The following is a 56418-nucleotide window of genomic DNA, read 5'->3' as shown; positions in this document are numbered from 1 at the left end:
GGGGTCCTCCGTCCTGATCTCACGGCCGCGCAGGTCGTAGTGGTGCCGCCAGACGTTGCCCGCCGGGTCGGTCACCGTCGCCAGCCGGCCGGCGCGGTCGTAGGTGTACTTGGTGGCCTCGTACTCGCCGGTCGGGGTCGAGCCCTTGTACTGGCGCAGCTCGACGAGCCGGTCGTGCGCGTCGCCGATCCTGGTGGTGGCGGTGTCGCCGGGCAGCGGCGTGATGTGCAGCCGGTCGCCCTCCTCCTTGGCCGAGACGCGGTACTTCTCCGCTCCCTTGGACTTGAAGACCTCGGCGGTCACCTCTCCCGTGCCGTCGTAGACGGACACGACCTGGGTGGGCACGGCGGCGTCGGCCACCCCGAACAGGTCGGTGGACGGCGTGCCGGTGGTGAAGTAGCCGGTGTTGGCCTTGTACTCCTCGCCCTGGGAGTTGTAGAGGGTGTCGGTGATCGTGCGCCCGTCGCGCAGCGCCGGGTCCTGCGCCGTCTCGTCGACGGGAGCGGGTTCCTGGGTCTGGCGCTCGCGCATCAGGCCGTCGAACAGCTCGTGGCTGGTCGTGTAGGTGCCGTCGGCGTTGAGCGTCCTGGTGGTGACGACGCTGGGGCCGTCGTTGCGCACCAGGTAGGCGTACTCGGTGCTGGGCGACTGGCCCGCGGCCTTGCTGCGGTCCGGCTGCCAGACCTTGGTCAGCCGGCCGAGCGCGTCGTACTCCATGTCCACGCGCTTGCCCGCGGCGTCGATCTCGACGGTCGGCTCGCCCCAGGCGGGTTCGAGCAGGGTGCGCTCGGTGTGGCCGAGCTGGTTGGTCTCGGTGGTCTCCGTCGGAAGGGCGCCGGAGGCCGGGCTGTAGGCGGTGACGGACTTGGTGCCGACCGGGTCGGTCTCGGTGAGCTCGCGGCCGTAGGCGTCGTACGTCCGCGCCGTGCCGGTGATCGTCTGCCCGTCGGGCGAGACCAGCTCCTGCACCGTGGTGACGTCGCCCTTGGTCGGGGCCTGGCCGTGCGACTGGCCGTCGTACTGGATCTTCTCGTCGGACAGGATCTCCTCGGCGGCCGGCTTGGCCGTACCGGTGTCACAGGTCGTCGCGACCTTCTGCACCCGGCTCGGGAAGTCGAGCATCCAGCTCGAGTCGTTGCGGGCGTAGGTGTAGCGGATGCACTGGTCGTCGTCCGCGGTGGCCAGGTCGCCCTTCTCCTCGACCTGCAGCAGCAGGCCCTTGGTGTCGTACGTGCGGTCCTCACCGGTCCGCCGCCACTTGTCGCCCGCCAGCGCGGTGCGGGTGACCATGGACTCGGGCTGCACCACGTGCGCGGCCTTGGTGACGCCGCCCTGCGTGGACTCGGCCGTCTTGACCGACCAGGCGTCCTGGACGGTCGCGGTCAGCAGCGCGCCGCCGTCACCGTCGAAGAGGATCTCCTCCCGCTCGAACCCGGCGAGCTGGTCGAGGTCGTCCTTCTTGACGCCCTCGGAGTCCTCCACCTGGACGCTGCGCTTGGAGCCGTCGGCGAGCTTGTCGCCGTGCATGCCGCGGAAGTAGCGGAACTCCGACAGCGTGCGCTTGCCGTCCTGCCCGTCGCCCTGGCGGACGCGGACCCGGCCGTAGCCCCGGTAGTCGGCCCACGTGCGGTGCGCGGGCTTGACCAGGATGTTGTCGGCGTAGTGCCAGGCGGCGCCGCCGAGGTACTCGTAGTCGGTGACCACGCTCGGCGAGCCGGCCACCCGGTCCACCTCGACGGTCTGGGTCACCAGGTACTTGTGGAACCAGTCGGTGACCTCGGCCTCGTCCGGCGGGGCCCAGCGCTGCGGGAAGCAGCGCCTGGTGTTCTTGTCGGCCGCGGGCACGTCGCCCGGCTTGCAGTCGGCGGCCGAGTAGTTGATGCGCAGCTCGCCGCCGTACTCGTTGTTGATGGCCTGGACCCGCCACTTGACCAGCGGCGCCCTGCCCTCGTCGGAGTCGACCCTGTTGGGCAGCTGCACGCCGGTGAACGTCACCGGCGGCAACGTGATCGTGCCGCCCACGTGGCCGGTCTGCCGGATCGAGGCCAGCCACAGCGCCGGGCTCATGCCGTCGCCCGAAGCCGGGAACTGGTGCGTCAGCGCCCACGAGTCCACCGGGGTGAACTGGCCGGCGGAGTTGCGCACCTGCGTGGTGACCTTGGCCAGCCGCTTGCGGGTGAAGAACGTCGGCGCCAGGCGGTCGGTGCACTTCACCCCGCTGTCGCAGATCTGGTCGAACGGCACGTCCGGCCAGTGGCTCGCGGTCTCCTTCTTGAGCTGGTCGGGCGCGCAGGTCACCGAGCCGCTCGGCAGGCAGCGCTCGGCCACCTCGAACACCACGCGGGCGGCCGGCTGCTTGGTGAACAGCTCGGTGCCCAGGTAGCCGTAGTCGATGCGGGTGAGGTACGCGCCGCGCACGTACTGGGTGCCCTGCTCCGGCTTCATGTTGCGGCCGTAGTAGTTGGTCTCCCGCTCGTACCAGTACGTGGTGGCGTTGCCGTGCGTGTCCACCTCGTAGTCGAGGTTCCACCGGTAGCCCTGCTGGCACCAGGCGTTGGCCGGGGTGCCGCTGTAGCAGGGCTCGCCGCTGTTGTTGCCGAACACCGGCACGGTCTGCACCGACTTGGTCTCCGGCTTGCCGCCGGCCCAGCCGGGCAGCCGGTTCAGGCCGAAGGTGTACTGGGTGCCGTCGGGCGTGGTGACCCGCCAGTACTCGCCGTTGTTGTCGCCGTTGGTGGCGCCGGTGAGCAGCTCGATCCTGGTGCCGTCGTCGCGCTTGGGCCGCCACTGCTTGGTGCCGGCGTCCTTGACCAGCTCGACCGACGAGTCTCCGAGCGACAGGATGGCGTTCTCCTGGTCCCAGCACAGGTCGCCGGTCTTCTTGCCGTCGAGCATGCAGGACTTGTAGCGGCGCTCGATGAAGCCGCCGGGGTTGAGCTCGAAGCCCTCACCGGCCCAGGACGTCTGGTTGTTGGTGGAGACCGTACGCCCGTCCACGCTCTGCGAGGAGTAGCCGAGCGAGATCTCCGGCTCCTCACCGCCCAGCGAGGGCGGCAACCGCAGGTCGTAGCTCCAGCTGAAGTCGCCCGACTGGGTGCCGACGCTCCAGTCGGAGGCCGCCGACAGGGAGGTCGCGGCGTGGTCGCCGGACGGTCCCGACGGCGCCGCGGTCAGCGCGTACAGGGCGTTGGTCTCGACCTCCGCGGTGACCGTGCCGGCCGTCGCGTTGTTCTCGCTCTTGACGGGTTGCGGCGCGGCGCAGCCGTCGGCTCCGGTGAGCGCGCACTCCTCCAGCTTCACCATGCGCAGCCGGGAGCCGTAGTCACCGCCGAAGGCGTGGCGGAAGCCGGAGTAGTCGACCTCCACGCGGGTCTTCTGCGCCGCCTTGGCCGTGACGCCCTGGCCTGGTGTGACGCGCATGGCCAGGCCGAGCAGGTCGGTGTCGAGCAGCTCGACGGTGATCGGGGCCGGGTCCGCCGCCTGCGCGGCCTTCGCGGACTTGTCGGAACTCGGGGCCAGCCTGACCGGGAAGCCGGCCGCGGTGGTCCTGGCCGTGCCGCCGGTTGTGCCGCCGGTTGTGCCGCCGGTTGTGGCGCTGGTTGTGGCGCTGGTTGTGGCTCCGCCCAGCTCCGCCTTCTGCGGCTTGGGCCAGCTGACGGCCGGAGCCGCCTTCCACGCCTGCTTGGCGGCGGGGTCGGGCAGCGGGGCCTTGATGGGGACCTTGCCGCCGGTCACGGGCTTCTCCCGCTGGACGGCGGGCGCCGTGCGGGGCGCCGCCTCGGCGGGCACGGCGTAGGCCATGTCCACCAGCAGGACGACGGTGAGGAGGGGGGCCAGCCTGCGGGGCCAGCGGGAGGGCGGCTTGGCCTCCGCGGTCGCGAACCTGTTCCACGACGGGTCCGCGTTCTCCGCGGTGTCCGGTGATCTCTGGCGCAGGCCGTTCCATCGGGAGGCGGGCAGGGATAACTCGTCCGGCAGATCCATGAGGGCTCTCCAGAGCTACGTGACGGCCGCCGGGCGAGTGTGCGGTGCCCGGCGGACCGTGCGGAGGTGCGAGACCCTCGCGGGTCTCGCCGGGTGTGAGGAGACGATCACGATGGTGATCGCATCGTCACCTGCGGCAAGCCGTAGGTCCAGAGTTTTGCTCCTTCTGCTCACAGATTTTTTCATCCATCCTGACTCCACTGAAAATTTTCACCGTCGCGCCGTCGCCGCACCTCCCGCCGGTGGCGGTCCCAGCGGGCCGGCCCGCGCGCCCCTCGGCTCGGCGAGCGGCGCGGGACTTCGCCTCTTGACACAAGATCACCTCACTTGCATACTCCGATCAACGCGCCTCGGTCAGTTCTTTTCCGCACGTATTCACGGGCCCGTGGAAATCCTTTTCAGTCACATCACCGGAAATCAGGCGCAGCTCCTCCGACACCCAAGGGGTGACCATTCAACATGCCTTCGGGAGCGTTAGGACGTATCGCACGACGGGGCACCGCGGTGGCGGCCGCCCTCGTTCTGGCAATGGCCGCGAGCGCCACTCCGGCACTCGCGCACTGGAACGGCACCGGCCAGGACATCGCCAGCATCCACATTTATCCGTACAGCTACAACAGCACCTGGCAGACGCCGCTGAACAGGGCTCTGAGCAACTGGAACGCCACGTCGAGCCCGGCCAACTTCTACAAGAGCAGCAATTCGGGATCGACCCTGACGGTGAAGTCGTACAGCAACACGTGGTACGGCTACTACACGCGCTGCGGCGGCATGTGCATGTACGTCAAGCTCAATTCGAGGACCATCAACAGGGACGCGTCGAATTGGGCGAACTTCGTCACCAGCGTCTTCGTCCACGAACTGGGGCACGCGCTCAACCTGGCGCACAACTCCACGACGTCCATCATGAACCATGGCCGCAACCGCAACACGATGACCAAGCCACAGGCACATGATGTCTCCGACGTCAACGCCTATTACTAAAGGAGGCCGCCATATGCTCCGGCGTCTCGGCGCGCTCATCCTGACTGCGCTGTTCGTGTCCGCGTGCTCCATGCACGAGGAGGCCGTGCTCTACCGTGCCGACTACCCCCAGTACGAAAGCGCCGACGCGCTCTTCGACCGGGCGAACCTGGTGGTCGAGGCACGCATCGTCGGGGAGCCGCGCTACCTCCAGGAGGTTGCCGCACCCGACCCGACCACGACGGATCCGCGGCTCAACCCGGAGGCCGGCGCCCCCGCCGAGCTGAGCGGCGACGAGCCCGAGGTTCCGGCGACCGTCATCACCGTCTACACCGCCCAGGTGCTGCAGGTCCACAAGGGCGAGGCCAAGGTGGGGCAGTCCATCGAGGTCAAGGAGCTCGGCGGCGTCCTCGACGGGGTGACGTACAAGGAGGAGAGCACGACCGCGCTGCAGCCTGACACCGGCTACGTGCTGTTCCTGGAGACCTACCCCGACTCCCCCGCCGCGCTGCTCAACCCCGTCCAGGCGAAGTATCCGCTGGACGCGGCGAAGAACCCGGCGCCGCTGCCCGAGAACACCATCAAGCTGACCCGCAGCGACCTGGAGAAGCTCTCCTGATCCACCGCTGCCGACGGGCCCGTCCTTGAGGACGGGCCCGTTTTCGTCGTGCCGGGACTTGCGCCGCCATCGGTATTCAGCGCTACCATGCACCAGTACCTAACAATGCTAGGTAGCTGAAAGGCGTCCATGAGCAGGCAGGCGACGGAGATGCTGAAGGGCACGCTCGAGGGCATCGTGCTCGCGATCCTGTCCGGCCGTCCCGCATACGGTTACGAGATCACCGCGTGGCTGCGCGAGCAGGGCTTCTCCGACATCGCCGAGGGCACCGTCTACGCGCTGCTGGTCAGGATCGAGCAGCGCGGCCTCGTGGACGTGGAGAAGGTGCCGTCGGAGAAGGGCCCGCCACGTAAGGTCTACTCCCTCAACGCGCGGGGACGCGACCACCTGGACGAGTTCTGGAGGACCTGGAGCTTCCTCGCCGAACGTCTCGAACAGCTCCGCGAAGGAGGCCACCCATCATGACCGCCGAAGGCGAGCCCAGAAAGGGCCTGCGACGCTACGTCGAAATCGTCACCGGCCCGCTCGAGCACAAGAAGCGCTACCGCGACTACAAGGCGCGCGTCGAGCGGCTGCCCGAGAGCCACCGCACGGCCGTCGAGGCGCTGCAGCGCTACATGATCTACTTCGGCCCCGGCACCGGCGAGAGCCTGCTGACGATGCTGGAGGACCTCGCCGACCTCTTCGAGCAGAGCGCGGTGAGCGGGACGTCGGTGCGGGAGATCGTCGGGGACGACCCGGTCGAGTTCGCCGAGACGTTCCTGCGCAACTACCCCGAGGGCCAGTGGCTGGGCCGCGAGCGCACGCGGCTGGCCACCTCCATCGATCGCGTCGCGGACGACAGGCCCGACGCAGAAGGGAGCTGACAGGACAGCTCAGCAAGGGCCGGCCATCAGCGATTCGACGTCGTCGCCCAGGCCGCCGGCCGCTGAGCCGGTCAGGCGATGAGCAGGCGCAGGCCGAGGTCGGCCGCGTCGAGGCCGAGGAGGTCGCGGTTGCGCTCGGCCCAGCGGCCCGAGCCGAGGTCGGCGCGCAGGTCGTGCACGGCCCGCCGCTCGGCGTCCGGCCCGACCTTGACCCAGACGGACACGCCGCGGCGCACCCGCTCGTCCAGGTAGGCCTCGGGCCGCCGCCAGAACGCCTCGAAGAAGCCGTCGGCGCAGTCCCACGGGACGGGCACCGGCTCCACCCTGGCGCCGATGGCCTCGGCGAGCTCGGGCAGCGAGGGGCGGCCGGTCAGCAGATCGGCCACCTCGGGCAGGTAGTCGCGGGTGAGCCAGAACCGGTCGAGCCACCCGGCGCGGCTGGTGTCGTGGGTGAACACCACCACGCGCCGCGCCACCCTGCGCAGCTCGCGCAGCCCGGCGATGGGGTCGGGCCAGTGGTGCAGGGACGACACCGACATCGCGGCGTCGAAGGAGCCGTCGTCGAAGGGCAGGTGCTCGGCGGTGCCGATGAGGCAGGGGGCCGCGCCGGGGGCGCGCTGGGAGCGCATGAGCGCCGACGGCTCGACCGCGAGGACGTGGCGGCCGGCCGGTTCGTAGGAGCCGGTGCCCGCGCCGACGTTCAGCACGGTCCTGGCGTCGCCGAGCGCCGCCTCGATCTGGGCCGCGATGCGCGGCTCCGTGCGCCGGGTGACGGTGTAGCCGGCTCCGATGGTCTCGTACAGCTGCGCTTGGGACATGTCCCCATCCCAGCATCCCGGGCGGCGTACGGGAAGGAGGAAGCGGGGAAGGGGGGAGCGCGGGCGCCGCTGCGGAGCGCCCGCGCCTTGTCCGGCGCGACGGCCCCGGCCAGGGCGAGTCCGGCACCGCCTGGCCGGTCGAACGGCAGGTCGCCGGGGAAGAGGCCGGCGCGGCCGGCCGTGGAGGGGGGTGGGGGCGGCCGGCCGCGCCTGGAGAGAGAGCACAGGAGGTGGCGTCGCCCTCGGGGGATGGGGGAAACGCCGTCAGCGTGGGGTCGTCGAGGTGTCCTTTCCCGGGGTCCTGGATGGCGTGCGCCAGCCTAGGAACCGCCGCCACATCGGCACCACAATCCCGCTACACGGGCCGTCAGGCGGTCGCCGTCACGGCCTCGACGTGCAGCAGCGCCGACTGCTCAGGGAACAGGGGCGGCGCGGCGATGCCCGCGGCGGCCAGGGCGGAGCCGGGCAGCTCCAGCTCGCCGGACACCCAGGCGGGCGCGGCTCCCCTGGAGGCGACCGGGGTGAGCGGGCGGACGCGGTAGACGGTCTCCGGGTCGAGCCCGGGCAGCCGGACGGGGCCGGGCGGCCAGGTGGCGGGGCGGCCGAGCACGGCGATCTCGTAGACGGCCTCCGAGGCGTCGGGCGCGACGACGCCGTGGGCGCGCACGCCCTCGGGCGTGTCGTCCACGCGGACCATCGTGCCGGTGTGCAGCAGCTCGCGGTGGCGCTTGTGCAGCGCGACCCAGCCGGCCAGGTCGTCGAGCTCGGCGTCGGTCAGGGAGGTGAGGTCCCATTCGATGCCGTAGTGGCCGAAGAACGCGGTGGCGGCGCGGAAGCCCAGTTCGTGGCGGCGGCCGGTGGTGTGGGAGCGCTCGGCGCCGATGTGGCTGCCGATCAGCTCGGGCGGCAGGAGCTGGGCGGTCCAGCGCAGGATGTCCTGCCGCTCGGCGGGGTCGATGCAGTCGCTGGCCCAGACGCGGTCGGTGTGCTGCAGAATGCCGAGGTCCACGCGGGCGCCGCCGGACGAGCACGCCTCGATCTCCAGCCGGGGATGAGCGGCGCGCAGCTCGTCGAGCAGCCGGTAGACGGCCTCGGTCTGGGCGTGCACGGCGGGCCGGCCGCCGTGGGCGGTGGAGCCGGGGTCCACGAGGTCGCGGTTGTGGTCCCATTTGAGGAAGTCGAGGTCGTACTCGCCGACGATGGCCAGCAGCCGTTCCTTGACGTACGCGTAAGCGGCCTCGTCGGTGAGGTCGAGCACCTGCTGGCGGCGGGCCGGCGGGGGCAGCCGGTCGCCGGCCTTCAGGATCCACTCCGGGTGCGCGCGGGCCAGCTCGGAGTCGGGGTTGACCATCTCGGGCTCGACCCACAGGCCGAACTCCATGCCGAGCTTCCTGACCCGCTCGGCCAGCGGGTGCAGCCCGTCGGGCCAGACGGCGGGGTCCACGTACCAGTCGCCGAGCCCGGCGCCGTCGTGGCGGCGGCCGAGGAACCAGCCGTCGTCCAGCACGAACCGCTCGACGCCGACCCGCGCGGCCCGGTCGGCGAGGTCGAGCAGCCGGTCGAGGTCGTGGTCGAAGTAGACGGCCTCCCACGTGTTGAGCACCACGGGGCGGGGGCGTACGGGGTGGGCGGGGCGGGCGCGCAGATGCTCGTGGAAGCGGTGGGCGGCCTCGTCCAGGCCGCGCCCGTAGGTGGCGTACACCCACGGCGTGCGGTACGCCTCCCCCGCCGCCAGCACGACCTCGCCGGGCAGCAGCAGCTCGCCGCCGCCGAGCATGGTGCGGCCGGTGGCGGTGCGCTCGGCGTAGTGGCGGTGGTTGCCGCTGTGGCCGACGTGCACGCCCCACGCCTCGCCGCGCCGGAACCCGAGCCCGGCGGTGGCCGCGAACAGCACGGTCGCGGCGTCGGCGCCGGTACGGCCGCGCCGGTTCTCCCGCAGGTGGGTGCCCACGGTGAGCGGGCGGCGCTGCGGCACGCGTTCCTTGGACCACCGGCCCGCCTGGTCGAGCAGCTCGACGGCGTTGCCGTGGACGGGGAAGACGAGGTTGAGCGCGTCGAGCGTGTAGGGCAGGTCGTGCCCGTTGCGCAGCTCGGCGCGGGCGCGCAGCAGCCCCGACGGGTCCAGCTCGACGGTGACGGTGAGGCCGAGCCTGGCGTACGGGTCCGTGGCGGCGGCGACGACGCGCTGCCCGTGCTGCTCGCACGTCACGTCGGTGAAGGCGGGCGACCAGCCGCCGCCCCCGTCGTGGTGGCCGGACAGGCCGGGCGTCCCCATCCATCCGGTACGCGCCTCCGGCACGATCGCGGTGCGGATCGGCACCTCGACGGTCTGGTCGGAGCGTGGCCGCAGCTCGGCGGCCAGGTGCTCCAGGGCGCCCGCGCCGAGCGGCCCCAGGTCGGGCCCCCAGTACAGAATCGCCGGCAGCGCGTCGGGCGGGCATTCGAGCACCACCGACACGCCGGCGGCTCGGAGATGGTGGAGATGCATGCGGTTGCTTTCCGTTTGAGGATGGTGTGGCGCCGTCAGCCCTTGAGCCCGCCGCTGAGCAGGTCGAGCCGCCAGAAGCGCTGCAGGAAGAGCAGCAGCGCGATGAGCGGGATGACGGAGACGGCGGCGCCGACGATGGCGATGCCGTACAGGGCGGGCTCGGACGAGCCCTGGGCGAGCAGGGTGTAGAGGCCGACGGTGATCGGGAACTTCGACTCGTCGGAGAGCATGATGTACGGCAGCAGGAAGTTGTTCCACGTGCTGACGAAGTGCAGCATGAAGATCGTCACCATGCCGGGCACCATCATGGGCAGCCCGATCGTGCCGAGGATGCGATATTCACCGGCCCCGTCGATCCTGGCGGCCTCCAGGGTCGCGTCCGGCACCGACGCGATGGCGTACACGCGGGCCAGGTAGATGCTGAACGGCGAGATGAGGCCGGGCAGCAGCACCGACCAGTAGCTGCCGACCAGCCCGGTCTGCGCCATGAGCAGATACTGCGGGATGGCCAGCGTCATGCCGGGCACCAGCACGCCGCCGAGGATGGCGTAGAAGAGCACGCTCCGGCCGCGGAAGTCGTACTTGGCCATGCCGTAGCCGGCGAGCGTGGAGATCAGCGTCGAGGCGGCCGAGCCGACGCCGGCGTACAGGGCGCTGTTGCCCGCCCAGGTGACGAAGCGGCCGTCGCCGTAGGTGAACAGGTCGCGCAGGTTGTCAAACAGGCCCGTGCCGGGGGCGAAGGTGAAGGTGGAGAACAGCTCACCGCTGGACTTCGTGGCGGCCACGACCACCCAGGCGACCGGCACCAGGCAGTAGAAGGCGCCGACGAGCAGCACGATCGTGGGCAGGATCTTCGCGCGCTGGTGCGGCAGCGGCCCGCCCGCCGCCTTCGCCGCGCGCCGTTCCGCTGACGCGCGGGTGGCGACGGCGCTCACGACATGCCTCCGAAGGCGCGCTTCTGGGTGACCTTCAGCAGCACGACGGAGACGGCGAGCGTGCCGACGGCCAGGATGACCGAGGCGGCCGAGGCGAGCGGCAGGTCGTCGCGGACGAAAGCGCTGGTGTAGATGTGCATGAGCGGCACCCAGCCTTGCGAGATCTCGGTGGTCATCGGTTTGAGCGTGGTCGGCTCCCCGTACACCTGGAGGGTGCCGATGAGCGAGAACAGGCCGGTGAGCACGAGCGCGGGCGCCACCAGCGGGATTTTCACGTGCCAGGCGATGCGCCACTCCGACGCGCCGTCGATGCGGGCGGCGTCGGACAGCTCGGCGGGGATGCCGCGCAGCGACGTGAAAATGATGATCATGTTGAAGCCGACGCCGCCCCAGATGGCGATGTTGGCCAGCGAGGGGAAGATGCCGCCCGCGCCGAGGAACGGGATCTCGCCCAGCCCGAGCCTCTCGGTCAGGTAGCTGAACGGGCTGGTCGAGGGCAGGTACATGAAGCCCCACAGCAGCGACGCGGTCACGCCGGGGATCGCGTACGGCAGGAAGATCGCCGTACGCGAGAAACGGCGGGCCCGCGAGCCCGCGTGGTCGAGCAGCAGCGCGAACAGCAGCGCCAGCCCCAGCGTCAGCGGCACGCTGATCAGCCCGTAGAGCGCGAGCCGCCCGAACCCGGACCAGAACTCCGGGTCGGTCAGCGTGGTGCCGTAGTTCTCGAGGCCGACGAAGACCTCCTGGCGGGTGCCGAAGATGCCGCCGCCGGTCAGCCGCAGCCCGCGCAGGCTGAGGTAGAGCGCGTAGCCGATGGGGATCGCCAGGAACGCCACGAACAGCAGCACGGCGGGCGCGACGAACACGTACGGCGCCCGCGTGCTCCTCCTGGCCCGTGCCGGGGCGCTCACGGGCCGGCGACCTTGAAGCCCGTGGACCTCATGTCGTCCACCACCACCTGCTGGGTCTTCTTCAGCGCGTCCACCAGCAGCGTCTTGTCACGGACGGCGGCCGCCACGGCGTCCTGGAAGGCGCTCTCGGCGGTCTTGACGTTCGGCCCCCAGCTGATGTGCGGGATCGTGCGCTGGGCGGCCTTGGTCGCGACCTCCCAGTAGTCCTTCTGCCCGGCGACCAGCGCGGGCGGGTCGCTCTGCGCGGTCGCCTGCTGGCCCGCGATGGCCGCGGGGTACTCGCCTGCGGTGATCTGGATGTCGTACGCGGTCTTGTCGGTGTTCATCCAGGCGGCGAACGTGGCGGCGGCCTGCTGGTGCTTGGAGTTCTTGCTGACGGCGATGGCGCTGCCGCCCTGGAAGGCCACCCGGTCGTCGCCCTCGGTCCACTGCGGCAGCGGCGCGATCGCCCAGTCGCCCGCCTGCTTCTCCGCGACGCCGTACAGCACGCCGGGGGCCCACAGGGCGCTCGGCCAGCTCAGGATGTTGCCCTTGTTGAGCTGGTTGTTCCACTCGGGGGTGAGCAGCGGCTGGGCCTTGACGAGGTCCTTGTCGATGAGGTCCTGCCAGAAGGCGGCGACCTGGGTGGAGGGTCCGTCGGCGATGCCGACCGTCCAGGTGTCGCCGTCGATCTTCCACCACGACGAGCCGGCCTGCTGGGCGAGCCCGGCGAAGTTGCCGAACTCGGCAGGAGCGAAGGTGGCGAGGTAGGCGTCCTTGTCCTTCTTGCGTACCTCGGCGGCGACGGTGGCGAAGTCCTTCCAGGTCTTCGGCGGCTCGATCTTCAGCTCGTCGAAGCGCTTCTTGTTGTAGACCATGACCATCGGGCCGATGTCCTGCGGCACGCCGTAGACGGCGCCGTCGAAGCTGGTCAGCGACCACACCTCGGGCGTGAAGGCGTCCTTGATGGCGCCGGTGTGCGCGGAGATGTCGGCCAGCGCCCCGGCCACGATCATGGCGGGCAGCGTCTGGTACTCCAGGCAGGCGGCGTCGGGCGCGTTGCCGGCCCGGCTGGCCGTGAGGAGTTTGGTGGCCGTGTCCATGCCGCCGCCGGCGTCGGTGTGCCGCACCTGGATGTCCGGGTGGGCCTTGTTGAACGCCGCGACCTTCTCCTTCTTCCCGGCGCCCCAGCACCAGAACTGCAGCGTGACCGGCCCCGTCTCGGCCGCCTGCGTGGCGGTGCCGCCGCTCTCTCCGGTGCCGGACGAGCAGGCGGCCAGCATGACGGCCAGGCCGAGTGCGGCCACCGAACGGGAGACCCCTCTGATACGCATCCGCGTCTCCTTCCAGGCAAAGCGCCAACTTGGCTTTGCAGGAAAGCCAACTTAGAGAACAAGTGAGGCGCATGTCACTACTTCTGCACAAAGTCACCGGGACACGAGTGAGCCTGGACGGGTGTTAGCTTTGCTACAAAAGCAATGAAAGGGAGGCTGGCGTGATGGCCGTCCGGCCCCGAAGATGGGGCGGCATGTGGGACTCGTTGCCCGACGCCGCGCGCTCCATCGTCAAGGAGCTGATCATCCACGGCCCGCAGTCCAGGACCGCGCTGGCCAAGACCCTGCACCTGTCCACCGGCAGCCTGACCAGGCTCACCAAGCCGCTGGTCGACGCCGGTCTCCTCGTCGAGCGCGAGGTGGTGCACGACCCGGTGAACGGCCGCCCGACCCGCCCGCTCGACGTCGCCGCCGCCGAGCACCGCTTCCTCGGGCTCAAGCTCACCGCCGACCGCGTGCACGCGGTGGTCACCGACCTGCGCGCCGAGGTCCTCGCCGCCCGGGACGAGCCGATCGCCGACCACGACCCCGACGCCGTGTGCCGGCAGGCCAGGCGGCTGCTCGACGAGCTGTCCGACGGCGCGGGCGCGCCCGTCGGCGCCGGCGTGACGCTCGGCGGCAACGCCCGCGCCGCCACCCACCTCGGCGGCGAGCAGCTGGTGGACGCGCCCTTCCTGGGCTGGCGGCAGGTGGAGCTGCGGCCGCTCATGGAGCGGGCGCTGAGCGTGCCGTGCGTGGTGACCAACGACGTGGCGGCGCTCGCGCACCAGCACCACTGGTTCGGCCCGGGGCGGGGGCTGCGCGACTTCGCGCTGGTGACGATCGGCGCCGGCATCGGGTACGCGCTCATCACCCACGACCACCTGATGCCGGCGGCGGAGGCGGACCTCGGCATGTTCGGCCACCTGGTGCTCGACCCCGGAGGGCCGCCCTGCCCCGAGGGGCATCGCGGGTGCGCGGCGGCGTACCTGTCGAGCCGGTCGATCGAGATGGCCGCGGCGCTGGCGCTGCGGCGGGAGGCCGGCTACGACGAGGTCATGCGGCTGGCCGCCGCGGGCGAGCGTGCGTGCCGCGCGCTCGTCCGCGACTCAGGCCGCGCACTCGGCAGGCTCATCGGCGTCGTCGCGACGATCTCCCTGGTCAAGACCGTGATCCTGGCGGGCGAGGGCGTCGAGCTGGCCCGCGTCGCCAAGGACGACCTCGACGCGGCGCTCACCGAGCACCGGCGCGGCCTGCCCGGCTCGGTCGAGGTGGTGATCGAGTCGGACGACTTCCGCGAGTGGGCGCGCGGCGGCGCGGTCGTCGCCATCCAGAGCTTCATCACCGGCAGTGATTGACGGGGGTCCCGCGCGGCCGGTTCCGGGCCCCCGTTACCGTCTTGAAGCAGCCCCTTGACCGGGTGCGCGCCAGAAGGAGTCCGCTTGAAGATCACCGACGTCGAAGTCCTCGTCACCAGCCCGGGACGCAACTTCGTGACGATCCGCATCCGCACCGACGAAGGCGTGTACGGCATCGGCGACGCCACGCTCAACGGCCGCGAGCTGGCCGTCGCCTCCTACCTGCGCGACCACGTCGCCCCCTGCCTGATCGGCCGCAACCCGTTCCAGATCGAGGACATCTGGCAGTACCTCTACCGGGGCGCCTACTGGCGGCGCGGCCCCGTCACGATGACCGCGATCGGCGCGGTGGACATGGCGCTGTGGGACATCAAGGGCAAGGCGCTCAACGTGCCGGTCTACGAGCTGCTCGGCGGCGCGAGCCGCAACGGCGTCATGGTGTACGGCCACGCCAACGGCCAGAGCGTCGGCGAGGCGGTGGAGGCCGTCGGGCGCTACCTCGACATGGGTTACAAGGCCGTGCGCGTGCAGGCCGGGGTGCCGGGGCTCAAGGGCACGTACGGGGTGGGCAGGGGCGAGCTGTTCTACGAGCCCGCCGGCGAGGGGCTGCCCGCCGAGGACGCGTGGAGCACGGAGAAGTACCTGGCCACCGTGCCGGAGCTGTTCGCCAGGGTGCGCGAGGAGTACGGCAGGGACGTCCACCTGCTGCACGACGCCCACCACCGGCTGACCCCGATCGAGGCCGGCCGGCTGGGGCGGGAGCTGGAGCCGTACGCATTGTTCTGGCTGGAGGACGCGGTGCCGGCCGAGCAGCAGGAGGCGTTCAGGATCGTCCGGCAGCACACCACGACGCCGCTGGCCGTCGGGGAGATCTTCAGCACCGTCCACGACGCGACCCTGCTGCTGCGCGAGAACCTCATCGACTACCTGCGCATGACCGTCGTGCACGGCGGCGGCATCACCCACCTGCGCACCGCGGCGGCCTACGCGGCCGTCCACCACGTGCGCACCGGCTGCCACGGCGCCACCGACCTGTCGCCCGTCACCATGGCCGCCGCGCTGCACTTCGACCTGTCGATCCCGAATTTCGGCATCCAGGAGTACATGCGGCACACGGCCGAGACCGACGAGGTGTTCCCGCACGCCTACACCTTCGCCGACGGCTACCTGCATCCCGGCGACGCGCCAGGGCTGGGCGTGGACTACCGGGACGACGTGGCGGAGCGGTTCCCGTACCGGCGGGCGTACCTGCCGGTCAGCCGGCTGGAGGACGGCACGATGTTCAACTGGTAGCTCCCGCTGATCCGTTTCCGGCCGCCCGCTTCCCTCCGAGAGGTCCTCGATGACGCTTCACCCCTCCGAGTCCGAACTGCTGTCCGACGAACTGGAGCTGGCCGTCGAGGCGGGTGAGCGGTGGTGGGGCGGCTCGGTGGACGACGGGCTGTCGATGCCGTTCGGCGCGCGGCCGTTCGCCCGCGACCTCGCCGCGCCCAGGGAGCTTCTCGGGCCGTCCAACCAGAGCGCCCCCGTGCTGCTGTCCACGCGGGGGCGGGTGGTGTGGTCGGAGCGGCCGTTCGCGTTCTCCTTCGAGGACGATGTTCTGCGGCTGTCGGGGCGCGGCATCGGGGTCGGCAGGGCAGGCGGCGGGGCGGGGGACAGCGCGGACGGCAGAGCGGGCGGCGGCGCGGGCGGAACGCTGCGCGAGGCGTTCCTGTCGGCCTCGCGGCGCTTCTTCCCGCCGTCCGGGCGGGCCCCCGCCCGCGCGCTGTTCTCCGGGCCGCAGTACAACACGTGGATCGAGCACCCGTACACGCCGGCCCAGGACGGCGTGCTGCGCTTCGCCCGGGACCTGCTGGACGGCGGGATGCCGCCCGGCGTCGTGCTGATCGACGACCTGTGGGCGGAGGACTACGGCACCTGGCGCTTCGATCGTGCCCGCTTCCCCGACCCCGCCGCCATGGTGGCCGAGCTGCACGCGCTGGGCTGTTCGGTGATGCTGTGGGTGGTGCCGTTCGTCAGCCCGGACTCCGCCGTCTTCCGCGAGCTCGAAGGGCGGGGGCTGCTGCTGCGCGACGCTGCCGGCGAGACCGCGATCCGGCGGTGGTGGAACGGGTTCAGCGCCACCCTCGACCTGACCCACCCCGGCGCGGTCGCGTGGATCACCGGCCGGCTCGACGCGCTCATCGAGGAGACCGGGGTCGACGGCTTCAAGTTCGACGCCGGCGACGTGCGCGACTACCGGGCCGGCGACCGCACGGCCGAGCCCGCCGAGCCGGTCGACCTGTGCGAGGCGTGGGCGCGGGTGGGGCTGCGGTATCCGTACAACGAGTTCCGGGCGTGCTGGCGGATGGGCGGGCAGCCGCTCGCCCAGCGGCTGCAGGACAAGCCTGCGCTGTGGGGGCCCTCCGGCATCGGATCGCTGATCCCCGAGATGCTCGCGCAGGGCATGATCGGGCATCCGTTCGTCTGTCCCGACATGATCGGCGGTGGCGAGATCGGGTCGGTGTCCGCGCAGGGGGCGACCGATCAGGAGTTCTTCGTCCGGTACGCCCAGATCGCCGCGCTCAGCCCCATCATGCAGTTCTCGGTGCCGCCCACCCGCGTGCTCGACTTGGTGCACCTGGCCGCCGTCCGCGACGCGCTCGCCGTCCGCGCCTCGCTGCTCCCCCGCATCCTCGGCCTGGTGGACCACGCCGCCGCCACGGGCGAGCCGATCGTACGGCCGATGGCGTACCACGCGGCCGGCCTCGACGACGTCACCGACCAGTTCTTCCTGGGTCCCGACCTCATCGTGGCACCGGTGACCGCGCAAGGCGCCACCGAACGGACCGTCGTCCTGCCGGAGGGCCGCTGGCGCGCCGACGACGGCACGGTGCTCGAAGGCCCCGCCCAGGTCACGGCCCCCTGCGACCTCACCCGCCTGCCCCGCTTCGAGCGGTTGCCTGCCGGGTGAGCGCACGGGCGAGGGCTCATGGAGGTCTACGGGTGCGGGTCCTCGGGGTCGTCGAGCAGGCGGAGGTCGGCGGGGCCGATCGTGGCGCTGGTCAGGAGTGCGGTGATGAGGTTGTGGTTGAGCGCGTTGCCGAGCGGCGGCGGGATCTCCTCCTCCAGCAGGCCGGGCACCTTGGCGCTGAGCCGCTTGCGGGTCTGGGTGACGACGTGGGCGGCGCGCTTGGCGGTCCACTGCTCGCCGGGGCGCAGGCGGCTCAGCTCGTCGGCGACCTGTGACCAGGTGAGCGGCTGCGGCCACGGCTCGGGACGCAGGTAGCGCTGGCCCAGGCAGGCCAGGACCAGCCGCTCGACGTCGCTGAGCGCCCAGCCGTTCGGCTCGCGGGTGTCGGCCTCCTCGCGGCTGCGCGTTTCGTTCGCCGCGGGGGCCGCCGTGACGATGCGTACTTCGAGCAGGTGCTCCTGCTCCGGCGCGACGATGAACAGCGGCGTGTACGCGGCCGTCAGCGGCGCCCGGTGCCCGGTGAGCACCAGCCGGCCACCGGGCAGGCGGATCGGCAGGGTGCCGAGGTTGCGCAGGACCCAGTGCCCGTCCTCGCGGGTGATGGATCCGTGGCGGCGGCTGACGTACGGGTCGTCGGGGCCGACGCAGACGTGCACGTCCAGCTCGCTGCGCCCGAACACCACCTCGAACCCGGCGTCGGGCGCCACCCTGATCCCGCCGCCGCTGCCCCTGACGTAGAGGGTGCCCCGCACGTCGGGCGGCAGCCCGGCCACGTCGTCGGCCGGCGACTTGGGCAGGAGGTGCACCTTGCTGCGGGGCCGGTGTTCGGTGCGCGCCATGTCGCAATCCTTTCCGCCTTCGCGTGGCCGCGTCAACGGCGATCAGGTCGCAGCACTCTCCGGGCGGCTCTCGATCCGCATCGACCGTCAGACCGCGACCGGCTCACGGCGGGCGGCGTAGCGGGAGGGCGGGCGGGGCAGGCCGTAGTGGGCGCGGAGGGTGTGGCTGTCGTACGCGTGGCGGAAGAGCCCGCGCGCCCGCAGCTCGGGCACCACGTGGTCCACGAACAGCTCAAGGCCGCTCGGCAGCAGCGGCGGCATGATGGTGAAGCCGTCCGCCGCGCCGTTGGAGAACCACTCCTGGAGCTGGTCGGCGATCTGCTCGGGCGTGCCGGCGACGACGCGGTGGCCGCGGCCGCCAGCCAGCCGCGACAGCAGCTGCCTGACCGTGAGACCGTCGCGCCTGGCCAGCTCGACGACGAGCCTGCGGCGGCTCTGCGCGCCCTCCGTCTCGACCGGCACGGCGGGCAGCGGGCCGTCCAGGTGCTCCTCGGTCAGCTCGACGCCGGTCATGTACGACAGCTGGGCCAGCCCGTACGCGGGGATGATGAGCTCCTCCAGCTCCTCCTCCAGTGCGTACGCCTCCTCCTCCGTCGAGCCGATGATCGGCGAGATGCCGGGCAGGACGAGCAGGTCCTCGTGCCGCCGCCCGTACGCGGCCAGGCGCCGCTTGAGATCGGCGTAGAACTCCTGACCGTCCTGGAGGGTCTGCTGGGCGGTGAAGACGGCCTCGGCGTGGCGGGCGGCGAACTCCTTGCCGTCCTCCGACGAGCCGGCCTGGACGAGCAGCGGGCGGCCCTGCGGGGTGCGCGAGGTGTTCAGCGGGCCTGCGACGGAGAAGTGCTCGCCGGTGTGGTCGATCGGGTGGATCTTGGCGAGGTCGGCGTACTCGCCGGCGGCCCGGTCGGCCACGATGGCGTCGTCCTCCCAGCTGTCCCACAGCTTGGTGACCACGTCGAGGAACTCGGTGGCGCGCGCGTAGCGGGTGGCGTGCGCGGGGCGTTCGATGCCGAAGTTGGCGGCCTCGGCCTCGCCTGCCGAGGTGACGACGTTCCAGCCGGCCCGGCCGCCGCTGATGTGGTCGAGCGAGGCGAACTTGCGCGCCACGTGGAAGGGCTCGTTGTACGTGGTCGAGACGGTGGCGATGAGCCCGATGCGCTCGGTGACGGTGGCCAGGGCCGTCAGCAGGGTCAGCGGTTCGAGGCCGCCGAGCGCGTTGTGGCGTACCTTGCCGGCCAGCGCGAGCCCGTCGGCGAGGAACACCGAGTCGAGCGTGCCGCGCTCGGCGATCCTGGCCAGCTCCTGGTAGTGGCGGACGTCGGTGAGTCCGGCGGGTGCGCTGCGCGGGTGGCGCCAGGCCGCCTCGTGGTGGCCGACGCCCATGAGGAAGGCGTTGAGGTGCATTTTTCGCGTCACGTTGGTTCCTCCAGATGAGAGCCGGGGGAGGGAAGGGCGGTGCCTCCCCCGCGCCCACCCCCGAAGCGGGCACGGGGCGAGGTGTATCCGTGAATCAGCGACACCGCGCGCTGGTGACGTGGCCGTGGTCCACGTGCGGGCGCCGGGTCAAAAGGAGGCCCTGGCTCATGGTCTCGAAGGTACGATCACCCTTCCGTTAAGTCAATATTTCCTACTAGCTTTACATGAAATTAGCTACATCAGGACGACGCAGCCGGCCTGCTCCAGCTCCGCCAGCAGGGACGGGTCGGGGTCGCAGGGGTTCCAGCGCAGGTCGAGCTTCTCCAGGGCGGGCATGCGGGTGACCCAGCCGGGCAGCCGGGTGAGGCGGTTGCTCCTGAGGTCCACCTGGCGCAGCAGCGGCAGGCCGGCGAGCGGCTCCGGCAGCTCGGCGAGCCGGTTGTCGCGCAGGTCGAGGTGGCGCAGCTCGCGCAGGCCCGCCACCGAGGGCGGCAGGTGCTCGATCGCGTTGCCGCGCAGCCACAGCTCGCGCAGCCGGGAGAGCTCGCCGAGACCGGCGGGCAGCGTGGTCAGCCGGTTGTGCTGGGCGCGCAGCTCGACCAGCGAGGCCATGCCGCCGAGCGACTCCGGCAGGGCGGTCAGCTCGTTCTCGCCGACGTTGAGGTAGCGCAGCCTTCTCAGCCCGCCGAGCGTGCCGGGCAGCTCGCGCAGGCGGTTGTCGTGCAGGTAGAGGCAGCCGCTCAGGGCGGTCAGCCCGCCCAGCTCGTCCGGCACGGTGGTCAGCTCGTTGTGGCCCAGGTCGAGGGTGACCAGCTTGTGGAGGCGGCCGATCTCGGGCGGGAGGGCTTTGAGGCCGGTCTCGGCGAGGATCAGCACCTCCAGGTCCGTACGCTCCCAGACCTCGCCGGGCACCTCGCCCAGCGGCCGGCGCCATAGGTTCAGCGTGTTCACCATGCGGTCCTCTCCCTCTATATCGGGGCCGGGTAGGGCATGCTGCTACCGGCCCTACCGAATCGCCTTTTTGGGAGCGTAACGATGACCGACCCCCTCGCCGACGACCCCCCGCTCGACCCCGGCTTCCCGGCCACCACCCCGGCGCTGACCTTCGAGAGCGCCGGCACGGACCTGCTGGGCGTCCTGCACGTGCCCGCCGGGCCCGGGCCGCATCCCGTCGTGGTGCTGCTGCACGGCTTTCCCGGCAACGAGCGGAACTTCGACCTCGCGCAGGCGCTGCGCCGGGCGGGGTACGCGGCGCTCGTGTTCCACTACCGCGGCTCGTGGGGCGTCGGCGGGTCCTGGTCATGGGCCCACGTGCTGGAGGACGCCGCGACCGTGATGTCCAGGATGCGCGAGCCTGATCTCGCCTCCGCCCATCGCCTGGATCCCGGGCGGATCGCGGTGGTGGGGCACAGCCTGGGCGGTTTCGCCGCGCTGATGACCGCGGCGGCGGACCCGTCCATCGCCGCCGTCGCCTCGATCGCCGGGTTCGACTTCGGTACGGTCGCCGCCCTCATCCGCGACGATCCCTCCCATCGCGGGGTCTACACGGAGGCGTTCGCCGACTCGCTCGGCCCGCTCCAGGGCACCAGCGGCGAGGCCCTGGTGGCGGAGATGGAGGCGGCCGGGGACGCGTGGCGCCTGGCCCGGCTCGCACCGCTGCTCGCGGACCGCCCGGTGCTGCTCATCGGCACCGGCCGCGACGACGTCACCCCCTCCGCGGTGCACCACGATCCGCTCGTAGCGGCGTACCAGGCTCATCCCGTCAAACGTCTGCACCACGATGTCCTGCCCACCGACCACGCTCTGTCCGACCACCGCGTCACCCTGGCCCGCATGCTCCTCGGCTTCCTGGGTCGTCACCTCTGACGGATCGACGCGGACACGCGAGCGGGCAAGGATCCGTCTCCGACTTGCACTGACATTCGCCGACAAGCTTCGTTGAGACGTTGGCGAGCTCTTCGAGATGCCAGCCCCAGCGCGATACACGTCAGCGATAGGCGTTCGGCATACTCCGCAGCGACGCTTGGCCGCACATTGCTTACGGGCTTACTGTCGAACACCAGCGGCATATAGCACCCCCGTGCAGTCATATGGGCACGGCTATTCCATGTAGTCGATCATCCAACATAGGAACCAACCGCAAACGTGCATCGCAGGGGAAAGAGACGATGAAAATCAAAGCTCTCATGCCCGTCAGTCTCGTTATCGTCGGACTAGTTGCCATTCCCAGCGGACCTGCATCGGCGTCCAGAAATTCTTCCCATTATCACGCCTCGACGAACTGCAACTTAAGCAAGACCACGATAAAGAAGAAGATCAAGGCTAAGTTCGGCCGTCAAGGCAATAAGGCAATCCGAGTGGCGATATGCGAGTCCAGTCTTAATCCTTGCGCCGGGATCACCACTCCGTCTCAAGGTCTTTTCCAGTTACGCGTTGGATTGTTCGACGGAAATCTTCTGGATGCTGACAATAACATCAAAGAAGCTTATCGGGCGTATAAGACACGAGGGGGATGGAAGGCATGGAGGCCCTTGTGCCACAATGCCTGATCACGGACGACCGAACAGGCCGACGCACAAGCACATTCACCCCAACAGGAACTTCCGCACACCACCGGCGCCGCCTAAGGCTGCAAGCCCCTTTCGCCCTGTTCCACGGTAAGGCGCGTCTCCGTGGCCAGACCATCACGCGACCGGCCCAGCCCATGACCACCTGGTTCCGTGCGAGCCCCATCGGTGGCTCCTTTTGGCGTCACCGCCTTCGCGCACCAGCAGCATGCCAGTACGCGTCGACGACGATGGAAACACCGACACAGGCCAGGCAAATGACCCCAGCGCCCAGGGTCCTACTCCCTGCCAACGGCGCAGCAGTTCCGTACACTGCGACGCTGCGACCCCCGCCACGCGGGCACATCCCGTCATTGAGCACCAGTCTGAACTTGCCATCGGCTCCGTCGACGAACTGGACACTCGGCCCAGGCCAATATGAGCGGCAGGCACCAACACCGCTCACCGCGTGGTGGTCATATCACTACGACCCTCAAAGAGCACCTCAGAAGAGAACCACCAAGTTCATTCATTCTGAAGCAGGCTCTCTGATCGATGCCCAGGGTGGTGATTAGGCGGCTTCCTCGTGGCCGCGCAGCTGCGAGCACGCGTCGCAGGACGTCCGGTCCGGCGCCTGGAGCAGCTGGTCGAAGGAGATGAAGACACCGCAGCCCCGGCAGATGCCGTAGAGCCCGCGGTCCATGCGTTCGAGTGCGGCCCTGATGCGGCCGGCGGTGGCCCGGTCGAGCACGGGGTCGGTGGCGGCGAGCCGGTCGTCGAGCAGCTCGCGCAGCTCCTCGAGCCGCTCCAGGTGCTCAGTGTAGTGCTGCAGGTGGGTGTGGACTGATCTGTCGTCGGCCATGACGCTGATCTGCTCCTCGCTGGACGCGAAAGGAAAGGACGGCGTCCCCATCGGATACGGGGTTGCTCCAGCGGCACGCTGGAGTGACGGTGATCGTGAAGACAGGGGTGGCGTCAGATCAGGGGTGGGCTGCGTGAGCCCGCGGTGCGGTGCCCGAACTGCTGGGGGTCGCCGGTCAGGTCCCCTTCGGGACGTGGCGCGGGCGGCAGCGCGAGGTGGGCGGCCTCGGCGTGCCGCATGCCGCGCAGGGGCGGCCACAGCGTCAGCACGGGATGTTCGCGGACGCTGGTCGCCTGCGGTGGCAGGCTCGACAGGCCGTCGTCGCCGGCGTGTTCGTCGCTGGTCTTGCTGGGGGCCAGGGCCGATCGGGGGACCTGGTCGGGTTCGTACCAGCCGTTGTGGGCGCCGGTCATCAGGCCGGCCGCCAGCAGGGACAGCAGGAGCAGGCCCATCACGCCGCACCGCGCGAGGGAGCCTCGTGGTGTCGTGGTGCCCCACGGTCCCGTCATAAGCCCGACCATAGCCCAGACCGTACGAAAAGGCATTCAACCGCCGACGTCGGTCCGGCCGGATCGGGCGAGCAGGCCGTCGATCCGCCGCAGCCGTACCGCCGGACCGCTCAGATCTCGCAGATCGTGAACGGCTTCGACATGGTCCGCTTGTTGTGGGTGAGCAGGCTGAAGACGACCGTGTGCCGGCCCGCGGGGAACGAGCTCAGCGGGTTGCGGCGCAGCACGTCCTGGCCGTTGGTGATGAAGCCCGACAGCCGGCCCTCGTCCTGGCCGTCCACGACCCAGCGGTAGCCGTACTCGATCTGCCTGCCCTTCGGGCCCGTCAGCGTGGCGACGGCGAACGTGCTCGGGTGGTAACAGTCGCCCATCTTCATGCCGTCGAGCGTCAACGACACCAACGAGACCGTCCCCCCTGAGGGCTTCTTCGTGGTGCGCGGCGCGGAGGTCTTCGGCGCCGCCGTCGTGGGCTGCTGCGTCGGCTTCTGGGTGGTCTTCATGGGAGCGGGGCGGTTCGTCCTGGGCGGGGTGGAGCGCTTGGACGGTGAGGTGATCGTCCTGGGCTGGCCGGTCGTGGTGGCCTGCGGCTCGCGCTCCTCCGCCCGTTCAGGGGCGGGCGTCTGTACGGGTGGCGCCGCCACGCCGCTCTTCCCCGGTGGCAGCAGCGTGATCACGCCCGCCGCCAGGGCGCCGGTCACCACCACCGCGCCCGCGCCTATCAACACCGCCGTCCTGTTGCCGCGTCTCCTGGGGGCAGCGGTGGGTGGTCCTGAGGGCGATGCCGCCTGTGGGGGCATCGGCGGGGCCGGGCGGGAGCCGAGCAGCCAGAGCAGCACCTCCTGCATGCTCGGCCGGGCCGCCGGGTTCTTGGCCAGGCAGGCCAGCAGGATCGGCCGCAGCGGCGGCGGAACCTCCCCAAGGTACGGCTCGTCGTGCAGGATGCGGCGGATCACAGCGGGCAGCGAGTCGTTGCCGAACGGCGGGCCGCCCGTCGCGGCGAACACCATCACCCCCGCCCACGCGAACACGTCCGTCGCCGGGCCGACGGGCTCACCGGCGAGCTGCTCCGGAGCCATGTACGACGGCGTGCCGACGATGCTGCTCGTCACGGTCAGCGAGTGGCCCATGGCGCGGGCGATGCCGAAGTCGATCACCCGCGGCCCGTCGCGGCCCAGCAGCACGTTGGCCGGCTTGAAGTCGCGGTGCACGACCCCGGCCCGGTGGATCGCGGCCAGCGCCGTCGCCGTCGCGACCGCCAGGCGTTGCAGGTCGGCGCCGGTGTGCCGGCCGGCCTGGCTGAGCGGGGGCCCTTCGACGTACTCGGTGACGATGTACGGCCGACCGCCCAGCGACGCGTCCAGCACCTGCGCGATGCAGAACGGCTCCACCTGCCGCGCCGCCTCGACTTCCTTGGCGAACCTGTGGTCGCCGGCGTACCCGTCCAGCAGCACCTTGACGGCCACCCGCTGTCCGTCGGGCGCCTCCCCCAGGTACACCACGCCCTGGCCGCCCTCGCCCAGCCGGCCGAGCAGCCGGTACGGGCCGATGGCCGCCGGGTCGTCCGGCTTGAGCGGCGCCATCACTCGGTCCCCGTGGGGCAGACGCGGAAGCTCAGCGACCGGGAGATCCTGCTGGGCGAGGTCAGGCGGAGCGTGACCGTGTGGGAGCCGACGTCGACCAGCGGGCCGCTGAGGTGCTGGGTGTGGATGTCGGAGATGTACGCGGACGAGCCCGAGACGACCTTGCCGTCCAGGATCCACTGGTAGTCGAAGCGGGTGTGCAGCTTGCTGCCCTCGACCACGGCGAACGTGTTGGACTGGCCGACCTGGCAGTCCTGGGTGTTGGCCTTGCGCGCGCCCTGGGCGACCAGCGAGGCGATGCGCAGCGTGCCGGCGCCCGACGAGGCACGTTTGGTCGGCTTAGTCGTGGCTTTCGTCGTCCGCGTCGCGGGGGTGCGGGTGGGCTGTCTCGTCGCCGGGGTCGCCGGGGTCGCCGGTCTGGTCGTCCGCTGCGCCGGTGGCGGGGTGGTCCGCCGCTTGCTCTTGCTGGGGGACGGGGAGGTGGTGCGCTTGGATCGCTTACCGGTCGTCGTCACGGGTGCGGGGGTCTTCGTCGTCGTGGTGGCGAGGGCTTGCGTGGTGGGACTCCGCTGGTCGTCACCCCAGATGCTCGTGACACCCCAGGCGACGCCGCCCGTGACCACCAGCGTCACGGCGCTGGCGACCCCGGCGACGAGCCACGTCCTGCTCGCCCCACCGGAGGCGGCGGCCCGGCCGGGAGCGGTCGGCGCCCCACTCCGCGCACCGCCATGCGAAAAGCCACCCTGGCCAGGCCCGCCGAAACCGTAGCCCGCGTCACCGGTTCCGGGACCGCCGTAGCCCGCCTCACCGGGACCAGGACCGCCGAGAACGTAGCCCGCCTCGCTGGGACCGGGGCGGCCATGCCCCATACCGCGCGCCGCCGCCTGCGGCCCGCCCGCCGCGTGGAAGCTCGGGTGCTGGGGGCCGCTGCCCAGGAGGCGGAGCAGCACGTCCTGCATGGTCGGGCGGCGTGCGGGGTCCTTGGCCAGGCAGTGCATGACGACCGTGCGCAGCGGCTCGGTCAGGTCGCCGAGCCGGGGCTCGTGGTGCAGGATGCGGTTGATCACGGCGGGCAGCGTGTCCTCGCCGAACGGCGGGCCGCCGGCGGCGGCGAACACCATCACCGACCCCCACGCGAACACGTCCGCCGCCGGTCCGACCGGCGCCCCGGCGAGCTGCTCGGGAGCCATGTACGCGGGTGTCCCCATGATCCCGCTGGTCCCCGAGGGTCCGGCCGTCGCCGAGCGGGCGATGCCGAAGTCGATGACCCGCGGCCCGCCCGGCCCGAGCAGGACGTTCGCGGGCTTGAAGTCGCGGTGCACGATGCCGGCCTGGTGGATGGCGGCCAGCGCGGTGGCCGTGGCGACCGCGAGCCGTTGCAGGTCCGCGCCGTGGTGGCGGCCGGCCTGCTGGAGCGAGGGCCCTTCGACGTACTCGGTGACGATGTACGGCCGATCACCGGCGGAGGCGTCGAGCACCTGCGCGATGCAGAACGGCTCGACCCGCCGCGCCGCCTCGACCTCCTTCACGAACCGGTCCCCGCCACCCCCGTCGCGGAACACCTTGATCGCGACCAGCGCTGAGCCGGGTCGTTGGCCCAGGTAGACGACACCCTGCCCGCCCGACCCCAACCGGCCGAGCAGCCGGTACGGGCCCACGGCGGGCGGATCGCCCTCCCGGAGCGGTTCGGCCTGCGGCATGACTCCCCCGTGTGAACACCCATTGGATCTTCAGCACCCTAGCGGCCAAGCCCGACATCACATGAAACATCACCCAAACCCACCCCACCCCCACCTCTGGCCAAGACCCCGCCTTCACGCCCAGAGGCTGGTGCGCCTTCTCCTTTGTCTGGGTGGGGTCAGGTCTTTTGGGGGCGGGGGGTGCCGTACGCGTCGTGGGGGGTGTCGGCGTAGGCCCACTGGTGGTCTCTGGCGTGGCGGCAGGCCGATTCCACGTCGCCTGTGCGCATCACGTCCAGGAGGTCACGGTGTTCGTCCGCGACGCGTTCCAGCTCGGGGCTGGTGACCATCAGGGCGATGGCCGTGCGGGCCTCGATCTGCAGGGCTTCCCAGGCGCGGGTCAGCAGGCCGTTGCCGCCGGCCTGGACGACGTGGCGGTGGAAGCGGGCGCTGGCCAGGCCGATGCCGGTCATGTCGGCGGCGCGGGCGCAGGCGTACATGTCCTCGACCGCCGCCTCCAGCAGGTCGTACGGGAGCGCCCCCGCCAGCATCGCCAGCCGGGTCGCGGTCTCCTCCAGGGCCGCGCGCATGATGTACGCCTCGCGGATCGTCTGCTCCGCGAAGGGCAGCACGCGGCTGCCGTGCCGGGGCCGGCTCTCGATGAGGCCGAGCCCTTCGAGCTGCCGCAGAGCCTCGCGGACCGGGGCCTGGCTGGTGCCGTACTCGGCGGCGATCTTCGTCTCGATCAGCCGCTCCCCCTCGCCCAGCTCGCCGGTGACGATGCGGCGCAGCAGGCCGTCGCGGATCTGCCGGCTCAGGGTCGGCCGGCTGGAGCGCGGCGCGGTGGACGGGTGGGCCGGGTGGGCCGTGGGTTCTGGCACCAAACCTCCCTCCGGAAATCCCTCTTGACTCTCAAATCATCTCATCTACGTTCAAATTATCGATATCGATAATTGGAGCGAAGATGCTGATATCGGTTGAGATGCCGGACAGTGCCGACGCGGCGCACGCCTACCTCCGAGACGGTGCACTCCCCCTGGGCGGCGGCACCCACCTGATGGCCAAGCTGGACGACACGGCCGGCACCGACGTACGCCTGGTCAGCCTGCGCAAGGCGGGCCTGCGCGGCATCGACGCCGAGGACGGCGCGGTCACCCTGGGGGCGGCCACCACGCTCGCCGACGTCGAGGACGATCCCCGGCTCCCCTACCTGTCCCCCTGCGTGCGCTCGATCGCCGCACCGCCGGTCCGCAACCTCGCCACCGTGGCCGGCAACCTCTTCGTGCCGCAGCCGTACGGCGACCTCGCGGCGGCCCTGCTGGCCCTGGACGCCGAGCTGGACGTCCTGGGCGCGGACGGCGCCCGCCGCGAGCCCCTGGAGCGCATCGCGGCAGAGGGCCTGCCCCGGGGCGACCTGGTGACGCGGGTCCGGTTCGCCGCCCCGGCGCCGGGCACCTTCCGCTTCCACAAGGCGGCCAGGCGGCGGCTCAACTCGGGCTCCATCGTCACGGTCGCGGCCAGGGTCACGGTCGAGGACGGCGTGGTCGCCGACGTACGGCTGGCCGTCGGCGGGCTCACCCACCGCCTGGTACGCGCCACCGGAGCAGAACGGGCGCTGCTCGGCGAGCCGCTGACCCCGGCGGCCGTCGACCGCGCGGCGGAGGCGGACGCCTTCGAGCCGGTCGGCGACGCCTACGCCTCGGCCTGGTACCGCGCCAGGGTCTACCCCGTCCACCTGCGTCGCGCCCTGCTCGGGGCATGAAAGGGGAACGCATGCCGTCAAGGATCGTCACGCTCACGGTGAACGGCGCCGAACGCGAGCTGATCGCCCGGCCCTCGACCACACTGCTGGCCGCGCTGCGCGAGACGTTAGGGCTGATGGGCGCCAAGCGCGGGTGCGCGCAGGGCGGGTGCGGCAGCTGCACGGTGCTACTGGACGGCCGGCCGGTGGTCGCGTGCCTGATCCCCGTCGTGACGGTGGACGGCGCGGCGGTGGAGACGATCGAGGGCCAGGCGGACGGCGAGCGGCTCAGCGACGTGCAGCAGGCGTTCGTGGACGGGTTCGCCACGCAGTGCGGCTTCTGCACCCCCGGGATGATCATGTCCGCCACCGCTCTGCTCGACCGTAACCCGGACCCCACCCGCCAGGAGGTCGCCGAGGCCGTCTGCGGGAACGTCTGCCGCTGCACCGGCTACGAGCCGATCATCACCGCCGTCCTGACGGCCGCGGAACGCCGCCGCGAAGCGGCAGCCGAGCCCGGTACGCGCGAGCCCGGTACGCCCGAGACAGCGACGCCCGAGACAGCGACGCCCGAGACAGCGATGCCCGAGACCGCGGGGGCCGACCGATGACGCCTCGCCTCACCCCCATCGACACCGCGTACTTCACCCAGGAGCGGACGGGCGACTTCGCCGTCATCGGCGCCCCCGTCCAGCGCTCGGACGCCCGTTCCCACGTCACCGGCCGCACGGCGTTCTTCGAGGACATGACCCCGCCGGGCCTCACCCACGTCAAGATCCACCGCTCCACCCGGCACCACGCCCGCATCGACAGCGTGGACGTCTCCGCCGCCCTCCAGGTGCCGGGCGTACTGCGCGTCATCACCCACGAGGACGTGCCGAACAACTGGTACGTCGTCCTCCGCCTGATCGGAGTCGGCCCCGACGACGAGCCGGTGCTGGCCGAGGACCGGGTGCTGTACCGGGGCGAGCCGATCGTCGCCGTCGTCGCCGAGACCGAGGAGGCCGCCCGCGAGGGCGCCGCCAAGGTCGTGGTCGGCTACACCGACCTGCCGGCCGTGCTCGACGTCGAGGAGGCGCTGGCCGAGGGCGCGCCGATCATCAAGCAGGCCGGCACCAACCACTTCGTCTACGAGGGCCACCACTGCCGCCGGGTCCGCTTCGGCGACGTCGGGCGGGGCTTCGCCGAGGCGGACCGCATCATCGAGGGCCGCTACGACTCCTCCCCCATCGAGCACGCGCCGACCGAGCCGACCGGCTGCGTGGTCGTCCCGCAGGGCGACGGCAGGCTGCGCATCCACAGCGACACGCAGGCCGCCTTCTTCACCCTCGACAACACCGCGCTCATCCTCGGCGTCCCGCCCACCGACCTGCGGGTCGTCGGCGGCACCGTGGGCGGCGGCTTCGGCGGCAAGGTGGACGTCATCGTGGAGCCGCTGGCCTGCCTGGCGGCCCTGCTCACGGGCCGGCCCGCCAAGTACGTCTACAGCCGCGCCGAGGAGATGCAGGTGTCGTCCACGCGCGCGGCCGAGCGCATCTACATCAAGGACGGCGTGATGGACGACGGCCGGATCGTCGCCCGCCAGGTCAGGCTGTACGTGGACGCGGGCGCGTACTCCCGGCACAGCCCCTACGGCGTCACCAAGGCGGCGGCGCACATGCCGGGCCCGTACACGATCCCGAACGTGCACGTGGACTGCTACTGCGTCTACACCAACCGCACGCCGTCCAGCGCCATGCGCGGCTTCGGCGTGACGATCGGCGACTTCGCCCTGGAGTCGCACATGGACCGGGTGGCGAGGGAGCTGGGCATGGACCCGCTGCGACTGCGGCTGCTCAACGCCTACCGCGACGGCGACATGAAGGCGCACTGCAAGATCGCGTCGGGCACGGCGCTGGTCGAGGTGATCCAGCGCGCCGCCGACCTGGTGGGGCACGAGCTGCCACCCGAATACCGGGCGATGTCGTCCACCGAGCGAGCGGAGGGCTGAGCAGATGGCGTTGCGGCGCGGACGCGGGTACGCGGCGGTCAACTACCCGACCGGGATGAACCTGGGCGGCGACCCGTCCCAGGCCCTGGTGCACGCCACCACCATGGGCGGGTTCGTGGTGACGCTCTCCTCGGTGGATCTCGGCCAAGGGCTGCGCACGGTCGTCGCGCAGTGCGCGGCCGAGACGCTGGGCGTCCCCATCGAGAACGTCATCGTCGACACCGCCGACACCGACACGGGACCGCACTGCATGGGGACGTTCGCCAGCCGCGGCACCCACCGCGTCGGCAACGCGGTGATCATGGCGGCGCGCGAGGCCAGGGAGGTCATGCTGCAGGTGGCCGCCGACGAGCTGGAGGTGGACGCGGGCGACCTGGAGACCGATGGCACTGGCTTCGTCCGGCTCAAGGGCTCGGCGGAGAAGAAGATCCACGTCAGCGAGGTTGCGCTGGCCGCGCACTTCCGCCAGGGCCGGACGATCTCGGGCCGGGGCATCTTCCTGAAGGAGCCGAGCCCGGTGGTGCCGGAGACCGGGGAGATGGACCCCGACTCCTGCCAGGCGCACGCGTGCACGGTGGCCGAGGTCGAGGTGGACGACGAGACGGGCGTCATCGAGGTGCTGCGGCTCTACAACACCTACGAGGTGGGCAGGGCGCTGAATCCGGCCATCGCGACGCAGCAGGTGGAGGGCGGCGCCTGGATGGGGTTGTCGCACGCGTTGTTCGAGTCGACGGAGCCGTACTATCCGCACTCGCGCGAGCACGGCCCGCTCGACTTCACCGAGTACCTGATGCCGGGGCCGGCCGACATCCCGGCGCAGACCAGCGTGCTCCTCGAACGGCCCGCCGACAACGGGCCCTTCGGGGCGAAGGGGATCGGGGAGATGACGGCGAACGCGCCGATCCCCGCGATCGCCAACGCGGTGTACGACGCGGTGGGGGTACGGCTGACGAGCATGCCGTTCACCCCGGAGAAGGTGCTGCGCGGGCTCGACGAGCTGCGGGCCGGCCGTGCGACCTGAGGGGCCGGCTGACGCGCTCCTCGCCGACCAGGACGAGCTGGGCCGGCGGCTCGGCGCGGAGGGCTACCTCGCGGGCGACGGCCTGCTGACCGCCGTGCACCTGGCCGGCGTGCTCGGGCTGCCGCTGCTGCTGGAGGGCGAGCCAGGCGTCGGCAAGACCGAGATCGCGAACGTGCTGGCCCGCGTGCTCGGCCGCGAGCTGATCCGGCTGCAGTGCTACGAGGGACTGGACGCCTCCCAGGCCCTGTACGAGTGGGACTACCCCAAGCAACTGCTGTCGCTGCGGGCCGCCGAGGTCGAGGGGCGCGAGATCGGCCGGCTCTACCGGGAGGAGTTCCTGCTCCAGCGGCCGCTGCTGCGGGCGTTGCGGGCGGCGTCCGGCGCGGTGCTGCTGATCGACGAGATCGACCGGGCCGACAGCGAGTTCGAGGCGTTCCTGCTGGAGTTCCTCGGCGACTTCCAGATCACGATCCCGGAGCTCGGCACCATGCGGGCGGCGAGCGTGCCGTTCGTCGTGCTCACCTCCAACAGGACCCGCGAGCTGCACGACGCGCTCAAGCGCCGCTGCCTCTACCACTGGATCCCCTTCCCCGACGCTGACCGCGAGCGGGCCATCATCCAGGCGCAGGAGCCGGGGCTGGACGAGCGCAGCGCGGCCCGCCTGGTGGACGCCGTGCACCGCATCCGCGCGCTCGCGCTGCTCAAGCGGCCGGGCATCGCGGAGTCCACGTCGTGGGCGCGCGGCGTGCGCACGCTCGCCGGCGAGGGGGCGAGCTGGCCCGAGGCGATGCGCAGGTCGGCGGGGCTGCTCGTCAAGCACGAGGAGGACCTGGCTTTGGTCGAACGGCACGCGGCGGAGGTGTTCTGTGACTGACCCCGCGAAGGGGCCGGCGACAGCACCCGCGACTGGACCCGCGACTGGACCCGCGACTGGGCCCGGCTTCGCCGATCGGGTCGCCGAGCACGTGCACGGCTTCCTGCGCGACCTGCACCAGCAGGGCCTGCGGGTGCCGGTCCCCCGGCGGCTGGTGTTCCTGCGGGCGATCGAGGCCGTGGGCCCGCGCGACGTCACGCACCTGTACTGGATCGGGGCGAGCACGCTCACCGCCGCCCGCGAGGACCTCGACGTCTACACCCCCACGTTCGAGCGCTGGTTCGGGACGGCAACGACCCGGCACGTCCCCGACGAGGAGTCCCCCGAGGACGAGACGCCCGCGCCGGAGGGCAAGGGGGACGAGTCGCCGTTCGCGGCGGCGCTCGGCGGCCGGGCGGGCCGCGAGGCAGGGCAGGCCGAGCGCGAGCGGCGTCCCCTGTTCGGTGAGGCGAGCGAGGACGAGCGGGCGCTGCTCACGCTGCTGCGCAGGGAGCTGCCCCGCGCGGTGCCGTCCGTACGCTCGCGCCGCAGGAGGCCCGCCAGGCGCGGCCCGTGGATCGACCTGGCCAGGATCTGCCGCGAGTCCTGGCGCACCCACGGCGAGATCGTGACGCTGCGCCGCCGCGACCGGCCGCGCCGTCACCGCCGGGTGCTGCTGCTCATCGACGTGTCGGGCTCGATGAAGCAGCACAGCGCCGCCTACCTGCGCTTCGCGCACGCGGTGACCGCCCGGCTGGAGCGGGCCGAGGTGTTCACGTTCGGCACCCGGCTGACCCGGGTGACCGCGACGCTGCGGGCCCGCGAGGTGGACACCGCCGTCGCCGCGCTGAGCGAGGTCGTCCTGGACGCCGAGGGCGGCACCAGGATCGGCGCCGCGCTGCAGGAGTTCCTGGGCAACGCCCGCTACGTCACGATGGCGCGCGGCGCCCTGGTGATCGTGCTGTCGGACGGCCTGGAACGCGGCGACTGCGAGCCGATGCGGGCGGCCGTACGGCGGTTGTCGCTGCTCGGCCACCGGCTGCTGTGGTGGTCGCCGCTGGCCTGCGACCCGGCGTACCGGCCGGTCACCCGCGGCATGTCGGCCGTGCTGGGCCACCTGGACGCGCTGGCCGGCGTCCGTGACCTGCGCACGGCGTACGAGCAGGTACGGCTTCTGGGCAGGGAGTGATCGTCATGTACACGGGCCCCATCGTCGACGCGCACCACCACATCTGGCGGGTGGCCGACCAGCCGTGGCTGTCCGGGCCGATGGTGCCGCGCATCTTCGGCCCGTACGAGCCCATCAGGCGCGACTACCTGATCGACGAGTACGTCGCCGAGGCCACCGCCTGCGGCATCACCCAGTCCGTCTACGTGCAGACGAACTGGCCGCTCGACCGGGTCGAGGACGAGGTGCGCTGGCTGCGCGAGGTGCACGAGCAGAGCGGCTGGCCGACGGCGGTCGTCGCGGCGGCCGACATGTTCGCCGACGACGCCCCCGAGGTCATGCGGCGGCAGGCCGCGCTCACCCCGCTGGTGCGGGGCGTGCGGCAGCAGCTGCACTGGCACGAGCGCCCCGAGTTCCGCTTCGCCGGCGCCCCCGACCGGATGAAGGACCCGGTGTTCAGGAAGAACGTCGGCGCGCTCGCCGGTCTCGGCTGGCTGTTCGAGCTGCAGGTCTTCCCCGAGCAGATGGCGGACGCGGCCGAGCTGGTGGCCGGCTTCCCCGAGGTCACGTTCGTGCTCGTGCACGCGGGCATGCTCATCGGCGACGCGTACGTGCGGTCGTGGCGTTCCGGGCTGGCGGCGCTGGCCGGGCTGCCGAACGTCGTCGTCAAGCTCACCGGTCAGGGCACGTTCGTGCACCGGGTGGACCCCGGCCTCATCTCGCTCGTCGCGGACGAGGTGATCGGCCGGTTCGGCGCCGGCCGCGCCATGTTCGGCACCAACTTCCCCGTGGAGAAGCTCTGGACCACCATGCCCCCGCTGGTCGGCGCGTGGAAGGACGCGCTGGCCCACCTCCCGCCCGACGACCAGGAGGCGGTCTTCGCCGGCACCGCCCGACGGGTGTACGGGCTGGAGAGCTGACCAGTACAACGCTGAAAGGAATGAGCCCGTCATGGCACTGTTCGTTCTGACCTACGGTTACCACGACACCCCGCTGCGCGCCGAGCGCCGCGATGACCACGTCGCCCATCTGGAGAAGCTCAGGGAGCAGGGCAGCCTCGTCGCCGCCGGCCCGTACACGGACCTGGCGGGCGGCATGATCGTGCTGCGGGCGGAGGACGAGAGCGCGGCGCAGGCGCTCGTCGAGCAGGACCCCTACACGCAGCTCGACGTCACCAAGGACCGCCGGTTGCGCGAGTGGCGGGTGACGGTCGGCGCGCTCGCCGCCGGCACCTGATGAACGCCGAAACCTGATCAACGCCGGCACCTGATGAACGCCGGCGTCTGATGAGCTCCGCCGCCGTCGCCTCCCAGTGCCGGACGGGCGACGGCGGCGGTCACCCTCACTTCGGGTCGAGCACGAACAGCGGGATGAGCCGGTCGGTCTTCTCCTGGTATTCGGCGTAGGGCGGGAAGGCGGCGACCGCCCGCTCCCACCAGGCCGCCCGCTCGTCGCCCTCGGCCTCGCGGGCGACGTAGGTGCGGGTGACGGTGCCGTCCTGGAGCTCGATCTCCGGGTGGGCCTTGATGTTGTGGTACCAGGTCGGGTGCTCGGGAGCGCCGCCATTGGAGGCCACGACGGCGTAGCCGCCCTCGTGCTCCACCCGCATGAGCGGCGTGTAACGCAGCTTGCCGGTCTTGGCGCCGCGCAAGGTCAGCAGCACCACCTTCAGGCCATGGATGTCGGCCACTTCGGTGGTGCCCGCTTCCAGGATCTTCTTCGTCTGGTCGCGTACCCAGTCGGTGGGGCTCAGCTCAACGCTCTGATCAGCCATGCCCGAGATCAACAACGGGCCCGCCGCGCTCATTCCCGCCGCGCGGGCCGAAAGCCCACACCGCAGAGGACCTCCGGCCCGTCGAGGCGCGTTCTCGTCAGGCGCGTGCCCAGTCGAGGTTCTCGCGGACGACCGTGAAGCCGACCGAGCGGTAGAACGCCACCCCGCCCTCGTTGGACGACGGGGTGAGGACGGCGACCGCGCTCGCGCCCCGCTCGGCGAGCGCGGCGCAGGCGCCCAGCACCGCGTCGCGGCCGTAGCCGTGGCCGCGGTGGTCGGGGTGGGTGCCGACCGGTTCGAGCAGCCCGCACCTGCCCTCGCCGGCGAACCAGCCGGTCGCCGCGGCGGCCGGGGCTCCCGACGGGGTGCGGACGAGCGTCTCCACCACGAGCCCGCCCGCCGGCGAGCGCTTCATCGCCCGCCAGCGCTCGACGGTGAACGTGGAGCCGGCGAACGCGGCGCGCTGCACCAGCACCCGGTCGGCGGCGGTGTCGGAGCCGACGTACTCGGCGCGGGTGGTGACCGGGCGCGGGGCCCACGTCAGCGCGGTCCAGGGCTCGTTCGTGTCGCGCGTCCATCCCGGCATGGGCAGCCCGTCCGTACGGTCGTCGTCCGGCCCCAGCACCTCCTCGGCGTCCGCCGCGACGGCCTCCAGGTCGGCGTCCGGCGCGGCGGTCACGCGCAGCACGTGCCCGTCGAGGAACCCGACGGCCACCGGCGTCCCGCCGGCGCTCCACAGGTGCACGACCGCGTCGTCGAAGCGGAGGTACCAGCCCACGTCGCCGGGATGGAGGCCGCCGCCCGGCAGGTCGGCCGGGGTCCACTCGCTCAGGGCACGCAGCGCGGGGCCGGTCTGCTCGCGGGTCAGGCGGTGTCGTACGAGGGGAATCATGAACGGCACGCTAACCGGCGCCCCGTACCTCCTCAAACGCTTTTCCGCCTGCGTGCACTGTTCTCGCTGCCGCCCATGGTGGTTAATGCGGTGTTCATGCCTGTCTTGGAGGTTTGTCGGCTGTCACCCTTTTTTGCAGGAAAGGCAGCACTGTGAAGAACAAGAAGGCCGAGGAGACCGAGCACTCCGGGCTTTCCCGCCGCCGGCTGGTCAAGTACGCGGGCGTCGGCGCGACGCTCGCCGCCGCGGCACCCCTCGTCGGCGGCACCCCCGCGCAGGCCGACGACGAGCGCAGGTTCGGCAACGGCGGCAGCAAGGGCCGCATGTGGCGGGCCGGCGACCACCACGTCCACTCCGAGTACAGCGGCGAGTTCGACACCAAGACGAACCCGCCCACCTTCCACAAGGGCGCGGACGCCGTCTACCCGATCGTCACCAACGCGATCATGGCCAAGCATTTCGGCCTGACCTGGGCGATGTGCACCGACCACGGCGGCCCCACGCACTCCAAGGTGAACCTTGAGCAGGCCTACCCCGACCTGCTGCGCTCGCGCGTGCTGGTGCCCGAGGTGCTGCAGTTCTGGGGCATGGAGTTCGACGCGCCCGCGCTCGACCACCACACGCTGATGATCCCGCACCACGAGGGCGAGGCGCAGCAGCTGTTCGAGCTGGAGAGCCGCTTCGCCAAGCACGACGCCTTCCCGAGCGACCCGGGCCGCGACACCGAGGCCAAGATGGTGGAGTTCCTCAAGGCCGCCCGCGGCATGGCGCGCAAGCCGCTGGTGATCGCCCACCACGCCTCCCGGTCGGCCACCGGGCTCGGCGTGTGGGGCCAGGACACGCCGCGCGAGTTCCGTAACGGCAACAACGCCGCCCCCGACGTCTACGTCGGCTTCGAGGGCGCGCCGGGCCACCAGGCCGGGCCGCTGAACGGCGGCGCCCGCGGCGGCTACGGCAACCACCCCACCTACGGCGGGTTCGACCAGATGACCGCCCGCGTCGGCGGCCTGTGGGACTCCCTGCTCGGCGAGGGACGCCACTGGTGGATCACCGCCACCTCCGACTCGCACGTGCACTGGACGCGCGGCGGCTCCGACTTCTGGCCTGGCGAGTACAGCAAGACGTACGTGGCCGCCCGCCAGGACTACGGCGACATCATGGACGCCCTGCGCAACGGCCGGATCTTCGTCACCACCGGCGACCTGATCACCGCGCTCGACGTCACCGCGAGCAGCCAGGGCCGCAGCGCCACGGTCAGCGAGACGCTCGCCGTCACCGGCCGGGGCCGCAACGACGTGGAGGTGGAGATCCGCTTCCGCCCACTGGACGGCAGGAACGGCAACGGCGACCACCCCGAGGTGCGGCGCGTCGACCTCATCGTCGGCCAGGTCACCGGCGTCAGCTCGAACCTGGACGCCGACACCAACCCCACCACCAAGGTCGTCGCCCGCTTCGGCCCGAACGACTGGCGCCGCCAGGGCCAGGACCGCGTCATCCGGTACACCCTGCGCGACGTCGGGCACGACAGCTACCTGCGGGTGCGCGGCACCAGCACCGACGAGATGGAGCCGCAGGCCGACGGGAAGGAGAGCCCCTGGGAGGACCTGTGGTTCTACTCCAACCCGGTCTTCATCCGCGTCCGCTAGCCCTCCCCACGTGGGGCGGCCCCAGGCCTGGCCGCCCCCACCGGCCCGATCACCGGCTCCACCTCGGCCGCGACCAGCCGCCGATACGTGCCGGCGTCCATCACCCTGGCCCGCACCCCGTGCCGCAGCCGCCGTGCCCGCACCAGCTCGGGCCCCGCCGCGAAGAACCCCAGTGCCGCCTCCCTGTCGCGGCGCAGCGCGGGACGCATGAACGCCGGCCGCTCCGAGGCCGGCCTCGTGGACGAAGATCGTCATACCGGCCATGCTGGCACACCGTCCCCCGCCGACGCGCGCCTCACCGGGAACGCTTCGGTCCGTGGGGCCCCTTGTCAGGGGCCGCGTCTCTGCATGGTGTCCACCCGTGCAGATGGGTGCTGAGCCCAATGGTGCCGGTGCGGGGCGACGGCCAAGCTGGTAAGCGAGCGAACCCGATCCCGGGCCCATCGGGCGAACGGTCGAGGGGAGAGGGCATGACGAACGGCCGGACGGCCTCCCTCTGGCAGGCGTTCACGGTGGCCGAACCCTGCGCGGCCCCGGCCTCGTCGTCGTGTGGCCGGTCCTGGAACGAGGGGTACGGGTGTCGCTGCGGCTGACGTACCTGGACCGGTTCGCCAAGGAGCTGGTCACCCACGACGTCGCCGACGTCCAGGTCCCGCTCCAGGGTGAGCTATCGCCCGCGTCCGGCGCAGGAGCCCCCGCGTCTCGCGGCGGCCGTACCTCTCAAGGAAGGAGACACCCACCGGTGAACATCACCCACACCCCCGTCCCGGGCGGCGGGGACCTCCACCACTTCGACACCCACCGAGGCGACCACCTCGCGGTGATCATCAGCCCGGCGGGGCGGCGTTCCCTCATCGTGTACGACCGGCAGGTCCCCGACACCCCGATCGCCACCGTGGAGTTCGACCAGCAGGAAGCCGACCAGGTGGCCGGCCTCCTGCACAGCCGCCCCTTGGCCGAACGCCTCGCCGCCGTCGAACAACGCCTGGAAAGCCTCCTCCAGGGCGTCCGCGACTGACCGAGCCCCGACGCGCGGCCTGCCCCGCGCGTCGGCACGCTCAGGCCGCCTCAGCAGGTGTTCGCGCCGTCGAAGGCGCGTACTCCTCTTGGGACCTGGGAGGAGATGGTCTGGCGTGGGTCGACTGTCTGGCAGTCGCCGTCGCCGCCGCGGCCCCAGATGATTCTCAGGCGGAGGCGGGATCCGCAGTCGTTGCGGGCGTAGCCGGTCTTGGTGATGCGGCCCGTGGTCTGCCAGACGGCGACGCACATCGGGGCGTTGCCCACGGGTGCGGCGCTCCATGCCGGGGTCTGGGTGAGGGCGCAGGCCAGGGCGGTCACGCCGGTGATGGTTTTGAGCATCGTGGCACTCCAAAGAAGGTCTGGTCAGGCGTCGGTTGGGGTCTTGAGTGCGCTGCCGGCCAGCCACTCCTGCCACGACTTGGTCCAGGGCGTCGGCCCGTTGCCGAACTGCAGCTTGCGCGAGGTGCCCGTGACGCGGATGATGTCGCCGCGCTGGGTGAAGTTGTAGAACCAGTGGGCGTTGGTGGTGCTGGCGTTCACGCAGCCGTGGCTGACGTTGCGGCGGCCCTGGTCGCCGACCGACCAGGGCGCGGCGTGGAAGAACATGCCGCTGTAGGTCATCCGGACGTTCCACTTGGTGTGGTGCAGGTACTCGCCCGGGATGCCGATGGTCGCGGAGTCCATGAGGAAGTCGGGCGCCTTCTCCTGGGCGATCATGGTGCCTGACCAGCTCTCGTAGCCGGGCTTGCCGAGGCTGACCGGGATGGTCTTGACGACCTTGCCGTTGTCACGGACGACGGCCCGGTGGGTCTTGCTGTTGATCGTGGTGATGTGCCGGGGCCCGACGGTGAAGTGCACGGTACGGTCCTTGAGGCCCCAGAGGTCGCGGCCGATCCGCAGGCCGGCCAGGTGGGCGACCACGGTGACCTTCTCGCCCGTCGGCCAGTACATGCGCGGCCGGTACTGCACCTCCCGGTCGCTCACCCAGCTCCAGGCCCCTTCGACCGGCTTGGACATGTGGACGGTGAGCGACCGCTCGACGGCCGCGCGGTCCTTCTGCGTGGTCACCGGCTTCGACAGCAGGAGCTGGATCGGCATGCCGATGCCGACCTTCTCGCCGTCGAGCGGCGACATGCCGGTCTCGAGCACGCGTTTCGGCTTCAGGGTGGTGAACGCGGCCCGCTCGGTGATCACGTTCCCGCCGTCGGGCGCGGCGGCCTGGACGCGCACGGTGTACGCGGCGGCGGGCTTGAACGGCCAGGTCGGCCGCCACGTCCCGTCGGAGGTCAGGGCGCCGCCGACCGCGCGGCCCTTGGCGTCGACGACGGACACCGCGGTGATCTTGCCGCCGGTGACCTTGACGCCGATCCCGGTGTCCGGCGGCACCTTCTTGGCCCCGTGCGCCGGCGTGATGACCAGCCGGGGCGGCGGGAGGGGCGCCCGCTCAAGCGCGCCGCCCGGGCCGCCCGGGCCGCTCGAAGACGTGCACGCGGCGGCGGTGCAGAGCAGCACCACCGCGCACGTGCTGATGAGTAGGGTGCCGCCGTTCCGCATCGCCGACGCCTCCGATTCCCCCGACACTTAGGCATATGTCCGACTAGGTAGCCCCTTGGTGAGACGAGGAGCGTTATGCCCGTGACTGAGAGTAATCATGCTGACATTCTGTGATCGGATAGGCGATCATGCGGGATGGCGGCGCACATCCCGTACAGGTCAGCGCTTGGGAGCGCTCAGGACGTCGGCGAGGTCGTCGGTCGCCGGCCCCCGGCCCGGCCGCGCCTTGGGCGCGGTGATCCGCATCGGCTTCTCCCAGTACCGGTACTGGGTGGCGAAGTGCCCGCGCAGGATCCGGTCGTCGCCGAGCCCCTTCACCTGCGGCCGGGGATGCGCGTAGAAGCGCCAGCCGACCCGGTACGGCCAGCCGCGGTCGTCGTACATGTACGTCCACGTCACCTCGGCCGTCCCCAGCCCCGCCCCTGACCCCGCCGCCTCACGGAAGCTGGGTGAGACGCGGTAGAGCTCTCGGAGGGTGATCGTCCCAGTCAGGTTATAGATGCGCTGGCGGCGGCCGGTCGTATGGTCCTTCTGCCAGGACGAGACGGTCTTCTTGACCTTCCCGGACAGCAGCTTGCGCAGCGTGGCGGGCTCCAGCACGTTGATGAACTGGTCGCCGAACGCGGCGGCGGCCCCGCTCGCCCGCCCGACCCGCACCCACGACTTCTTCCCCGGCGCGAGCTGGTACTGCCGCCCGCCCACGCTGATCGAGCGCAGCGTGCCCACGGTGGGCAGCAGGCCGGCGTAATAGGGGTCCTTGGCGGCCTCGTCCACCACCAGGTGCCTGTTGCCGATGCTGAGGTGACGCACGTGCTCGGAGGCGACCACGCCGGCTCGCCCCAGCTTGACCTTGCCGGTGCCGCGCAGCGCCATGCCGCTGCCGATGAACGTCCGCCTGCCGTTCCGCACCACCTCCCGCGAGATGTCGGTGGAGGCCTGCCCGTAGAACTCGGTCGTCGCCCCGGCCCCGCGAGCGAGCAGGGTGCGCAGGGCGGCGACGGGGTCGGGCTCGGCCGCGACGGCGTGCGCGGGAAAGGCGGTGAGGAGGGCTAAGGCCACGTTGACGGCATGCATGAGGGACCTCCGGATGAGGAGAAGATCACGGATGGGACGGGAGGAATCCAGCGCGTACGGTCACGACCAGCCGTACACCTTCCTGATGGCGGCGCCGATCTCGGTCACCAGGGCCGTGTCGCTGCCGTTGGCGAGCACCGCGTAACCGGCGCCCAGCTCCGGATAGCCCTGGAACAGCGACCTGAAGCCGTAGTTGGAGCCGTCGTGGGTGTAGGAGAAGCGGTTCGTGCCGGCGTTCGCGATGAACAGGCCGCGGCCCATGCCGGGCTGCGGGCCCCGGCTGAGCAGCGTACGCACCGAGGCCCTGGTCAGCGGGCCCGCGATGTCGCCGGACGCCTTCCATGCCCGGTTGAGGTAGGAGATGAGGCGGCTCAGGTCGAGGACCGTGGTGTAGAGGCCGGCGGCGGCCGACTCGGGGTAGCGGTTGCGCTTGCCGGCGATGACGGCGCCGGTGGTCGTGTGTCCCGCGGCCAGCTCGAAGCCGGGGGACGCGGCGTACGAGCTGGTCTTCATGCCGAGCGGGGTGAGGACCTGCTCGGTCATGTACTGGTCGAACGGCTTGCCGCTCTGCTCCTCCACCATGCGCTGCAGCAGGACGAACCCGCCGCCGGAGTAGTGGTACTCGGCGCCGGGCGCGGTGGTCAGCTCGATCTTCGGCGAGTTGCCCGCGCCGTTCAAGACCTGCAGCAGCGTCGGCACGGTGGCGCCTGGGCCGTAGCCGGCGAAGCCGCCGCCACCGGCGTCGAAGCCGGAGCAGACGTCCGCGGGCGAGGTGGAGCCGCGGCCGATGACGCCGGCGCGGTGGGTGAGCAGCCGGTCGATGGTCGGCACGGCGGTCGAGGTGAGGCAGGAGCGGCGCGACAGGGTCCAGTTGAGGAGGGGGCGGACGTCCGCGTTCAGGGCGATCTTCTGGGTCTGCAGCAGGCGAAGCACGCCGACGGATGCGACCGCCTTGCTGATGGAGGCGGCCTGGAAGGCCGTCTCGGGGTGGGTCGCCGCCCCGCTGCCGGCCTCCAGCCAGCCGTAGCCGGTGGACCAGGTGATCTTGTTCCCGGTGACCACGGCGACGGAGACGCCGGGCGTCTTGTACGCGCTCATCCGCTGCCAGATCGTGCCGCCCGCGACCGCGTTCTCGACCTGCCTGACCCGGTCGGCGGGCAGGGACGGCACCTTGCCGCGCGTGGCGAGCGCCCAGCCGCCCGAGGGGGCGAAGGCCAGGGCGTGCACCTGCCAGCCGCCGCCGTTCAGGGTGTTCATGCGGGTGAAGCAGGCGTCGGGGATGCCGCGCGCGAAATACTCGTCCTGCGCCACGACCACCCAGCCCTTGGCCTTGGGGAAGGCGATGTGGGTGACGCGCCGCCCGCCCTGCGTCAGGTTGCGCATCATCTGGTAGCACTCGTCGTCCACGCCTCGCGCGTAGAAGCCGTTCGTGGCGGCCACGACCCAGCGGTTGCCGCCGGCCGGCGGGAACGCGACGGACACGACCTGCTGCCCGGCGTCGTAAGAGGCGGCGATGCGCTGCCGGCACTCCTCGGGCAGTCCGCGCGCCGACAGCCCCTTGTCGGTGGTGATGACCCAGCGGTCGCCGCCCTCGGGCGGGAAGGCCACGCAGTGGATGCGCCGGCCGGACTTGACGAGCGCGCTCAGCTCGGTGAAGCAGGCGTCGGGGATGCCGCGGGCGAAGTAGCGGCGGTCCTGCGTGACGATCACCCAGCCCCCGGACGGCGTGAAGGCCAGCGCCGTGATGCCGTACGGGGCCAGTTCGCCGAGCTTGCCGTGCGCCTCCGCGGGGACGCCGCTGTCGTAAGTGGGGTAGCCGGCGGCGTACGCGGGGGCGGCGACGCCCGCACCTGCGGCGGCGCCGGCCAGGGCCAGGAAACGACGACGATCCATCACAATGACTCCATTCAGGGCGGACCATGATCCTATTGGGCGGGGCGCCCGCTCCCGGCATCTGTCACGCGCAGGTCGGCGAAGCCCCTCGAACAGCCCAAACTTCGCCTTTCCCGGCCACCGGACGGCCGCGTGCGGAAACAAGGAAGGCGTACGGGAGAACGTCGGAAGGAGAGCCACGATGCGCGGAGCAGTGCTGCACGGTCCCGGCGACGTCCGGGTCGAGGAGCGCGGCGACCCGGAGATCGTCGCGCCCACCGACGCGATCATCCGCCTGACCGCGGCCTGCATCTGCGGCTCCGACCTGTGGCCCTACCGGGGCCTGGAGGAGGACGGCGACCCGGCTCCCATGGGCCACGAGTACGTCGGCGTCGTCGAGGAGGTCGGCCCCGAGGTCACCACGCTCAGGCCGGGCCAGTTCGTGGTCGGCTCGTTCTGGGCCTCCGACAACACCTGCGAGATCTGCCGGGCCGGCTACCAGAGCGGCTGCGTCAACCGTGTCCTGATGGGCTCGATCGGCACCCAGGCGCAGTACGCCCGCATCCCGCTCGCCGACGGCACGCTCGTCGCCACCCCCGGCGTGCCCGAGCCCGAGCTGATCCCGAGCCTGCTGGCCGCCTCCGACGTGCTGGGCACCGGCTGGTTCGGCGCCGTCGCCGCCGCGGCGGGGCCGGGCAAGACCGTGGTGGTCGTCGGTGACGGCGCGGTCGGGCTGTGCGGGGTGCTGGCCGCCCGGCACTTCGGCGCCGAACGGATCATCGCGATGAGCCGCCACGCGCCCCGCCAGGAGCTGGCCCGCCGGTTCGGCGCCACCGACATCGTGACCGAGCGCGGCGACGAGGGCGTGGCGCGGATCATGGAGCTGACGAACGGGCTCGGCGCCCACAGCGTCGTCGAGGCGGTCGGCACGCAGAGCTCGATGACGCAGGCCATCCGCTCCACCAGGCCCGGCGGCCACATCGGGTTCGTCGGGTACGCCCACGACGTGGCGCTGCCGGGCGACGAGCTGTTCTTCTCCCTCGTCCACCTGCACGGCGGCCCGGCCCCCGTACGCGAGTACCTGCCCGAGCTCATCGACCTCATCTGGCGTCGCGCCATCGACCCCGGGCAGGTCTTCGACCTGACCCTGCCGCTGGAGCAGGCCGCCGAGGGCTACCGGGCGATGGACGAGCGCCGCGCCGTCAAGGTGCTCCTCACGCCGTAGCCGCGCCCAGGCCGGGGACGCGGTCGTGCAGGCGTACGGTGGCCGCGGTCTCGGCGGTCGCGCCGGGGCGGCTGACGTAGCGCACGATCTTGAAGGCGGCGGTCAGCGTGCTCGGCGTGACCTCCAGCATCAGGTAGCCGCGGTGGCGCAGGTGCAGCTTCAGGTGCGGGTTGACGGCCGGCAGCGGGTCGGTGACCGGGTCGACGTCGGTGCCGTCGCCACCGGTGGTGATCGAGGTGACGGCGAACTCGGCGCCGATCGGGCCGGCCGCGGGGTCGTCGTAGTCGAGGACGAGGTCGCCCGCCCAGTGCGCGTGCACGTCGCCGGTCAGCACGGCGACGTTGCGCGCGCCGGCCTCCACCCACCCTTCGCTGACGCGCATGCGGGCGGCGGTGTAGCCGTCCCAGGCGTCCTGGCGTACGAGCCTTCCCGGGCCGGGGTCGCGGTCGCGCTGGCCGAAGAAGACCTGCTGGCCGACGAGGTCCCAGCGGGCGCGCGAGCGGTGGAAGCCGTCGAGCAGCCACTGCTCCTGGTCCAGGCCCAGCATCGTGCGGCTGGGCCCGTCCGGCGCCGGGCAGTCCCTGAAGCCGGCGCCGCACAGGTGCGGGTCGCGGTACTGGCGGGTGTCGAGCACGTGCAGGGTGGCCAGGCCGCCCCACCGCAACCGCCGGTAGAGCTGGACGGCGGTGCCGCCGGGGCGGGCGGCGGGGCGTAGCGGCAGGTGCTCGTAGTACGCGCGGAAGGCGGCCTGGCGGCGCTCGGCGGGGATCAGGTTGGTCCAGTTGTTGACCACCTCGTGGTCGTCCATGACGGTCACCCAGGGCGCGGCCGCGTGGGCGGCGCGCAGGTCGGGGTCGGACTTGTAGAGGGCGTGCCGGCGCCGGTAGTCGGCCAGCGTGACGGCCTCGGGGCCGCCGTGGTCGCGGACGTTGCCGCCGGGGCCGAGCAGGTGGTCGCTGCCCTGCTCGTAGATGTAGTCGCCGAGGTTGAGCACGAGGTCGGGCTGTTCGGCGGCGATGGCGGCGTACGCGGTGAAGTAGCCGTGCTGGTAGTTGGCGCAGGAGCAGACCGCCATGCGCAGCGGGCGGCCGGTCGTGCCGGGGGCGGGGGCGGTGAGCGTGCGGCCGGTGGGCGAGACGTACGGGCCGGCCTTGAAGCGGTACCAGTACGGGCGGCCGGGCCGCAGCCCGGTCACCGTGACGTGCACGCTGTGCGCCCAGTCGCGGACGGCCAGTTCAGTGCCGCTGCGGACGACGGTCCTGCCCGCCGGGTCGGCGAGGACCTGCCACTGGACCGGCACCGGCTCCTGCGGCATCCCGCCGAACCCGTCCTCGGCCAGCGGGTCCGGCGCGAGCCGCGTCCACAGCACGAACCCGCCCGGGTCGGGGTCGCCGCTGGCGACGCCGAGCGTGAACGGCTCGCCGAATCCGGCCGACGGCACCAGGGACGGCAGGCCGGTCGTGAACCCCGCCGCCAGGAAGGACCTCCTGCTCAACACAGCCAGCATGATTGCCGTGACCACCGCCTATGCGGACGATGACACGCCAGTCATCCGAGATCTGGGCACTCCACCCCGACCTCTTTCGCCGTGTATGTCACGTAAGTTACGGATATAACTCCGACCCCTCGCCCCCCTGACACCCCGGTGTTAACCTGACGGCGCGCCTGTCCGCTCGGCTTCCAGTTCAGGAAGGTGACCGTTACGCATGCCCCCTGTAAACGTTTCCCGTAGGAGCCTCTTCACCATCGGCGCAGGTACGGCCGCTGCCGCCGCGCTGGCCTCCCGGCCGGCGCTCGCCGCGGAAGGCCGCTTCCAGCTCACCGCCCCCTCGACCTCCCTCATCTGGAAGAAGGCCCTGTACGACGAGACCGTCCTGCAGTCCTTCGCCTTCGACAACCGCAACGGCCACATCTACACGCTGCAGGTGAAGAACGGCTCCGGCTCCAACGCGGCCGGCGACCTCTGCCTGACCAAGCTCAGCCTGTCCGGCACGATCCTCGGACACATGTACCTCATGGGGTTCGGGCACGGCGTGCAGTGCGGGGTGGAGCCGTCCGGCACGTCGGCGTACCTGTGGACGGAGACGGACGGCATCCCCGACGGCACCAGCTCGCGCGGCACCAAGCTGGCCCGGTTCAGGTTCGTCGACGGGCGGACGCTGACCCCCTCGTCGCCGGAGCTCACCAAGCACGAGCCGATCGCCGGGGTCCGCAACGTCACCTGCACGATCGACCCCTCCACCAACCGCATCGTCATGCGCTACAACGACAACGGCACCTTCCGCTACGCCGTCTACCCCCTGGGGCAGTTCACGGCGGGCCGGTACGAACCGATCTTCCACGTCGCCCAGCCGGGCGGGCTCGGCACCTTCCAGGGGTACGCCGTCTACGGGAACTTCGCCTACATGCTGGACGGCACCGCCTACAGTGACAGCAACCCGCCGCCGGGCAACGCCCACGTCACCTGCTTCGACCTGCGCACCGGCGAGCAGGTCCAGCGGGCCCGCACGGAGGCGGGCCGGTCACTCGACTTCCGCGAGCCCGAGGGCATGGGCATCCAGATCGCCGCCGGCCGTCCCCGGCTGTGCCTGGGGCTGGCGTCGGGCGGGTCAGGGGCCCGGGTGGCCAGCATCTTCTACAAGAGCGAACTGATCTGACCCGTTGAAGGGGCCGGGCGGATCATCGCCCGGCCCCTTCGGTTCAGTCCGGGGCGTCGGTGTCGTCGTTCCAGCGCTGGACGTAGTCCGCCATCGGGCGGAGATGCCCTCCACCAGCGCGGCCGGCTCTCTGACCAGGCATCACAAGGCTCTTTCGGTCATCAAACTGCACGAACGGCAACCAAATGGTCATCTGACCGAAACGAAGAGTGCAGAGACTGGCCGCTCAGGCGTTGGACGGGGAGGAGACCACGTGGACATCGATCATTCGAGCATGCGGAAGAGCGGCCGGGCGATCCACGACGGCGGTGGCGAGTTCGGCGAGGCCGTGAACAGGACCTGGCAGATGCTCGGGCCGCTGGTCCCCTACTTCGGCAACCCCGGCAGCGACGAGGCGGCCCGCATCTTCCGCCGCGGCCAGGACGGCCACCCCGGCTTCGACGCCGCCTGCGACGACCTGGGCACCGCGCTGCGCAACCTGACGGAGTCGTACAAGGCCGTCGGGGACGCCGTGGTGGCGATGAGCTCGAACGTCAAGGACGCCGAGTGGGCCGGCATGATGGTCAAGAACGAGCACCTCAAGGCGCTCAAGGAGTTCGCGGAGCGCGAGGACCGGCCGCTCGCCGTGCCGTCCACTCCCGTAGAGCGCGACTGAGGAGCCGCGCGTGCCCATCGGACTCGCGGCCAAGGTCGCGGCGGGCGGGATGGCCGGCGCCGGTGCGGCGGGCATCCTGGCGCCCGAGGCCCTGTTCGGCATCTCCTACCTCGAAGGCGACCCCGCCACGATCAGGCAGGCGGCCGACGTCCTCGACGACGTCGCCGACGCCATCGACGAGCACTTCAGGGCCGCGAACGCGGCCGCCACCGCCGTGTGGACCACCAGCGCCGGCCCGGCGGTCTCGCAGTTCAAGAAGTTCTGGACCGAGGAGTACGGCCCCGTCGTCCTGGAGGTGTCGCTCAGGCACCGCAAGGCCGCCGTCGCCTGCCGCGCCTACGCCGACGTGATCGAGAAGGTCAACCACGCGATCAAGGTGCTGTGCTACATCCTGACCGTGGACATGATGTTCACGATCGGCTATCAGGTGCTGACCTGGAAGATCTTCCAGGCGATCATGAAGCGGCAGGCGCTGCTGTTCCAGCAGACCGCGCACTGGTTCATCGCCATGCTGATCCCGACGTGGCTGTACTGGGTGCTCGACAGCGCCACCTACGCCACCGGACAGGTGGTGCTGCCGCTGGCCGTCAACAAGCTGGGCGGCATCAAGACCGACATGTCGGGCAACCATGTGCAGTCGCTGGAGCACAACCTCACGACGTTCAGCGAGCACTTCTACGCCAACATGATCTTCGACAGCGCGGTCGACGGCGGCTCCGCGCTGATGGCCAAGGTGCCGGGCCTGCGCGCGGTCGCCCAGAACGTCGAGCTGCCGAACGGGGTGACGCTGAACACCGGCAGCTTCCTGCCCAGGATGACGGCCTCGACGGCGTACTCGATGACCATGGACGTCCAGCACGGCGACAACCCGCTGCCGGGCACCGAGCACGGGCTGACCGAGGAGGAGATGTACCAGAAGTTCATCGTGCACGGCACCCGCAGCCTCATCCCCCGCGTCTGACGCCTCACAGGTAGGGGCGGGTGACCTCCATGACGCGGCGGGCCGCGTCCTCCGCAGCGCGCCGCGAGGCATCCAGGATGGCCTCGGCCAGTTCCTGCGAGCCCAGCCGCATCGCACGGGGGTCGATCTGCAGGCCGGTCAGCTGGCCCGACGCGGTGACGCGCACCCTGACCTTGCCGTCGGGGCTCGCCGCCTCACCGGCGACGTCGCCGACGAGGCCCATGACGTCGGAGAGCTCGCGCGAGTTCGCCTTGAACTCCGCCATGACCCGGTCGAGTTGGGGGTCTCCGGTCCGTGGATCGCGTTCTGCCATCCCGCATTATCTACAGAACACCCATATAGGTGGCAATGGGTAAATATCGGGCATCAGCGGGTGTGAGAACGGACATCCCCCTCCGGTCACGCCCGTTACGCCAGGTGGGCGGCGAGGTGCGCGACCACCTCCCGCGCGTCCTCCTCGATGCCGTTGATGAACGTCGACCTGCGCCGCCGCAGCACCGGCAGGCCCAGCGCGTACAGCCCCGGCGCCTCCACCACGCCGCCGTCGTGGCGCAGGAAACCCTTCTCGTCGAGCACGGGCACGTCCAGCCAGCCGTAGTCGGGACGGAAGCCGGTCGCCCAGATGATCGTGGCGATCTCGCCGGAGTTCAGGTCGAGCTGCCAGCGCGCGGAGGCGGGCACCCGGGTCGGCTCGAAGCGCTCGGGCGGCCCCGCCTCATCGTCGCGGCCGCTGTCGCGCGCCCATGCGTCGAACGTGTCGAGCAGCCGGTTCATCTTCAGGTCGGCCAGCGAGAACACGTTGCGCAGCCCGCCGGAGAACAGCGCCTTCCCGTCGCGCAGGGCGGCCCAGCGGCCCACCAGCTCGACCCCCATCGCCGTCAGCGCGTTGAGGTCGAGCGTGGCCCGCTCGGGCGTGCCCACGAGCTGGGGCGACGGCAGCCGCCTCGCCCTGGTCAGGTCGTCCAGCTCGTCGTGGCGCTGGTCCCACACACCGGAGGCGTCCATCCACCACAGCACGTCGCGCCCGCGGTAGGTGCGGGGCAGCCGGACGTGCTCGCCCACCGAGAGCGTGACCGGCCGGCCCGAGGCGCGCAGCTCGGCGGCCAGCTGCACGCCGGTCGCCGAGGCGCCGACGACGAGCACGCCGCCCTCGGGCAGCCGGTCCGGTTCGCGGTAGTCGTACGGCGTGAGCTGCTTCACCCGCGGCGGCACCGCCGCGCCGAAGGACGGCACCGACGGCAGGTTGCAGGCGCCGCTGGCGATCACCACCGTGCGGCAGGCGATCTCGCCGCGGTCCGTGGTGACGTGGTAGCCGTCACCGGACGGCCGTACGGACGTGACGGTCGTCCCGGTGCGCACGGGCGCCCCCGTGAGCGCGGCGAACCGCTCGATGAACTGCGTCACTTCCTTCGTGGTCAGGTAGCCGTCGGGGTCGGGCCCGTCGTAGGCCAGGCCCGGCAGGCGGCTCTGCCAGTTGGGGGTGAGCAGCCGGAAGGAGTCCCATCGTTCGCGCCGCCAGGAGTTGGCCACCTCGCCGCGCTCGATCACCAGGTGATCGATCGAGCGCGCGCGCAGGAAGTGCGAGGCGGCGAGGCCGGCGTGCCCCGCGCCGATGACGACCGTCGTGACCCGTTCGATGATGCTTGGCTCCCTCAGGCGACTTCGACGGTGACGTTCGTCGGGTTGGTGAGGGCGTCGAAGACGGCCGAGCGCTTCTGCGACTGGGCGACCAGTGCCTCGATGTCCTCGCGCGAGGCGTCGGCGTCGATCTCGAACGTCACCTTGATGTCTTTGAAGCCGTTGCGCACGTCGCTGTCGGCGCCGAGGATGCCGCGGATGTCGTGGACGCCCTCCAGCTTGGCCTCGACCGAGCGGAGCTGGATGCCGCGGTTCTGGGCGACGGAGGCCACGCCGGCGGTCAGGCAGCTCGCCAGGCCGACCAGCAGGTATTCGATCGGGGTGATGCCGTTGTCCTCGGCCGCGAAGACCTCGGGGTGGTCGGCGTCGAAGACCGCCTCCTTGCGGTGGCTGCGCTCCTCGCCGAGGCCGAAGAACTCCTTGACCGTCGTCGTGCTGTGCACGCCGTTCTGCCACTTGGAGGAGGCCCGCCAGACGAACTGGGCGGCCTCCGGCGCACCCTTCAAGGCCTCGCGCGCTTCGAGCAGTGCCTGCACGTTGACACCGTTGGTGACCGTGGTCATACCTCTCGCCCTTCGCTTCCGGGTATTCCGGTAGGTATTTGACCATATACCGGCAGTGGCGGCTACCATAAGCCCCATGTCGCAGCCAGCGAGAACGTCCGAGGCCGGCTCCGTGGGCGTCGTCGAAACGTTCCACCTCGACCTTCCGGACCCCGTACGGCTCGACTGCGGCAGGGAGCTGCACCCCGTGCGGGTGGCGTACGAAACCTACGGCACCCTCTCCCCCGAGCGCGACAACGTCATCCTGGTCTGCCACGCGCTGAGCGGCGACGCCCACGCGGCGGGCGTGGCCAAGGCGCCGCCCGAGTCGGGGACCCGCGACGGCTTCGGCGCCGAGGAGCGCGACGGGTCGAGCGCCAAGGGGCTCGGCTGGTGGGACGGCATGATCGGCCCCGGCAAGGCGTTCGACACCGACCGCTACTTCGTGATCTCCACCAACCTGCTCGGCGGCTGCCGCGGCACCACGGGCCCGTCCTCGGCCGACCCCGCCACCGGCCGCCCCTACGGGTCCGGCTTCCCCGTCATCACGGTCGGCGACATGGTACGCACCCAGCGCGCCTTTCTCGACGCCCTCGGCATCGAGCGGCTCGCGGCCGTGGCCGGCGGCTCGCTCGGCGGCATGCAGGCACTGGAGTGGGCGATCAGCTACCCCGACCAGGTCGACGCCGTCGTGGCCATCGCCAGCACCCACGCGCTGCACCCGCAGGGCGTCGCGTGGAACGCCATCGCCCGCGAAGCGATCATGCGCGACCCGGCCTGGCAGGGCGGCCACTACTACGGCACCGGCCGCGCCCCCGACGCCGGCATGGGCATCGGCCGGATGGTCGGCCACATCACCTACCTGTCGGCGCCCGCGCTGGAGGAGAAGTTCGCCCGGCGGCTGCAGTTCGCCGACGACCTGCGCTACACGATCACCGAGCCTGAGTTCGAGGTGGAGAGCTACCTGCGCCACCAGGCCGACTCGTTCGTCAAGCGCTTCGACGCCAACACCTACCTCTACATCTCGCGCGCGCTGACCTACTTCGACCTCGCCAGGCAGCACGGCGGCGGGTCGCTGGAGCGGGCGCTCAAGGACGTGCGGGCGCGGACGCTGCTGATCGCGTTCAGCTCCGACTGGCTCTACCCGCCGGCGGCCTCGCAGGACATCGACCGGGCGCTGCGCTCCCTGGGCAAGCCGGTAGAGTTCGAGGTGATCGACGCGCCGTACGGCCACGACTGCTTCCTGCTGGAAGAAGCGCGGCAGACGCCCATCATCCGCCGGTTCCTTGCCCGAGGCGGGGCCGGGTGACGTCGAGGAAGAGGCACTGGTGACCGAGCAACACCCCCGTCAGGAGCAGGCCCGCGCCTTCGGGTTCGAGACCCGGCAGCTGCATGCCGGGCAGCGGCCCGACCCCAACACGGGGGCGCGTGCCGTACCGATATTCCAGACCACCAGCTACGTCTTCGAGGACCCCGAGTCCGCGGCGGCGTACTTCAACCTCCAGGAATACGGCAACACCTACTCCCGGATCATGAATCCCACGGTCGCCGTGTTCGAGGAGCGGGTGGCCAACCTGGAGGGCGGCAGCGGCGCCGTGGCGTTCGCCAGCGGCATCGCCGCCCAGGCCGCCGCGCTGTTCACGCTGCTGGAGCCGGGCGACCACGTCGTGTCGTCGTCGGCGCTCTACGGCGGCACCGTCAACCAGCTCAAGCATCTGCTGCGCAAGATGAACGTCGAGCTGACCTGGGTCGATCCCGACGACCCCGACGCCTGGCGCAAGGCGGTGCAGCCCAACACCAAGGCGTTCTTCGCCGAGACGATCGGCAACCCCTCGGGCAACGTGCTCGACATCGAGCCCGTGGCGGCCATCGCGCACGAGCACGAGCTGCCGCTGATCGTGGACAACACGTTCGCGACGCCGTACCTGTGCCGGCCCATCGAGTGGGGCGCCGACATCGTGATCCACTCGGCGACCAAGTTCATCGGCGGCCACGGCACCAGCATCGGCGGGGTCGTCGTCGAGGCCGGCACGTTCGACTGGTCCAACGGGCGCTTCCCGGTGGTGGCCGACCCGTCGCCCGCCTACCACGGGCTGCGCTTCCACGAGACGTTCGGCATGTACGGCTACCTGATGAAGCTGCGCGCCGAGACGCTGCGCGACCTGGGCGCGGCGATGTCGCCGTTCAACGCGTTCCTGTTCCTGCAGGGCCTGGAGACGCTGTCGCTGCGCATGGAGCGCCACGTCGAGAACGCGCGCAAGGTCGCCGAGTTCCTCGACGGCCACGAGCTGGCCTCCAACGTCAGCTACCCCGGCCTGCCGGGCAGCACATACCGCCCGCTGGTGGACAAATACCTGCCGCGCGGGGCGGGGGCGGTGTTCTCCTTCGAGTGCGCGGGCGGCCGGGCCGGCGGGCAGGGCCTCATCAGCGGCCTGTCGCTCTGGTCCCACCTGGCCAACGTCGGCGACGCCAAGAGCCTGGTCATCCACCCCGCCAGCACCACCCACCGCCAGCTCAGCGACGACGAGCTGACCGCCGCGGGCGTCGGGCCCGGCTCGGTGCGGCTCTCGGTCGGCACCGAGTCGGTCACCGACCTCATCTGGGATCTCGAGCAGGGCTTCGCCCGCGTCGCCGCGACGATCGGCACCAAGGAGGAGACGGCATGACCGACCTCACCCGCTACCAGGACCCGCTGACCATTCAGCGGGTCCTCCACGCCACCAGGAGCATCGCGATCGTCGGCCTGTCCGGCAACGAGCTGCGGGCCAGCAACTTCGTCGGCTACTACCTCAAGCGCCACGGCTACCAGGTCGTCCCGGTCAACCCGCGCGAGAAGGAGATACTCGGCGAGACCAGCTACCCGAGCCTGTCCGACGTGCCGGTGCCGATCGACCTCGTCAACGTCTTCCGCGCGCCCGACGCGCTGCCCGGCATCGCCCGCGAGGCCGTGCGGATCGGTGCGGGGGCGCTGTGGTGCCAGTTCGGGGTGATCAACGAGGAGGGCGCGCGGATCGCCGAGGAGGCCGGCCTGCCGGTGATCATGGACCGCTGCCTCAAGGTCGAGCACGCCCGTTACGTCGGGCGGATGCACTGGCTCGGCTTCAACACCCAGCGCATCACCTCGGTCCGGTCAGGGCTGCAGTAGCCGTTCCGATGAGTTTCCGGCGGGTCTGCGGTCTGTTCGGGTGAGCGTCGTACAGAGTCGTACGACGACACCCCGCACACCACCGGAGGACACCGTGACATCCAGCGCTTCCGCGCAGCCCGGCCGCCCGCCCGTCGTCGACCTCGCCACCTGGCAGGCCGCCCGCGACGAGCTGCTGGTCCGCGAGAAGGCCCACACCCGCGAGGGCGACGCCATCGCCGCCGCCCGCCGCCGGCTGCCGATGGTCGAGTTCGACGGGTCCGTCAAGGTCACCGGGCCGGGCGGCCCGGTGCCGTTCCTGGAGCTGTTCCAGGGGCGCGACGAGCTCGTCGTCTACAAGCACATGTGGTACGACGGCGCGCCGCCCCAGGGGCAGTGCGAGGGCTGCACCACCACGGCCTGGCACCTCAAGGACTCCGCCTACCTCAACGCGCGCGGCGTCTCGTACGCCGTCGTGACCCCCGGCGCGTGGGACGAGGTGGCCGAGTACGTCGCGTTCATGGGCTACACCCAGCCGTGGTACTCCATCCGCGGCGTGGAGGGGCCGGTCGGCGGGCCGACGGGCTACCTCACCAGCTACCTGCGCGACGGCGACCGCACCTTCCTCACCTACTCGACGACGGGCCGGGGCTGCGAGCCCGCCAACCCGTCCCTGGCGCTGCTCGACATGACGCCGTACGGGCGCGGCGAGACCTGGGAGGACAAGCCCGAGGGCTGGCCGGAGGGGCGGCACGCGTGCTGGTACTGGCGTACGGACGACGAGGGGAACTCGACGTGGGGCGAGACCAGCCGCCCCACGGCCCAGTGGACCCGCCCCGGCGCCACCCCGGTCACCACCCTCGGCCGCCACGGCACCTTCCACTGACTCTGGGGGTGTGCGCCGGCCTCCGCCGGATAATCAGGTGCGCCCCTGGACGCAGGTCGTTAGCGTGGGGTTGATGACCTACGAGCATCCGCTGGCGTACGTGCTGGGCCTGGAGGGCATCGCCCTCATGCGGGCCTACACGGGCCGGCACGACCGCGCGTTCGTCGAGGCGCGGCTGGCCGAGATCCGGGCCTTCCTCGACGACGAAAGGCTCGCGGGGGCCGCCGTCGAGGTCGAGCGGGTGGACGTCGCGACGGGTTACCGCATCTGGGCGTCCACCTACGACGGGCCCAACAGCGCGTTCGACCTGGACGAGCCGTTCATCAAGGAGGTCGTCGGCGGGCTGCCGGCGGGCGACGCGCTCGACGCCGCGTGCGGCACCGGCCGGATCGCCGCGCTCCTCGCCGCGCGCGGGCATCGGGTGCGCGGGGTCGACGGCTCACCCGACATGCTGGCGCGGGCGCGCGAGCGGGTGCCCGACGCGGAGTTCCTGCACGGTGAGCTGGCCGCGTCGCCGCTGCCCGACGCGTGCGTGGACCTGGTGGTCTGCTCGCTGGCGCTCACGCATGTGCCGGCGCTTGATCCGGTGCTGGCCGAGTTCGCGCGGGTGCTGCGGCCCGGCGGTCACGTGGTGCTCGCCGACATCCATCCCGACGGGGTGGCGCGGGGCGTGGTGCCGCCCGTACGGCTGCCGGGCGGCCGTCCCGCGCGGGTGGCCACCTACCATCACCAGGTCGGTGACTACGTACGGGCCGCGCTCGCGGCCGGGCTGCACGTACGGCGGTGTGAGGAGCCGAGGCATCCGGCGGGCGAGCCGCGCGAGCGTACCGACGTGCTGGAGCCGTGGGACGTGTGGCCGTGGGCGCTCTGCGACCTGGCTCCCGAGGCGGCGCACGCCGTGATCGCCGGAACGCCGTCCATGCTGTTCTGGCACTTCCAGCGGTAGGTCGTCAGGTGGGCAGGGTGGAGGCGTCGTCGCCGGTGCGGTAGTTGCGCAGCGCGACCACCAGCCCGCTCTCCTGCTTGCCGAGGGCATCGGCCAGGAGGCTGAGGCCGATGCCGATGTTCTCGAGTTGCGGGCCCCGCGCCTCCCAGTAGGAGCGGCCGTACTCGTCGTCGCTGAGCGCGACGTGGACGGCGTTCTTCACGGTCGTGTACCGGGTGGTCGTCCTGGACGTGACGCCGGCCAAGGCGCCCGTCCCGGTGGCGATCCGGCGTAGCTGGGCCTTGCTGTAAACGACTCCGTCGAGCTTCACAGCCTGGAAGCGTAGCGAGGACGAACGCCCCTTATAAGGGTTTCTGTGGTGTTCCGTGCTGCGGGAGTGATAGAAGATCTTCAAGTGATCGGAGGAGGACCCCCTGGAAACGCGTGCCGATGCCGGCTTCCCGCGGACGGAGACGTAGCGGATGGGGCTCGATCTGAACCTGGTGCCCGACATCGTCAAGCCGCTGGCCAAGCCGCTGGCGGGCGGGGCGGTCCCCGAGGCCGACGTGCACACCCTGATCA

At 71.3% G+C, this 56418-nt stretch carries 53 protein-coding genes (1 of these 53 only partly in view); 27 read left to right on the top strand and 26 right to left on the bottom strand.

Annotated features, from left to right (window positions below):
• Nucleotides 1–3984, bottom strand: partial view of an RHS repeat-associated core domain-containing protein gene (locus ABZW11_RS35055; RefSeq protein WP_355426820.1) — the 5' portion only. Its footprint begins 2313 nt before the window's first position; only the first 3984 of its 6297 coding nucleotides appear in the window; its start codon is at nt 3982–3984; its stop codon lies beyond the left edge, outside the window.
• A gap of 504 nt (nt 3985–4488) precedes the next feature.
• Here ABZW11_RS35055 and ABZW11_RS35050 point away from each other — a divergent pair.
• From ABZW11_RS35050 to ABZW11_RS35035, 4 genes are all read left to right on the top strand, one after another.
• Complete coding sequence (locus ABZW11_RS35050; protein ID WP_355426817.1) at nt 4489–4968, top strand: matrixin family metalloprotease; 480 nt, start codon at nt 4489–4491, stop codon at nt 4966–4968.
• Nucleotides 4969–4981: 13 nt separating this feature from the next.
• Nucleotides 4982–5566, top strand: a complete 585-nt coding sequence (locus ABZW11_RS35045; protein WP_355426814.1) for a hypothetical protein — start codon at nt 4982–4984, stop codon at nt 5564–5566.
• A 129-nt stretch (nt 5567–5695) separates the two neighbouring features.
• On the top strand, nt 5696–6031 hold the full coding sequence (locus ABZW11_RS35040; RefSeq protein WP_355426811.1) for a PadR family transcriptional regulator: 336 nt from the start codon (nt 5696–5698) through the stop codon (nt 6029–6031).
• Complete coding sequence (locus tag ABZW11_RS35035) at nt 6028–6432, top strand: DUF1048 domain-containing protein (RefSeq protein ID WP_355426808.1); 405 nt, start codon at nt 6028–6030, stop codon at nt 6430–6432. The genes ABZW11_RS35040 and ABZW11_RS35035 overlap by 4 nt, the downstream gene beginning before the upstream one ends.
• A 71-nt stretch (nt 6433–6503) precedes the next feature.
• Here the strand turns inward: ABZW11_RS35035 and ABZW11_RS35030 are convergent, their stop codons facing one another.
• From ABZW11_RS35030 to ABZW11_RS35010, 5 genes are all read right to left on the bottom strand, one after another.
• Entirely contained in the window at nt 6504–7250 is a 747-nt protein-coding gene (locus ABZW11_RS35030; RefSeq protein ID WP_355426805.1) for a class I SAM-dependent methyltransferase, read from the bottom strand.
• Nucleotides 7251–7617: 367 nt separating this feature from the next.
• The gene (locus tag ABZW11_RS35025) at nt 7618–9738 is read right to left on the bottom strand and encodes an alpha-galactosidase (protein ID WP_355426802.1); all 2121 of its coding nucleotides are present in this window, start codon (nt 9736–9738) and stop codon (nt 7618–7620) included.
• A 35-nt stretch (nt 9739–9773) separates the two neighbouring features.
• Nucleotides 9774–10673, bottom strand: coding sequence for a carbohydrate ABC transporter permease (locus ABZW11_RS35020; protein WP_355426799.1), 900 nt, complete (start codon nt 10671–10673; stop codon nt 9774–9776).
• Nucleotides 10670–11584 (bottom strand): sugar ABC transporter permease, encoded by a 915-nt coding sequence (locus ABZW11_RS35015; protein WP_355426796.1) that lies wholly within the window; start codon nt 11582–11584, stop codon nt 10670–10672. The genes ABZW11_RS35020 and ABZW11_RS35015 overlap by 4 nt, the downstream gene beginning before the upstream one ends.
• A complete protein-coding gene (locus tag ABZW11_RS35010; RefSeq protein WP_355426793.1) occupies nt 11581–12897 on the bottom strand; it encodes a sugar ABC transporter substrate-binding protein in 1317 nt (438 codons plus the stop codon). The genes ABZW11_RS35015 and ABZW11_RS35010 overlap by 4 nt, the downstream gene beginning before the upstream one ends.
• A gap of 194 nt (nt 12898–13091) precedes the next feature.
• Here ABZW11_RS35010 and ABZW11_RS35005 point away from each other — a divergent pair, with 194 nt between their 5' ends.
• The 3 genes from ABZW11_RS35005 to ABZW11_RS34995 all read left to right on the top strand — a co-directional run bounded on the left by ABZW11_RS35005 (nt 13092) and on the right by ABZW11_RS34995 (nt 17187).
• Nucleotides 13092–14234 (top strand): ROK family transcriptional regulator, encoded by a 1143-nt coding sequence (locus tag ABZW11_RS35005; RefSeq protein ID WP_355426791.1) that lies wholly within the window; start codon nt 13092–13094, stop codon nt 14232–14234.
• Nucleotides 14235–14318: 84 nt separating this feature from the next.
• A complete protein-coding gene (manD, locus tag ABZW11_RS35000; RefSeq protein WP_355426788.1) occupies nt 14319–15527 on the top strand; it encodes a D-mannonate dehydratase ManD in 1209 nt (402 codons plus the stop codon).
• 49 nt (nt 15528–15576) lie between these two features.
• Nucleotides 15577–17187 (top strand): glycoside hydrolase family 31 protein, encoded by a 1611-nt coding sequence (locus ABZW11_RS34995; RefSeq protein ID WP_355426785.1) that lies wholly within the window; start codon nt 15577–15579, stop codon nt 17185–17187.
• 26 nt (nt 17188–17213) lie between these two features.
• On the opposite strand, the gene ABZW11_RS34990 is transcribed toward ABZW11_RS34995, so the two are convergent.
• The 3 genes from ABZW11_RS34990 to ABZW11_RS34980 all read right to left on the bottom strand — a co-directional run bounded on the left by ABZW11_RS34990 (nt 17214) and on the right by ABZW11_RS34980 (nt 20396).
• Nucleotides 17214–18026 (bottom strand): FHA domain-containing protein, encoded by an 813-nt coding sequence (locus tag ABZW11_RS34990; protein WP_355426782.1) that lies wholly within the window; start codon nt 18024–18026, stop codon nt 17214–17216.
• Between the two features lie 87 nt (nt 18027–18113).
• A complete protein-coding gene (locus tag ABZW11_RS34985; RefSeq protein WP_355426837.1) occupies nt 18114–19430 on the bottom strand; it encodes an LLM class flavin-dependent oxidoreductase in 1317 nt (438 codons plus the stop codon).
• Nucleotides 19431–19676: 246 nt separating this feature from the next.
• Nucleotides 19677–20396 carry a leucine-rich repeat domain-containing protein gene (locus tag ABZW11_RS34980; protein WP_355426780.1) on the bottom strand — a complete coding sequence of 240 codons (720 nt, stop codon included), beginning with the start codon at nt 20394–20396 and terminating at the stop codon, nt 19677–19679.
• Nucleotides 20397–20477: 81 nt separating this feature from the next.
• On the opposite strand from ABZW11_RS34980, the gene ABZW11_RS34975 reads away from it, so the two are divergent.
• On the top strand, nt 20478–21308 hold the full coding sequence (locus ABZW11_RS34975) for an alpha/beta fold hydrolase (protein ID WP_355426777.1): 831 nt from the start codon (nt 20478–20480) through the stop codon (nt 21306–21308).
• Nucleotides 21309–22559: 1251 nt separating this feature from the next.
• On the opposite strand, the gene ABZW11_RS34970 is transcribed toward ABZW11_RS34975, so the two are convergent.
• From ABZW11_RS34970 to ABZW11_RS34950, 5 genes are all read right to left on the bottom strand, one after another.
• Nucleotides 22560–22850 carry a hypothetical protein gene (locus ABZW11_RS34970; RefSeq protein WP_355426774.1) on the bottom strand — a complete coding sequence of 97 codons (291 nt, stop codon included), beginning with the start codon at nt 22848–22850 and terminating at the stop codon, nt 22560–22562.
• Between the two features lie 113 nt (nt 22851–22963).
• Nucleotides 22964–23359 (bottom strand): hypothetical protein, encoded by a 396-nt coding sequence (locus ABZW11_RS34965; protein WP_355426772.1) that lies wholly within the window; start codon nt 23357–23359, stop codon nt 22964–22966.
• A gap of 110 nt (nt 23360–23469) precedes the next feature.
• On the bottom strand, nt 23470–24939 hold the full coding sequence (locus ABZW11_RS34960; protein WP_355426769.1) for a protein kinase: 1470 nt from the start codon (nt 24937–24939) through the stop codon (nt 23470–23472).
• A complete protein-coding gene (locus tag ABZW11_RS34955; RefSeq protein WP_355426766.1) occupies nt 24939–26639 on the bottom strand; it encodes a serine/threonine-protein kinase in 1701 nt (566 codons plus the stop codon). Before ABZW11_RS34955 ends, ABZW11_RS34960 begins: the two co-directional genes overlap by 1 nt.
• Nucleotides 26640–26797: 158 nt before the next feature.
• Nucleotides 26798–27499 carry a GntR family transcriptional regulator gene (locus ABZW11_RS34950; protein ID WP_355426763.1) on the bottom strand — a complete coding sequence of 234 codons (702 nt, stop codon included), beginning with the start codon at nt 27497–27499 and terminating at the stop codon, nt 26798–26800.
• Nucleotides 27500–27582: 83 nt separating this feature from the next.
• Between ABZW11_RS34950 and ABZW11_RS34945 the strand changes: the two genes are divergently transcribed.
• The 8 genes from ABZW11_RS34945 to ABZW11_RS34910 are packed head-to-tail and all read left to right on the top strand — an operon-like array spanning nt 27583 to nt 34627.
• Nucleotides 27583–28380, top strand: a complete 798-nt coding sequence (locus tag ABZW11_RS34945; protein ID WP_355426760.1) for an FAD binding domain-containing protein — start codon at nt 27583–27585, stop codon at nt 28378–28380.
• An 11-nt stretch (nt 28381–28391) separates the two neighbouring features.
• Nucleotides 28392–28970: a (2Fe-2S)-binding protein gene (locus ABZW11_RS34940; protein ID WP_355426757.1), complete on the top strand. Its 579-nt coding sequence runs from the start codon at nt 28392–28394 to the stop codon at nt 28968–28970.
• Complete coding sequence (locus ABZW11_RS34935; protein WP_355426755.1) at nt 28967–30349, top strand: molybdopterin cofactor-binding domain-containing protein; 1383 nt, start codon at nt 28967–28969, stop codon at nt 30347–30349. Before ABZW11_RS34940 ends, ABZW11_RS34935 begins: the two co-directional genes overlap by 4 nt.
• 4 nt (nt 30350–30353) lie before the next feature.
• A complete protein-coding gene (locus tag ABZW11_RS34930; RefSeq protein WP_355426753.1) occupies nt 30354–31370 on the top strand; it encodes a molybdopterin cofactor-binding domain-containing protein in 1017 nt (338 codons plus the stop codon).
• Nucleotides 31360–32244, top strand: coding sequence for a MoxR family ATPase (locus tag ABZW11_RS34925; protein ID WP_355426750.1), 885 nt, complete (start codon nt 31360–31362; stop codon nt 32242–32244). The genes ABZW11_RS34930 and ABZW11_RS34925 overlap by 11 nt, the downstream gene beginning before the upstream one ends.
• Nucleotides 32237–33412, top strand: a complete 1176-nt coding sequence (locus ABZW11_RS34920; RefSeq protein WP_355426747.1) for a VWA domain-containing protein — start codon at nt 32237–32239, stop codon at nt 33410–33412. The genes ABZW11_RS34925 and ABZW11_RS34920 overlap by 8 nt, the downstream gene beginning before the upstream one ends.
• Before the next feature lie 5 nt (nt 33413–33417).
• Nucleotides 33418–34311, top strand: a complete 894-nt coding sequence (locus ABZW11_RS34915) for an amidohydrolase family protein (protein WP_355426744.1) — start codon at nt 33418–33420, stop codon at nt 34309–34311.
• Between the two features lie 31 nt (nt 34312–34342).
• Nucleotides 34343–34627 carry a YciI family protein gene (locus tag ABZW11_RS34910; protein ID WP_355426741.1) on the top strand — a complete coding sequence of 95 codons (285 nt, stop codon included), beginning with the start codon at nt 34343–34345 and terminating at the stop codon, nt 34625–34627.
• Nucleotides 34628–34733: 106 nt separating this feature from the next.
• On the opposite strand, the gene ABZW11_RS34905 is transcribed toward ABZW11_RS34910, so the two are convergent.
• Both ABZW11_RS34905 and ABZW11_RS34900 read right to left on the bottom strand, forming a co-directional pair.
• Entirely contained in the window at nt 34734–35165 is a 432-nt protein-coding gene (locus tag ABZW11_RS34905; RefSeq protein WP_355426738.1) for a nitroreductase family deazaflavin-dependent oxidoreductase, read from the bottom strand.
• Between the two features lie 97 nt (nt 35166–35262).
• Complete coding sequence (locus ABZW11_RS34900; protein WP_355426735.1) at nt 35263–36057, bottom strand: GNAT family N-acetyltransferase; 795 nt, start codon at nt 36055–36057, stop codon at nt 35263–35265.
• Nucleotides 36058–36209: 152 nt separating this feature from the next.
• On the opposite strand from ABZW11_RS34900, the gene ABZW11_RS34895 reads away from it, so the two are divergent.
• Nucleotides 36210–37703 carry a phosphoesterase gene (locus tag ABZW11_RS34895; RefSeq protein ID WP_355426732.1) on the top strand — a complete coding sequence of 498 codons (1494 nt, stop codon included), beginning with the start codon at nt 36210–36212 and terminating at the stop codon, nt 37701–37703.
• On the opposite strand, the gene ABZW11_RS34890 is transcribed toward ABZW11_RS34895, so the two are convergent.
• Nucleotides 37700–37912 (bottom strand): hypothetical protein, encoded by a 213-nt coding sequence (locus tag ABZW11_RS34890; protein ID WP_355426729.1) that lies wholly within the window; start codon nt 37910–37912, stop codon nt 37700–37702. The two genes, ABZW11_RS34895 and ABZW11_RS34890, sit on opposite strands and share 4 nt — an antisense overlap.
• 368 nt (nt 37913–38280) lie before the next feature.
• On the opposite strand from ABZW11_RS34890, the gene ABZW11_RS34885 reads away from it, so the two are divergent.
• Nucleotides 38281–38721: a hypothetical protein gene (locus ABZW11_RS34885; protein WP_355426726.1), complete on the top strand. Its 441-nt coding sequence runs from the start codon at nt 38281–38283 to the stop codon at nt 38719–38721.
• A 50-nt stretch (nt 38722–38771) separates the two neighbouring features.
• On the opposite strand, the gene ABZW11_RS34880 is transcribed toward ABZW11_RS34885, so the two are convergent.
• The 4 genes from ABZW11_RS34880 to ABZW11_RS34865 all read right to left on the bottom strand — a co-directional run bounded on the left by ABZW11_RS34880 (nt 38772) and on the right by ABZW11_RS34865 (nt 43244).
• Nucleotides 38772–39062, bottom strand: coding sequence for a hypothetical protein (locus ABZW11_RS34880; RefSeq protein ID WP_355426723.1), 291 nt, complete (start codon nt 39060–39062; stop codon nt 38772–38774).
• 24 nt (nt 39063–39086) lie between these two features.
• The gene (locus ABZW11_RS34875; protein ID WP_355426720.1) at nt 39087–40304 is read right to left on the bottom strand and encodes an Ig-like domain-containing protein; all 1218 of its coding nucleotides are present in this window, start codon (nt 40302–40304) and stop codon (nt 39087–39089) included.
• Between the two features lie 132 nt (nt 40305–40436).
• Nucleotides 40437–41351, bottom strand: coding sequence for a hypothetical protein (locus ABZW11_RS34870; protein ID WP_355426717.1), 915 nt, complete (start codon nt 41349–41351; stop codon nt 40437–40439).
• A gap of 60 nt (nt 41352–41411) precedes the next feature.
• Nucleotides 41412–43244, bottom strand: a complete 1833-nt coding sequence (locus ABZW11_RS34865; protein ID WP_355426714.1) for a serine hydrolase domain-containing protein — start codon at nt 43242–43244, stop codon at nt 41412–41414.
• Nucleotides 43245–43425: 181 nt separating this feature from the next.
• Between ABZW11_RS34865 and ABZW11_RS34860 the strand changes: the two genes are divergently transcribed.
• Nucleotides 43426–44448: a zinc-dependent alcohol dehydrogenase family protein gene (locus ABZW11_RS34860; protein ID WP_355426712.1), complete on the top strand. Its 1023-nt coding sequence runs from the start codon at nt 43426–43428 to the stop codon at nt 44446–44448.
• On the opposite strand, the gene ABZW11_RS34855 is transcribed toward ABZW11_RS34860, so the two are convergent.
• Nucleotides 44438–45943: an alkaline phosphatase D family protein gene (locus ABZW11_RS34855; RefSeq protein ID WP_355426709.1), complete on the bottom strand. Its 1506-nt coding sequence runs from the start codon at nt 45941–45943 to the stop codon at nt 44438–44440. The genes ABZW11_RS34860 and ABZW11_RS34855 overlap by 11 nt on opposite strands.
• Nucleotides 45944–46154: 211 nt before the next feature.
• On the opposite strand from ABZW11_RS34855, the gene ABZW11_RS34850 reads away from it, so the two are divergent.
• From ABZW11_RS34850 to ABZW11_RS34840, 3 genes are all read left to right on the top strand, one after another.
• Nucleotides 46155–47105 (top strand): teichoic acid biosynthesis protein C, encoded by a 951-nt coding sequence (locus tag ABZW11_RS34850; RefSeq protein WP_355426707.1) that lies wholly within the window; start codon nt 46155–46157, stop codon nt 47103–47105.
• A 253-nt stretch (nt 47106–47358) separates the two neighbouring features.
• Nucleotides 47359–47760, top strand: coding sequence for a hypothetical protein (locus tag ABZW11_RS34845; protein ID WP_355426704.1), 402 nt, complete (start codon nt 47359–47361; stop codon nt 47758–47760).
• A 10-nt stretch (nt 47761–47770) separates the two neighbouring features.
• Nucleotides 47771–48721, top strand: coding sequence for a hypothetical protein (locus ABZW11_RS34840; RefSeq protein WP_355426701.1), 951 nt, complete (start codon nt 47771–47773; stop codon nt 48719–48721).
• Nucleotides 48722–48725: 4 nt separating this feature from the next.
• Here ABZW11_RS34840 and ABZW11_RS34835 read toward each other — a convergent pair whose 3' ends face one another.
• The 3 genes from ABZW11_RS34835 to ABZW11_RS34825 form a co-directional block, all read right to left on the bottom strand.
• Nucleotides 48726–49034, bottom strand: a complete 309-nt coding sequence (locus ABZW11_RS34835) for a YbaB/EbfC family nucleoid-associated protein (RefSeq protein WP_355426699.1) — start codon at nt 49032–49034, stop codon at nt 48726–48728.
• Nucleotides 49035–49129: 95 nt separating this feature from the next.
• Nucleotides 49130–50335, bottom strand: coding sequence for an NAD(P)-binding domain-containing protein (locus tag ABZW11_RS34830; protein WP_355426835.1), 1206 nt, complete (start codon nt 50333–50335; stop codon nt 49130–49132).
• 38 nt (nt 50336–50373) lie between these two features.
• A complete protein-coding gene (locus ABZW11_RS34825) occupies nt 50374–50922 on the bottom strand; it encodes an OsmC family protein (protein ID WP_355426696.1) in 549 nt (182 codons plus the stop codon).
• A 76-nt stretch (nt 50923–50998) separates the two neighbouring features.
• Here ABZW11_RS34825 and ABZW11_RS34820 point away from each other — a divergent pair, with 76 nt between their 5' ends.
• The 5 genes from ABZW11_RS34820 (at nt 50999) to ABZW11_RS34800 (ending at nt 55857) form a co-directional block, all read left to right on the top strand.
• Nucleotides 50999–52210, top strand: coding sequence for a homoserine O-acetyltransferase (locus ABZW11_RS34820; protein ID WP_355426693.1), 1212 nt, complete (start codon nt 50999–51001; stop codon nt 52208–52210).
• 19 nt (nt 52211–52229) lie between these two features.
• Nucleotides 52230–53567, top strand: coding sequence for an O-acetylhomoserine aminocarboxypropyltransferase/cysteine synthase family protein (locus ABZW11_RS34815; protein ID WP_355426690.1), 1338 nt, complete (start codon nt 52230–52232; stop codon nt 53565–53567).
• Complete coding sequence (locus ABZW11_RS34810; RefSeq protein WP_355426687.1) at nt 53564–54046, top strand: CoA-binding protein; 483 nt, start codon at nt 53564–53566, stop codon at nt 54044–54046. The genes ABZW11_RS34815 and ABZW11_RS34810 overlap by 4 nt, the downstream gene beginning before the upstream one ends.
• 94 nt (nt 54047–54140) lie before the next feature.
• Nucleotides 54141–54911: a DUF899 family protein gene (locus ABZW11_RS34805; protein ID WP_355426684.1), complete on the top strand. Its 771-nt coding sequence runs from the start codon at nt 54141–54143 to the stop codon at nt 54909–54911.
• 73 nt (nt 54912–54984) lie between these two features.
• Entirely contained in the window at nt 54985–55857 is an 873-nt protein-coding gene (locus ABZW11_RS34800; protein WP_355426682.1) for a class I SAM-dependent methyltransferase, read from the top strand.
• A 4-nt stretch (nt 55858–55861) separates the two neighbouring features.
• Here the strand turns inward: ABZW11_RS34800 and ABZW11_RS34795 are convergent, their stop codons facing one another.
• Nucleotides 55862–56167 carry a hypothetical protein gene (locus tag ABZW11_RS34795; protein WP_355426679.1) on the bottom strand — a complete coding sequence of 102 codons (306 nt, stop codon included), beginning with the start codon at nt 56165–56167 and terminating at the stop codon, nt 55862–55864.
• Nucleotides 56168–56418: the final 251 nt, after the last annotated feature.

It is taken from the genome of Nonomuraea sp. NPDC004580 (assembly GCF_040609855.1).
Taxonomy (GTDB): Bacteria; Actinomycetota; Actinomycetes; order Streptosporangiales; family Streptosporangiaceae; genus Nonomuraea; species Nonomuraea salmonea.
Note: the sequence above shows the minus strand (reverse complement) of the source record. Positions and strands in the feature narration are given on the sequence as shown.

Coding starts and splice junctions, on each gene's coding strand:
- ABZW11_RS35045 (WP_355426814.1), top strand. CDS start 4,982: ATGCTCCGGCGTCTCGGCGCGCTCATCCTGACTGCGCTGTTCGTGTCC.
- ABZW11_RS35040 (WP_355426811.1), top strand. CDS start 5,696: ATGAGCAGGCAGGCGACGGAGATGCTGAAGGGCACGCTCGAGGGCATC.
- ABZW11_RS35035 (WP_355426808.1), top strand. CDS start 6,028: ATGACCGCCGAAGGCGAGCCCAGAAAGGGCCTGCGACGCTACGTCGAA.
- ABZW11_RS35030 (WP_355426805.1), bottom strand. CDS start 7,250: ATGTCCCAAGCGCAGCTGTACGAGACCATCGGAGCCGGCTACACCGTC.
- ABZW11_RS35025 (WP_355426802.1), bottom strand. CDS start 9,738: ATGCATCTCCACCATCTCCGAGCCGCCGGCGTGTCGGTGGTGCTCGAA.
- ABZW11_RS35010 (WP_355426793.1), bottom strand. CDS start 12,897: ATGCGTATCAGAGGGGTCTCCCGTTCGGTGGCCGCACTCGGCCTGGCC.
- ABZW11_RS35005 (WP_355426791.1), top strand. CDS start 13,092: ATGTGGGACTCGTTGCCCGACGCCGCGCGCTCCATCGTCAAGGAGCTG.
- ABZW11_RS34995 (WP_355426785.1), top strand. CDS start 15,577: ATGACGCTTCACCCCTCCGAGTCCGAACTGCTGTCCGACGAACTGGAG.
- ABZW11_RS34990 (WP_355426782.1), bottom strand. CDS start 18,026: ATGGCGCGCACCGAACACCGGCCCCGCAGCAAGGTGCACCTCCTGCCC.
- ABZW11_RS34985 (WP_355426837.1), bottom strand. CDS start 19,430: ATGCACCTCAACGCCTTCCTCATGGGCGTCGGCCACCACGAGGCGGCC.
- ABZW11_RS34980 (WP_355426780.1), bottom strand. CDS start 20,396: ATGGTGAACACGCTGAACCTATGGCGCCGGCCGCTGGGCGAGGTGCCC.
- ABZW11_RS34975 (WP_355426777.1), top strand. CDS start 20,478: ATGACCGACCCCCTCGCCGACGACCCCCCGCTCGACCCCGGCTTCCCG.
- ABZW11_RS34970 (WP_355426774.1), bottom strand. CDS start 22,850: ATGGCCGACGACAGATCAGTCCACACCCACCTGCAGCACTACACTGAG.
- ABZW11_RS34965 (WP_355426772.1), bottom strand. CDS start 23,359: ATGACGGGACCGTGGGGCACCACGACACCACGAGGCTCCCTCGCGCGG.
- ABZW11_RS34960 (WP_355426769.1), bottom strand. CDS start 24,939: ATGGCGCCGCTCAAGCCGGACGACCCGGCGGCCATCGGCCCGTACCGG.
- ABZW11_RS34955 (WP_355426766.1), bottom strand. CDS start 26,639: ATGCCGCAGGCCGAACCGCTCCGGGAGGGCGATCCGCCCGCCGTGGGC.
- ABZW11_RS34945 (WP_355426760.1), top strand. CDS start 27,583: ATGCTGATATCGGTTGAGATGCCGGACAGTGCCGACGCGGCGCACGCC.
- ABZW11_RS34940 (WP_355426757.1), top strand. CDS start 28,392: ATGCCGTCAAGGATCGTCACGCTCACGGTGAACGGCGCCGAACGCGAG.
- ABZW11_RS34935 (WP_355426755.1), top strand. CDS start 28,967: ATGACGCCTCGCCTCACCCCCATCGACACCGCGTACTTCACCCAGGAG.
- ABZW11_RS34930 (WP_355426753.1), top strand. CDS start 30,354: ATGGCGTTGCGGCGCGGACGCGGGTACGCGGCGGTCAACTACCCGACC.
- ABZW11_RS34915 (WP_355426744.1), top strand. CDS start 33,418: ATGTACACGGGCCCCATCGTCGACGCGCACCACCACATCTGGCGGGTG.
- ABZW11_RS34910 (WP_355426741.1), top strand. CDS start 34,343: ATGGCACTGTTCGTTCTGACCTACGGTTACCACGACACCCCGCTGCGC.
- ABZW11_RS34905 (WP_355426738.1), bottom strand. CDS start 35,165: ATGGCTGATCAGAGCGTTGAGCTGAGCCCCACCGACTGGGTACGCGAC.
- ABZW11_RS34900 (WP_355426735.1), bottom strand. CDS start 36,057: ATGATTCCCCTCGTACGACACCGCCTGACCCGCGAGCAGACCGGCCCC.
- ABZW11_RS34890 (WP_355426729.1), bottom strand. CDS start 37,912: ATGCGTCCCGCGCTGCGCCGCGACAGGGAGGCGGCACTGGGGTTCTTC.
- ABZW11_RS34880 (WP_355426723.1), bottom strand. CDS start 39,062: ATGCTCAAAACCATCACCGGCGTGACCGCCCTGGCCTGCGCCCTCACC.
- ABZW11_RS34870 (WP_355426717.1), bottom strand. CDS start 41,351: ATGCATGCCGTCAACGTGGCCTTAGCCCTCCTCACCGCCTTTCCCGCG.
- ABZW11_RS34865 (WP_355426714.1), bottom strand. CDS start 43,244: ATGGATCGTCGTCGTTTCCTGGCCCTGGCCGGCGCCGCCGCAGGTGCG.
- ABZW11_RS34860 (WP_355426712.1), top strand. CDS start 43,426: ATGCGCGGAGCAGTGCTGCACGGTCCCGGCGACGTCCGGGTCGAGGAG.
- ABZW11_RS34850 (WP_355426707.1), top strand. CDS start 46,155: ATGCCCCCTGTAAACGTTTCCCGTAGGAGCCTCTTCACCATCGGCGCA.
- ABZW11_RS34835 (WP_355426699.1), bottom strand. CDS start 49,034: ATGGCAGAACGCGATCCACGGACCGGAGACCCCCAACTCGACCGGGTC.
- ABZW11_RS34825 (WP_355426696.1), bottom strand. CDS start 50,922: ATGACCACGGTCACCAACGGTGTCAACGTGCAGGCACTGCTCGAAGCG.
- ABZW11_RS34820 (WP_355426693.1), top strand. CDS start 50,999: ATGTCGCAGCCAGCGAGAACGTCCGAGGCCGGCTCCGTGGGCGTCGTC.
- ABZW11_RS34810 (WP_355426687.1), top strand. CDS start 53,564: ATGACCGACCTCACCCGCTACCAGGACCCGCTGACCATTCAGCGGGTC.
- ABZW11_RS34800 (WP_355426682.1), top strand. CDS start 54,985: ATGACCTACGAGCATCCGCTGGCGTACGTGCTGGGCCTGGAGGGCATC.